The organism is Exiguobacterium sp. s141 (assembly GCF_018618085.1).
Taxonomy (GTDB): Bacteria; Bacillota; Bacilli; order Exiguobacteriales; family Exiguobacteriaceae; genus Exiguobacterium; species Exiguobacterium mexicanum_A.
On the sequence record NZ_JACSLJ010000008.1, the window covers coordinates 1 to 54691 of the forward strand.

The 54691-nt window shown below is 44.1% G+C and carries 57 protein-coding genes and 2 pseudogenes; 32 read left to right on the plus strand and 27 right to left on the minus strand.

What is annotated here, in order from left to right; all coding sequences use genetic code 11:
- Positions 1–294 (minus strand): site-specific integrase (locus KNP74_RS13385; protein WP_214764562.1); only part of this gene is annotated, 294 nt, incomplete at its 3' end.
- A gap of 120 nt (positions 295–414) precedes the next feature.
- Positions 415–744, minus strand: a complete 330-nt coding sequence (locus tag KNP74_RS13390) for a JAB domain-containing protein (protein WP_214764564.1) — start codon at positions 742–744, stop codon at positions 415–417.
- A 372-nt stretch (positions 745–1116) separates the two neighbouring features.
- On the opposite strand from KNP74_RS13390, the gene KNP74_RS13395 reads away from it, so the two are divergent.
- The gene (locus tag KNP74_RS13395; protein WP_251130200.1) at positions 1117–1458 is read left to right on the plus strand and encodes a YolD-like family protein; all 342 of its coding nucleotides are present in this window, start codon (positions 1117–1119) and stop codon (positions 1456–1458) included.
- 135 nt (positions 1459–1593) lie between these two features.
- Here KNP74_RS13395 and KNP74_RS13400 read toward each other — a convergent pair whose 3' ends face one another.
- On the minus strand, positions 1594–3192 hold the full coding sequence (locus KNP74_RS13400) for an AlwI family type II restriction endonuclease (protein WP_214764565.1): 1599 nt from the start codon (positions 3190–3192) through the stop codon (positions 1594–1596).
- Positions 3185–3748, minus strand: coding sequence for a hypothetical protein (locus tag KNP74_RS13405; protein WP_214764566.1), 564 nt, complete (start codon positions 3746–3748; stop codon positions 3185–3187). Before KNP74_RS13405 ends, KNP74_RS13400 begins: the two co-directional genes overlap by 8 nt.
- A 229-nt stretch (positions 3749–3977) precedes the next feature.
- Here KNP74_RS13405 and KNP74_RS13410 point away from each other — a divergent pair, with 229 nt between their 5' ends.
- The 3 genes from KNP74_RS13410 to KNP74_RS13420 all read left to right on the plus strand — a co-directional run bounded on the left by KNP74_RS13410 (position 3978) and on the right by KNP74_RS13420 (position 6817).
- A complete protein-coding gene (locus tag KNP74_RS13410) occupies positions 3978–5132 on the plus strand; it encodes a DNA cytosine methyltransferase (protein WP_214764567.1) in 1155 nt (384 codons plus the stop codon).
- 36 nt (positions 5133–5168) lie between these two features.
- Entirely contained in the window at positions 5169–6092 is a 924-nt protein-coding gene (locus tag KNP74_RS13415) for a hypothetical protein (protein WP_214764568.1), read from the plus strand.
- A 173-nt stretch (positions 6093–6265) separates the two neighbouring features.
- Positions 6266–6817, plus strand: coding sequence for a recombinase family protein (locus KNP74_RS13420; RefSeq protein WP_214764570.1), 552 nt, complete (start codon positions 6266–6268; stop codon positions 6815–6817).
- Positions 6818–6820: 3 nt separating this feature from the next.
- Here the strand turns inward: KNP74_RS13420 and KNP74_RS13425 are convergent, their stop codons facing one another.
- From KNP74_RS13425 to KNP74_RS13445, 5 genes are all read right to left on the minus strand, one after another.
- Positions 6821–8668 carry an ATP-dependent helicase gene (locus KNP74_RS13425; protein WP_214764571.1) on the minus strand — a complete coding sequence of 616 codons (1848 nt, stop codon included), beginning with the start codon at positions 8666–8668 and terminating at the stop codon, positions 6821–6823.
- A 28-nt stretch (positions 8669–8696) separates the two neighbouring features.
- Positions 8697–10559 carry an ATP-dependent nuclease gene (locus KNP74_RS13430; protein ID WP_214764572.1) on the minus strand — a complete coding sequence of 621 codons (1863 nt, stop codon included), beginning with the start codon at positions 10557–10559 and terminating at the stop codon, positions 8697–8699.
- Positions 10534–11892: a primase C-terminal domain-containing protein gene (locus tag KNP74_RS13435; RefSeq protein ID WP_214764573.1), complete on the minus strand. Its 1359-nt coding sequence runs from the start codon at positions 11890–11892 to the stop codon at positions 10534–10536. Before KNP74_RS13435 ends, KNP74_RS13430 begins: the two co-directional genes overlap by 26 nt.
- A gap of 852 nt (positions 11893–12744) precedes the next feature.
- Positions 12745–13110 (minus strand): DUF5388 domain-containing protein, encoded by a 366-nt coding sequence (locus tag KNP74_RS13440; RefSeq protein ID WP_214764574.1) that lies wholly within the window; start codon positions 13108–13110, stop codon positions 12745–12747.
- Between the two features lie 5 nt (positions 13111–13115).
- Complete coding sequence (locus KNP74_RS13445) at positions 13116–13964, minus strand: ParA family protein (RefSeq protein WP_214764575.1); 849 nt, start codon at positions 13962–13964, stop codon at positions 13116–13118.
- Between the two features lie 152 nt (positions 13965–14116).
- On the opposite strand from KNP74_RS13445, the gene KNP74_RS13450 reads away from it, so the two are divergent.
- Positions 14117–14695 (plus strand): hypothetical protein, encoded by a 579-nt coding sequence (locus tag KNP74_RS13450; RefSeq protein WP_214764576.1) that lies wholly within the window; start codon positions 14117–14119, stop codon positions 14693–14695.
- 164 nt (positions 14696–14859) lie between these two features.
- On the opposite strand, the gene KNP74_RS13455 is transcribed toward KNP74_RS13450, so the two are convergent.
- Positions 14860–15114 carry a helix-turn-helix domain-containing protein gene (locus tag KNP74_RS13455; RefSeq protein WP_214764577.1) on the minus strand — a complete coding sequence of 85 codons (255 nt, stop codon included), beginning with the start codon at positions 15112–15114 and terminating at the stop codon, positions 14860–14862.
- Between the two features lie 304 nt (positions 15115–15418).
- Here KNP74_RS13455 and KNP74_RS13460 point away from each other — a divergent pair, with 304 nt between their 5' ends.
- The 19 genes from KNP74_RS13460 (at position 15419) to KNP74_RS13550 (ending at position 32073) form a co-directional block, all read left to right on the plus strand.
- Entirely contained in the window at positions 15419–15907 is a 489-nt protein-coding gene (locus tag KNP74_RS13460) for a helix-turn-helix domain-containing protein (RefSeq protein ID WP_214764579.1), read from the plus strand.
- 298 nt (positions 15908–16205) lie between these two features.
- Positions 16206–16388, plus strand: a complete 183-nt coding sequence (locus tag KNP74_RS13465) for a hypothetical protein (RefSeq protein ID WP_021065836.1) — start codon at positions 16206–16208, stop codon at positions 16386–16388.
- Between the two features lie 13 nt (positions 16389–16401).
- A complete protein-coding gene (locus KNP74_RS13470) occupies positions 16402–16626 on the plus strand; it encodes a hypothetical protein (protein ID WP_012390467.1) in 225 nt (74 codons plus the stop codon).
- 66 nt (positions 16627–16692) lie between these two features.
- A complete protein-coding gene (locus tag KNP74_RS13475) occupies positions 16693–17793 on the plus strand; it encodes a hypothetical protein (protein WP_214764580.1) in 1101 nt (366 codons plus the stop codon).
- A 242-nt stretch (positions 17794–18035) separates the two neighbouring features.
- Complete coding sequence (locus tag KNP74_RS13480) at positions 18036–20171, plus strand: VirD4-like conjugal transfer protein, CD1115 family (protein ID WP_214764581.1); 2136 nt, start codon at positions 18036–18038, stop codon at positions 20169–20171.
- A 16-nt stretch (positions 20172–20187) separates the two neighbouring features.
- Entirely contained in the window at positions 20188–20430 is a 243-nt protein-coding gene (locus KNP74_RS13485) for a hypothetical protein (protein WP_012390470.1), read from the plus strand.
- Between the two features lie 16 nt (positions 20431–20446).
- A complete protein-coding gene (locus KNP74_RS13490; protein ID WP_214764582.1) occupies positions 20447–20854 on the plus strand; it encodes a hypothetical protein in 408 nt (135 codons plus the stop codon).
- Positions 20855–20874: 20 nt separating this feature from the next.
- Positions 20875–22839, plus strand: coding sequence for a pLS20_p028 family conjugation system transmembrane protein (locus tag KNP74_RS13495; protein WP_371816343.1), 1965 nt, complete (start codon positions 20875–20877; stop codon positions 22837–22839).
- A gap of 6 nt (positions 22840–22845) precedes the next feature.
- Positions 22846–23145 (plus strand): DUF5592 family protein, encoded by a 300-nt coding sequence (locus tag KNP74_RS13500; protein WP_214764584.1) that lies wholly within the window; start codon positions 22846–22848, stop codon positions 23143–23145.
- 1 nt (position 23146) lies between these two features.
- Positions 23147–23767 carry a hypothetical protein gene (locus KNP74_RS13505; protein WP_214764585.1) on the plus strand — a complete coding sequence of 207 codons (621 nt, stop codon included), beginning with the start codon at positions 23147–23149 and terminating at the stop codon, positions 23765–23767.
- A 17-nt stretch (positions 23768–23784) separates the two neighbouring features.
- Entirely contained in the window at positions 23785–25737 is a 1953-nt protein-coding gene (locus tag KNP74_RS13510; RefSeq protein WP_214764586.1) for a VirB4 family type IV secretion system protein, read from the plus strand.
- On the plus strand, positions 25737–26843 hold the full coding sequence (locus KNP74_RS13515) for a lysozyme family protein (protein WP_214764588.1): 1107 nt from the start codon (positions 25737–25739) through the stop codon (positions 26841–26843). Before KNP74_RS13510 ends, KNP74_RS13515 begins: the two co-directional genes overlap by 1 nt.
- Positions 26844–26873: 30 nt before the next feature.
- Positions 26874–27452, plus strand: a complete 579-nt coding sequence (locus KNP74_RS13520) for a hypothetical protein (RefSeq protein ID WP_214764589.1) — start codon at positions 26874–26876, stop codon at positions 27450–27452.
- Positions 27453–28292, plus strand: coding sequence for a hypothetical protein (locus KNP74_RS13525; protein ID WP_214764590.1), 840 nt, complete (start codon positions 27453–27455; stop codon positions 28290–28292).
- Positions 28293–28484: 192 nt separating this feature from the next.
- A complete protein-coding gene (locus KNP74_RS13530; protein WP_029596487.1) occupies positions 28485–28736 on the plus strand; it encodes a hypothetical protein in 252 nt (83 codons plus the stop codon).
- On the plus strand, positions 28729–29883 hold the full coding sequence (mobP2, locus tag KNP74_RS13535) for a MobP2 family relaxase (RefSeq protein ID WP_214764591.1): 1155 nt from the start codon (positions 28729–28731) through the stop codon (positions 29881–29883). Before KNP74_RS13530 ends, mobP2 begins: the two co-directional genes overlap by 8 nt.
- 9 nt (positions 29884–29892) lie before the next feature.
- A complete protein-coding gene (locus KNP74_RS13540) occupies positions 29893–30342 on the plus strand; it encodes a hypothetical protein (RefSeq protein ID WP_214764592.1) in 450 nt (149 codons plus the stop codon).
- Between the two features lie 5 nt (positions 30343–30347).
- A complete protein-coding gene (locus KNP74_RS13545; protein ID WP_214764593.1) occupies positions 30348–30635 on the plus strand; it encodes a hypothetical protein in 288 nt (95 codons plus the stop codon).
- A gap of 4 nt (positions 30636–30639) precedes the next feature.
- Entirely contained in the window at positions 30640–32073 is a 1434-nt protein-coding gene (locus KNP74_RS13550) for an ImmA/IrrE family metallo-endopeptidase (RefSeq protein ID WP_214764594.1), read from the plus strand.
- Positions 32074–32146: 73 nt separating this feature from the next.
- On the opposite strand, the gene mphN is transcribed toward KNP74_RS13550, so the two are convergent.
- The 3 genes from mphN to KNP74_RS13565 all read right to left on the minus strand — a co-directional run bounded on the left by mphN (position 32147) and on the right by KNP74_RS13565 (position 34637).
- Positions 32147–33037 carry a macrolide 2'-phosphotransferase MphN gene (gene mphN / locus KNP74_RS13555; protein ID WP_058765874.1) on the minus strand — a complete coding sequence of 297 codons (891 nt, stop codon included), beginning with the start codon at positions 33035–33037 and terminating at the stop codon, positions 32147–32149.
- A 536-nt stretch (positions 33038–33573) separates the two neighbouring features.
- Complete coding sequence (locus KNP74_RS13560; protein ID WP_214764595.1) at positions 33574–33798, minus strand: DUF3006 domain-containing protein; 225 nt, start codon at positions 33796–33798, stop codon at positions 33574–33576.
- The gene (locus tag KNP74_RS13565) at positions 33795–34637 is read right to left on the minus strand and encodes a ComEC/Rec2 family competence protein (protein ID WP_214764596.1); all 843 of its coding nucleotides are present in this window, start codon (positions 34635–34637) and stop codon (positions 33795–33797) included. Before KNP74_RS13565 ends, KNP74_RS13560 begins: the two co-directional genes overlap by 4 nt.
- Positions 34638–34780: 143 nt before the next feature.
- Between KNP74_RS13565 and KNP74_RS13570 the strand changes: the two genes are divergently transcribed.
- The 3 genes from KNP74_RS13570 to KNP74_RS13580 all read left to right on the plus strand — a co-directional run bounded on the left by KNP74_RS13570 (position 34781) and on the right by KNP74_RS13580 (position 36573).
- Entirely contained in the window at positions 34781–35062 is a 282-nt protein-coding gene (locus KNP74_RS13570) for a hypothetical protein (protein WP_214764597.1), read from the plus strand.
- Between the two features lie 123 nt (positions 35063–35185).
- Positions 35186–35566, plus strand: coding sequence for a hypothetical protein (locus tag KNP74_RS13575; RefSeq protein WP_214764598.1), 381 nt, complete (start codon positions 35186–35188; stop codon positions 35564–35566).
- Positions 35567–35622: 56 nt separating this feature from the next.
- On the plus strand, positions 35623–36573 hold the full coding sequence (locus KNP74_RS13580) for a DNA/RNA non-specific endonuclease (protein WP_251130201.1): 951 nt from the start codon (positions 35623–35625) through the stop codon (positions 36571–36573).
- 932 nt (positions 36574–37505) lie between these two features.
- On the opposite strand, the gene KNP74_RS13585 is transcribed toward KNP74_RS13580, so the two are convergent.
- The 7 genes from KNP74_RS13585 to KNP74_RS13615 form a co-directional block, all read right to left on the minus strand.
- A complete protein-coding gene (locus KNP74_RS13585) occupies positions 37506–38066 on the minus strand; it encodes a hypothetical protein (RefSeq protein ID WP_214764599.1) in 561 nt (186 codons plus the stop codon).
- A complete protein-coding gene (locus KNP74_RS13590; protein ID WP_214764600.1) occupies positions 38059–38619 on the minus strand; it encodes a hypothetical protein in 561 nt (186 codons plus the stop codon). The genes KNP74_RS13585 and KNP74_RS13590 overlap by 8 nt, the downstream gene beginning before the upstream one ends.
- A gap of 325 nt (positions 38620–38944) precedes the next feature.
- Positions 38945–39310, minus strand: a complete 366-nt coding sequence (locus KNP74_RS13595; RefSeq protein WP_214764602.1) for a hypothetical protein — start codon at positions 39308–39310, stop codon at positions 38945–38947.
- Positions 39311–39319: 9 nt separating this feature from the next.
- Positions 39320–40516: an RHS repeat domain-containing protein gene (locus tag KNP74_RS13600; RefSeq protein ID WP_214764603.1), complete on the minus strand. Its 1197-nt coding sequence runs from the start codon at positions 40514–40516 to the stop codon at positions 39320–39322.
- Positions 40513–40872, minus strand: a complete 360-nt coding sequence (locus tag KNP74_RS13605; protein ID WP_214764604.1) for a hypothetical protein — start codon at positions 40870–40872, stop codon at positions 40513–40515. Before KNP74_RS13605 ends, KNP74_RS13600 begins: the two co-directional genes overlap by 4 nt.
- Positions 40873–40979: 107 nt before the next feature.
- Positions 40980–41636, minus strand: a complete 657-nt coding sequence (locus tag KNP74_RS13610) for a hypothetical protein (RefSeq protein WP_214764605.1) — start codon at positions 41634–41636, stop codon at positions 40980–40982.
- 3 nt (positions 41637–41639) lie between these two features.
- Complete coding sequence (locus tag KNP74_RS13615) at positions 41640–44060, minus strand: RHS repeat-associated core domain-containing protein (RefSeq protein ID WP_214764606.1); 2421 nt, start codon at positions 44058–44060, stop codon at positions 41640–41642.
- Positions 44061–44261: 201 nt separating this feature from the next.
- Here KNP74_RS13615 and KNP74_RS13620 point away from each other — a divergent pair.
- The 5 genes and pseudogenes from KNP74_RS13620 to KNP74_RS13640 all read left to right on the plus strand — a co-directional run.
- Positions 44262–44414 (plus strand): annotated as a pseudogene (locus tag KNP74_RS13620) (DNA/RNA non-specific endonuclease); the annotation flags it as partial.
- A gap of 376 nt (positions 44415–44790) precedes the next feature.
- The gene (locus tag KNP74_RS13625; protein WP_251130202.1) at positions 44791–45834 is read left to right on the plus strand and encodes a Fic family protein; all 1044 of its coding nucleotides are present in this window, start codon (positions 44791–44793) and stop codon (positions 45832–45834) included.
- 225 nt (positions 45835–46059) lie between these two features.
- Positions 46060–46761 (plus strand): hypothetical protein, encoded by a 702-nt coding sequence (locus KNP74_RS13630; RefSeq protein ID WP_214764607.1) that lies wholly within the window; start codon positions 46060–46062, stop codon positions 46759–46761.
- Positions 46761–47687, plus strand: coding sequence for an AAA family ATPase (locus KNP74_RS13635; protein ID WP_214707826.1), 927 nt, complete (start codon positions 46761–46763; stop codon positions 47685–47687). The genes KNP74_RS13630 and KNP74_RS13635 overlap by 1 nt, the downstream gene beginning before the upstream one ends.
- Before the next feature lie 5 nt (positions 47688–47692).
- Entirely contained in the window at positions 47693–48736 is a 1044-nt protein-coding gene (locus tag KNP74_RS13640; protein ID WP_214764609.1) for a DUF58 domain-containing protein, read from the plus strand.
- A gap of 320 nt (positions 48737–49056) precedes the next feature.
- Here the strand turns inward: KNP74_RS13640 and KNP74_RS13645 are convergent, their stop codons facing one another.
- The 7 genes and pseudogenes from KNP74_RS13645 to KNP74_RS13675 form a co-directional block, all read right to left on the minus strand.
- Entirely contained in the window at positions 49057–49425 is a 369-nt protein-coding gene (locus KNP74_RS13645; RefSeq protein ID WP_214764610.1) for a hypothetical protein, read from the minus strand.
- Between the two features lie 136 nt (positions 49426–49561).
- Positions 49562–49759 carry a hypothetical protein gene (locus tag KNP74_RS13650; protein ID WP_024127771.1) on the minus strand — a complete coding sequence of 66 codons (198 nt, stop codon included), beginning with the start codon at positions 49757–49759 and terminating at the stop codon, positions 49562–49564.
- A 386-nt stretch (positions 49760–50145) separates the two neighbouring features.
- Positions 50146–50292, minus strand: a pseudogene (locus KNP74_RS15050) (JAB domain-containing protein); the annotation flags it as partial.
- A 123-nt stretch (positions 50293–50415) separates the two neighbouring features.
- The gene (lnu(G), locus tag KNP74_RS13660) at positions 50416–51219 is read right to left on the minus strand and encodes a lincosamide nucleotidyltransferase Lnu(G) (RefSeq protein ID WP_002333496.1); all 804 of its coding nucleotides are present in this window, start codon (positions 51217–51219) and stop codon (positions 50416–50418) included.
- A 318-nt stretch (positions 51220–51537) separates the two neighbouring features.
- Positions 51538–51915 carry a DUF6262 family protein gene (locus tag KNP74_RS13665; RefSeq protein ID WP_002333497.1) on the minus strand — a complete coding sequence of 126 codons (378 nt, stop codon included), beginning with the start codon at positions 51913–51915 and terminating at the stop codon, positions 51538–51540.
- Complete coding sequence (locus tag KNP74_RS13670) at positions 51916–53814, minus strand: site-specific integrase (RefSeq protein WP_214764611.1); 1899 nt, start codon at positions 53812–53814, stop codon at positions 51916–51918. It abuts the gene before it with no gap.
- Positions 53811–54691 (minus strand): tyrosine-type recombinase/integrase (locus KNP74_RS13675; protein WP_214764612.1); only part of this gene is annotated, 881 nt, incomplete at its 5' end. The genes KNP74_RS13675 and KNP74_RS13670, both read right to left, overlap by 4 nt.

A 54691-nucleotide genomic window follows, 5' to 3' on the forward strand; every position in this document is an offset into this window, starting at 1 on the left:
GGCTTCTTTTGACTGGAGATCAATTACATTTGCTGCTGTTGGGTATCTCAACCAACCTACAAAATCTGCTAATTTCTCAAAGTTAATATCATTAAGGGTAATCCCCCTCTGTTCCATAAACTCATATAGCAACTTTAAATGATAGCAGTATGCTTTAATGGTATTTGGTGACTTACCAGTATTATCTAGATATTTTATAAACCTCATTACTGGTTCTATTACCTGATATTCTTCATCTAGCAATAAATACAATGGATATGGCTTATTCTCCACTTTTATCCTTTGAACCTTCACATCCTCCCACCTCTCTTTAACCACTTTAACTACTATAAATTATAGACCTTGTTAATTTTTATTTAAAGTAAAAACCTCCCTAATATCCCCCTCCTAAACTACTTTAACTACTATTATTCATTATACTATGGATAACGGGTCCCCGCTCGGATGTTGGTGACAGACAATGAGGCACGAGGCGTTGTTCAGGATGGCGCATTTGAAGACTTCCCGCGGGTGGACGACGCTCGAGTTGACGCTCCCGACGTGCGCCCGATGGACGCCGATGACCCGGTTCTTCGTGTTGAGCATGATGACGAGGAACACCTCCCGGTCGTCGTCCCCGATGAACGATGCCCCGATTTGCCGGGCATTGTCAGGTGATTGGATGATGGCGTGCTCGAGAGCGACCATTTCTTCGCGAACCTCTTGCTTGATACGGATGACCTCGATGATGGCGGATAGTTCCATGATGGTTTGTCCCCTTTCGGATAAGCTGACATCAGAACGAACACCGTTGTGCGTCCTGTTGACGGAAACGAAGCGAGCGTCGGGAGACGGTGCAAGGGCGACCGCAGGGAGAGCCTCAAAAAAATGCGTAGAGCAAACGGAGGTCCAGGCTTCCGTAGCCAACGTGCGAAAAGCCTCGCTTTGAGCCAAAAGCGAAGGAAGACGGGCCGAAGGGCGCGTCATTTTTTTTGACGACCCTTGCACCGGTGACCAGCGAGCTAGAGTACGGAAACAGGACGCACGAATCAACAATCACGAAAAAGGCTGTTCAAACAGGACAAACCGGGTATAAAATAAGAACAAATGTTCGTTTTGTAAGAAGGAGTGATTTTGATGACGATGTATCGCGACCGGGGTGAGCTGAAATGGATCCCGTTCCTCATGCCCGAACACAAGGCGTTGCTGACGAAGTACTATAAGGAAATCCAAAAGATTGAGATGCCCGATATCGATGAACAAGTCTTATCGGTCTATGAGAACGTGCTGAATGACGCAATTTTCAGTGGGGATATGGTGGAGGTGAAATATGTGGAGGAGCAGGAGATGAAACGGTTCAAGGGTTTCGTGCACCGGACGAACTACATGGAGCGGACCGTTGAACTGGCCAATCAGAGGGATGGCATCATCCATGTACCGTTCGAGGCGATTATTCACGTGGAACAATCGATGGACTAACGCCCTAACGGTTGTTCGAAGTCTGCGTCACGAAACGTAGTGTCGCTCCTCGACTTTCCAAAATAAAAGGGAAGAGCGACTATGCTCTTCCTTTCAAGACTCGATTCACTTATATAACTGGATTCATATCTTGATTTATACGAATTGCTTCAAATCATTGAATCCTTTGTTTTTAGCATTCTCAATAAACAGACGGACCCGTTCTTCTTGAGGGATTTGATTCTCCAAACAATAGTCTAGGAAACCAATTAACACTTCACGCGTAATCATTAATCCTTCAATCGTTTCACCTGTTAATTTTTCTGCAAGCGACGTGATTGACTCTAATTTTTTCTCACCCGTGAAACCTCCAGAAGTGACATATCCATAGAATTCAAGCTTACTTTCGTCATAAGTCATATAGTTTTGAATGTACTCCGATGCCATGTAGTTCGCGAGTTGTTGGGTTAATCCAAATCCATTTGGATAGTGTTTGGTGTCGATGATGCCATGAATGAAACCTGAACGAATTAGGATTTCGATTTCTGTCTGTTTACCCTGGATCTTAGGTTGGTAGATTGTCTCGAACCCAATTGCCTTCAAGATTTCAGTGGTCGTTCGTTCAAATTCATTATGTGTCATGTCCCCTAGATATCTCTCTACAAACTCTTCCGAAAGATGATTCATTGATTCTTTTCCAACCTGTACGGCATTCACGGCTTTCAACGCATCGCGTTTCCCAAAGACCGGCTCGAAATGAGACAGTAGCTCTTCATGTGTCAATTCCAAAGGGTTAGGGATTTTATTCAAGACAGTTTCAATTTTTTTTGTCATTTTAACTGAGTTGTTGGCGGGTTTGATGTCTCCAAACTCATTTGATTTATAGCTGTCGACGTCCAGACCGCTGTTCTGGGCCATCCGTTCAACCGAGATGAGGTACCGCGTATTGAACGGGTAACGCGAATCGTAATAAGCGATACTCTCCATCGCCGTGTCGACTAAAGTCGGTTCTGTTGTCAGAATCGACATTCCTCTCTGATATTCAACCAATCCCGTATATTCACATAGCAACATGAATGTATGCGCAACGTCAGAATGGGCCTGATAGTAATCGCGAGCGGCCCTGTCATTCCGGGCCCGATGATCGTAGTGAACCGCTACCTCTTGCTTCATTGATTCTTTTTGTTCTGGAGACGCATTTCGGAATGATAGGATTTTTGAGACAACCTCTTGTTCCTGTGAATCTTGTTGCGCAGTCAAAACAAAATACGTAATTTCTTCTTTAGATAGACGGTACTCAAGCTCTGAACGTTGTACGAGTTTGATCAAAAAGCGCGCTGGACGAATACGGAATCCTTCTTCGAATTTCGGTCGGAATCCTTTTTCCATGAAATAGGCATTCGGAATTTGAAGCGTGAGAATTTGCTTCTTCACATTCTCATATTCTTTAATCCCATCTACGAGTGCATTCCCGACCTTCGTCGGTTTCACAAATCCCTCTTTATCGATGTAACAGTACGAGAATGTCTTTAACATCGCGCACCACGTACGTCCACCTGATCCGTCATTGCTCACGTTGTTACGCTTCAACCCATGTGCTGCAAGGACCGATTCGTAATGCTTGTGCAGTTCTCGGTTCCCTTCCCATTTCTTCGTGAAATTTTCTGTCGCCTCTTTCAATGCAGTGACGGCCTCCGCGTGGAAACGCGGATCTCTCTCCGGTCGTGTGATAAACCATACTTTACGTTCAGCCATATTGTTTCATCCTTTCGATTCTCATTTTATTTTTTCGTTCTCGTATATCTGGTCGATCATTCAATTCAATCAATAACTGCTTTTTGACCATTCGGTTCCCTGGCAATGGATTTTTGTCATAATATTCGACGACTCGATAGATGACATTGAAATGGTTTTCGACTGCCTCATCAAATTCAATCTCACCATCGAGCTCAGATATCGATTCGATAGTCTCCCCATACTTCCTAATGATTTCTTCGATTTCGAGAATCGAGATATCTGACGAATCACTGTTTTTTGTAAAAGAAGACATCGCCCCATTCATCAGTTCTTCTTTCATCTCCAGTGCGGCCTTCCAGTATCGAATCAACGTGATCGCATTGAAGACGTTCCCGGCACGTTCGTCTCGATAAATTGAGTTGAGTTCTCGTCCTGTCTTCTCCGATAGGATCCTTCTGATATCCTTTTGTGCCAGATGTTCCTTGAACGCACTTATGATTTCTTCTGTAATAAAACTCGAACAGAGGTACATTTCACATAACTCTCTTAAGTTTCTAAGACGCTTATCTTTCAACTGCTCCTCCCCCTCTTTGGTATCCGTTGCTAAATCCAGATTACAACAGGCCATCAAAGTAAAATCATTCAACATTGAATGATTTTACTTTGATGGCTATCTGTATTTTAGTTTTTTACGATTTGAGCTTTAGGGCTGCTATTTATTAAAAAGAGATGTAGAATAGGCTTATGAGTAAGCAAGAACATACTTTCGTTTTTTGAAAGCATTGAAAGTGAGGAGTTTTATTATGATATTTAAAAAAGGTGAACTATTTAATGGTCCAGGTGGCCTTTCTCTTGGTGCGAAAAATGCACGCGTGATTCATCCAGAGACAAACGAGGAATATCGGATTGTACATGAGTGGTCGAACGACTACGATGAGCAAGCTTGTAAAACATTCCGTTTCAATATCTGTGATGATATTAATGATAATTCCGTCCATCACGGGCCCGTCGAACAACTTCCAATTGGTGACAAGTCGGTCCTGGGTGACATCGATTGCTTCGCTTTCGGGTTCCCATGCAACGATTATAGCCAGGTTGGCGAGAAACAAGGATTGAACGGAACATTCGGTCCTCTCTACTCTTATGGGGTCAAAGTACTGAATGAGTATCAACCGAAATTTTTCGTCGCTGAGAACGTAGGTGGTCTTCAAAGTGCCAACGAAGGTAAAGCGTTCATTCAAATTTTGACTGAGCTTGAAGAGTGCGGCTATGTATTGACACCTCACCTCTATAAATTTGAACTCTATGGGGTCCCTCAGGCTCGTCACCGGATCATCATCGTTGGGATTCGCAAAGATTTGGCAGAGCAAGGAATCGAATTTAAAGTTCCGGCGCCACTTAACACACTCGACAATGTCAAAACAGCAAGTGAGGCAATCTTGAATCCTCCGATTCCAGAAGATGCAATGAATAATGAATTAACTAGACATAATCCTAAAGTCGTAGAAATGCTCGGACATATTCCTCCTGGCGAAAACGCTTGGTACTTAGGAATTCCAGAACATCTACGGTTAAACGTTAAAGGTGCACGTCTGAGTTCGATTTATAAACGACTAGATCCGAACCGTCCAGCATATACCGTGACAGGTAGCGGTGGTGGTGGTACGCATATGTACCATTGGGAAGAAGCCCGTGCTTTAACGAATCGTGAACGGGCTCGCCTTCAAACCTTCCCGGATGATTTTGTGTTTGTTGGTAGTAAAGAACAGGTCCGAAAACAAATCGGCATGGCCGTTCCTCCGGCAGGAGCTCAGATAGTGTTCGAGGCGATTTTGAAGACTTTTGCTGGAGTTGAATACAAAACAGTAGAACCAACGAAAAAGTTACAATTAAACAATCTAAAAGGTCAGAAGCTTCCTTCATTATTAAAGGATAGCGTTTCACCTATTAATATTTAATCTTGAATTTCACAAATGAAATTAAGGAGCCTTAATTTGAAAAAAAATTACTTGATACCTCAAACTTCAGAAAATGTTATACTCCGGCCATGTGCACTTTGCAAAAAAGAGGCAGAGTTACAGCTTAGTCATAGAATTCCTAAGGCGGTTGGAAATATCATTAAAAAGAGATCATTTACAAAAAAACTTCGTAGCGTCAGTAATCCTGAACAAGCATTACAAGACTTAGACAAAGATTATTTTTTGTGCAAAGAATGCGAAGCTCGCTTTAGTACAAAAGAAGGCCTCTTTATGCAAAAAGTACTGCAACCTTTTAGGAATAAAAGAACTAAAGAGGTTGAATATGATTCCTGGCTAAACTATTTCATAACTTCAGTAAGTTGGAGAACAATGTATCATGATGCTCAAGATAAGGAATTAACACTTAGAAATGGTTTCTCAGAATCAGACTTTCAAGAAATACAATCTGCAGAAAAGGAAATGCGTGAATTCTTATTAAACCAATCTTCTGCAATGAAGAATATTGAAAATCATTTAATTTTTTTGGATGAGGCACTTCTCATTGGAGATTCCCATCAAATTCGATATTCACAGTATTGTAACGCCGCTACCGGGTATTTAAAATCCAATTCAAAGCGTGATGCTCTGTATGTTCTTCATATCTTAGCCGGAGTGTTGATCCTTACAATTATAAAAAAAGATCCTTCAGACAAGTACAGTAATACTTATGTAGAAAGTAATAGAGGGAGATTTTCAAAACCACAACGGGTGAATAATATTGATCTGGAAACAGAGATTTTAAGTTATTTACCTCAACAAATTGAAGCAGCTCGAAATAATCTATCAAGCAAGACAAAAACTCGCCTTGAAAATGCGATTAAAAAAAATCCAGAAGGTTTTTTTAAAAGCTCTTCTTCGATAGGATATCGAGATCAGTATAATTCTAGTAATGATAAGTAAGGCTGTCTTTTAAACGAACGTTAAAAAGACATTTTTGTCTATCAATTCACACGAAATGAAAAGGGCTTTAAATAGCCCTTTTCATTTTGTCTCTATTGTCTTTTAACTCATCTTTTTATCAATGTTTGTTTTCTGTTATGATTAATGAGTAAACAAACAAATGGAGGTGCTCCATGGCGAGAATTGGATATGCACGAGTATCAACCTTTGATCAGAACCTAGACTCGCAACTAGATGAACTTAAGAAAGCTGGTTGTACTAAAATCTTTCAAGAGAAGGCCTCCAGTGTTAAAAAGAGACCGGAATTTGAAAAGTGCTTAGATTATTTACGAGAAGGTGATACCCTGGTCGTCTGGAAGCTAGATCGGTTGGGGAGAACCACAAAGAAGCTTCTTGAATTAATTGATGATTTGAAGGATCGCGGAATCAATCTTCAAATTATTACACTAGGTGTCGATACCTCTACGGCTGCCGGACGATTATTCTTTACTATGATGGCTGGGTTAGCAGAGATGGAACGTGAGTTGATTCGCGAACGTACGAACGTTGGCCTTAAAGCAGCTCGGGCACGCGGGAAGATGGGGGGAAGAAAACCTATCGACGAGCAAATCATGAACAGAGCAATGATTATGTATGAAGCAAGAATGACAGTAAATGACATTACTAAAACATTGAACATATCTCGTTCAACGTTCTATAAATATTTAAAGCAGACATCTCTATAAAACTTAATTGATGTCTGCTTCCTCTTGGAGTGCTTCAGAAATTTCGATTAAATAACGAGATGGCTTTTGTTTTTTTTCGCTCCCCCATGGCATAAATCGAAAATCAGGAAAACTAAGATAACATACTCTTTTCGCTCGAGTCAAAGCAACAAACATATTATTTCTTTCTTCTTGTAATTGAATGTGATCAGTTGCTCTATAATCTGGAAATATCCCCTCGCACATACCCATTATGAATACAACATCATATTCTAGACCCTTTGCCATATGCACCGTCGAAAGCGTTACACCTTCGTGATTGTAATAAGAGGTTTTTCCCAAAGCCATTTGATTCTTAAAGTGAATCAGATTACGATTTCCGGTCACCACTAAAGTACAGTATCTTCTCCAATGACTTTTCCACATCTCGATATCTTTAAATAGTAATTCCAAGTTTTGTTTGATATATTCATCCTCTTCGATACTATTTATTGTATTCTCAATCTCTTTTAAAGCCTGTATAAAGGATTCATTGTCATGTAAAATAATACTCCAAGCTTTAACAATACTTTCAAACACTTGCACAGGTACTTCGACTCCACTTTTAGGTCTAGCAGTTAATAAGTACTTTTTATCATTCACGGACAATCTATCATCAAATAAAATAACGTCATCTAGAGTTCTTTTTGTTATTTGATTATGAGGGTTAGTCATGAATTTTAAACCATTCTCAAAAATCTGCATTTCTTGAGTGACGCTTTCCAACAACTTAGTGGTCGTTCTAAAATTATAAGGAATATTATGCTTTTTTAATGATTTTTCAAGTTCTTGAAATACATAACGATTGCGCGCGAGAACCGCAATATTTTCGTATGAAAGTGTATTTTCAACCCAAGGGTTACCATTTTTAACTTGCTCTAATATTTTTTCTACAATCCATTCTGCTTCTAAATGCTCATTAGTTTTTCTAACAATCAAAACTTCCCCTTCTAATGGGTACATCCCGATATTATCTGCATAATTTTTAATTCCCATAGATGCTTTTATTATTTGTTGAGTGGAACGGAAGTTCTCTTTCATGATTATATGTTTTGGATTAAAGTCATTTAGAAATCGTTCCGTCATGTAATGACTACTTGATCCGTTAAATCCGTATATAGATTGTTTTTCATCACCAATCATAATTATATTTTTAAGATTAATACATAATGAGTAGATAATATCGTATTGAGCTTCATTTAAGTCCTGTGCTTCATCAATAAATACTGTTTTGTAAATTCTATTATACATACGGGCTACTTGTGGTTTTTCGTTTAACAGACGATAAGCGTAAAATAAAATATCATCGTAATCAATCAAACGATGCTCCAACATAAGATTGTTATAAGCTTCGAAGATATAAATAAAATCTTCACTTTCCTCAGATGGATATTCGAATTTCTGCTTATATTTTGAAATTTTATTTAGAATCGATTGAGAGGACTTTTCTTTTATGTCTTGATGTCCTACTTTGTTTAGTATTTTTTTTAGTAACTCTATTTTGTCTTTTTCAGATTCTATGACGGTTAACGATGCTGGGAGACCTATCATGTTTCCACGATCTAAAACAAGCTCTAAACAAAAACTATGAAATGTTCCGATATTAACATATTCCATTTCTTCAGCGGATAAGTTACTTTTTAATCTTTCTAAAATCTCTTCAGCGGCCTTATTACTAAAAGTCAGCGCTAAAATTTTTCTAGTTCCAGATTTAATTAGTTTAATGGTTTTTTCAACAAGTACCCTTGTCTTTCCTGAACCCGGACCTGCGGTGACTAGCAACGGCGATCCTTCGTGACTGATGACCTGTTTTTGTGTATCTGTTAGTTGCAATGAAGTACCCTCCTTCATAAATATATTTTCAAAGCAAATCCGTTTTGATTTTTTCTAAAAATACGTCTATTGCCTCTGGTATAACCAGATTTGTCCCTTTATGATTACTTATTATGACTTTTGAGATAACTGACGAATACAAGGCTTTATGTTTCTTCGAAAAATCTTTTAACGCTACCAATCTTCCCTCGTCTCCGTCATAGTCTTTAGGGGTTCTATCATATATTTTTTGTTTACATGCCTCACAAGTTTTACTAGTTGGAAAAGGACGTCCAGACTGTTTATTATTCTTAGCTACGTAAGTATCGAATGCCCCCTCATCTTCTAAAGATAATTCTATAGCCTGAATTAAATCATCAGCATAGCCATTTTCAATCAAATAGCTTTCAAAATCATTTCCGTCAGATAAAAATAGTACTCGATTTAATTGATTAGAATACTCAGTAGGATCATCAAAGACTTCCCCCAAAACAATCTCTAACTCTTTTTTAGTTTTAGATTCACCATCGCTAAAAATATAAGTGGGGATACCAAACCATTTCGCCACCATCAAAAAAGGCAAATATTTCTTACCACTTCCTCCAACAGAAACTACATTAAATCCGCATTCGTAAGGTTGCAAATTGAATTTTTCTTCAAAAAAATCAGGTAGTACTTGTTCTTCTGTTTGACCTTCGCATAAAATAATTCCTTCAGAAAAAAGAAGCTCCCCTCGAGATTTTAAAATCTCATGCTTTACTTTAGTGTATTCCTCATGAGTTATTTCAAAATCCATACTTTTAAGAAAAGAAGAATCGACCTTCTTAGAAACATAAACCATATCCTTTAATTCTGATTGAGCTACAACTATTGGGGAATGAGTACTAACAAAAATTTGGCCATATAATGCTTGGATTTGTTTGTATATATTCCTTTGGGAGTTAGGATGAAGATGCGCTTCAGGCTCTTCCAATAAAATAATAGGATGATATGGCACTCCTGCATCTCTTTTCAATTTAAGTTGCCAATCGACATATGATAATACTGTTAAAAACGTAATCCAACTTCTAGTGCCCATTCCATGACTAGATATAGGAAACTCTTCCGAATTTTCGTCTTTGAACGTGATTTCAAGATTTTTACCAATTTCCTTAATTCGTTGTGCAATCGGATTAATTGAAATTTGAGAATTTGTTTTATTCATAGTAGTAGAAACCATACTTAATTTTTCAGTTAAGTGGCTTAAAACTTCGCTTTCATTAACAATCCCGCGATTAATCTCAGCTAAGGAAGTTTCAAAAGCTTCAATCTGTTCTTCATTTACTTTTATATCTTTGACTAACTTAGCAAAATAAGAAAATCTGTCTCTCATATCAAAAACAATATCTCTTCTAGCATCCATATAAAAAACAGGCAATGAATCTAATAATCTATTAGTAACCTTTACTGTTTTATATTCTTCGTAATCCAAAAAACTATCAAAAGACGGCCATACTCTTAAACATTTTCTGTCTACTCTGTAATCACCATTTAGTGGATCGTAAGTCACTATAGCTCGGAAAGGAACATATTCTTCTTCAGTAAATTCATCTAAAGTTACATGTTCACCAAAATGATCTTGCCAAAGATCAGAAAAGAATTGTTCACCACTTTCATCACTTGGACGAAGTAAAACATCTACAAATATTTTTTTCGTGGTTAGTAAACCTGAGGAATCACCAGGCTTTCGAAAAACATCTTCAGCATTAGGCTTATAATTGGGATCAAACATCAATCTAAGAGCATGAAAAAAACTAGTTTTACCAACATTATTAGCACCAATTAAAACTGAAGAAAGAGTAGACAAATTTAACTCACTCTTATGAAACGCTCTAAAGTTAGACAATCTAATAGAAGCGATAACAATAGACATAAAAAAACCTCCCAGAGCTCAGTATTTCACGTACCGGGGGCAAAAACCAACCAACCACCCTATCCATAAATGTATTTGAATTGGACCCATTCTTTTTTTTCATCTTAAACTCAATTAGTGACACTGTATTATCTGTGCTCGTATTTAAAGAAATATACGTTTTTGCTCCTCGTCCCTTACCTTCTATTTTCTTTTTGACTAATCCTTCGTTGATTAACTGATTAACTAGTCTTTTAAACGAAGAGTAGGACAAGTGTCTCGTTGTATCTACTTCTGAAACGACTAGTTTGATAAGCTCTCGTTGCGCACCACAAATACACCCTCCATTTTCACGTAAAACTGCAAGGATGTCTTCTTTCCATTCATCTAGATGGCTATATGTACGTTCTTCGCGCGGTTTCGCACCTTCCCAGACCTGATACTTAAACTGGATGCCTGACAACGTCTCAATCCAGTATGATGAAGGACCAAGCGGAGAACCTGGTTTGAAGGCACTCTTCACTTTACGTTTAACTTCAATTTGACGAAGTGAAGGACTATTCTTTTCATTCCATTGATAAAGTGACGACAAAGCTTGATCTTCTTCGTATCCTGCAGCCTTGTATGCGAGAGCAAGGGTGTAGCATGTATTATCACGTTGACCCTCTTCCACGCCTTCTAATAGCTTTAGGATTGCTGGATGAGACAATAAATCCTTCGAACCTAAAGCCACTTTACCTTTCTTCGAATGATTCTCTTGCAACTCCGTCAACCAGTCGCAAAGGTCGTCAAAAGAGACGCGTTCTTCAGAGCGGAAGATGGTGTTCTCTTCTGTTGGTAATCGGAACCAGCGTTCAGCACCTATCGCTTGAAGATCCGCGTTCATCTCCTCAGCTATCATTCGTTGGACGCGATTATAGTGATCAACGACTTTTGGAAAGGCGCGTCTTGGTTCTTTTAAGTACCAATACACATGGAATCCGCCTGAAGGCGTCTGGACGACGAGTGATGGTGTCGGCAAGCCTGCACTCGTCACACGGTCCATGACGTCCGGGAAAATCATTCCTGCATTCTGCGACGTCTTAACATCGATATCAATAACCATGGCGTTTAACCAACGCAAAGAACCCGCATGACGTTGGTCATTGCGGTAAAAAGTGTTCGGTGTGAAATATGTATATTTTTCTTTTGCCCCAAATAGTGAGCGGTATGTACGGATGGCACGTGGTTGTGTGAATTCCTCGCAGACAAAAATCCACCCTAGCTCTTTGCTGTATCCGGTTCTCTCAATCTGAGAGGCCCGTTTCGGGGCTTCCGTTAATTGGTCTCGATAAAGATTTCTCAACACTTCCATGCTACATCCCCCTCTCTTCTGTTCTATGGTTCATCGTAAAATGTTGCGTATCCATTTCTCTGAAATACGATGAACATTGTCGAGAAGAAAGAACAATGCTAAAATGATTGCATAAGAAAGACGCCTTTGTTCATCACGTTTTTCTTTTGAACAACGCATGAAAAAGGATCAGTTCATCGTATTATGTTTTTAGAAATCTTGGTTTCTACAAATCTACTCATGATGGCTGGTTTAGGGTGAAGCGTTGTTAAATACACAGTCTGACTACTGAGTCAGATGATTTAGATCTGATAACGGCCAGGTTATCAGATTTTTTTATGCCATTTTTTCCTACTAGAAAGAACTTCATAATCCTATGTTTTCATAAAAGAAATCGCTTAACAACAGCTTTTTTTCAAGATTATGCTCATAAAAACCAATGTATACATATAGATTTGTATACGCGTATACATGTAGATTTGTATACATGTAGATTTGTATACATGTAGATTTGTATACATGTAGATTTGTATACGTGTATACAAATTTTTGATTTAATGTTTCACTAAAAACGTTGGTTTAAAGCCATAATTCAAACGATTCCATTTTCGTCGTATACATGTATACATGTAGATTTGTATACATGTAGATTTGTATACATGTAGATTTGTATACATGTAGATTTGTATACATGTAGATTTGTATACGCGTATACATGTATACCGTTTTTTAACATTTATCTATATTAGGTCATTATGGCTGAACACCAAGCAAAGTAGTGCTATCTCCAAAGATATTTAGACGAATTGTGGTCACATAAAAAAAACGATCATGCTCCAGTAGAGCATGATCGTTCATTATGGACTTTCTTATTTATTTACTATGCTTCATCATCAAAACGTCTCGAATCAGCTCATATTCTTTTCTCTCATTGGAAGAGAATAGCTCCAGATACTCGTCAATCATCGTAGAAATAATCGCATCTGCCGAATCCGCTTTGCCCATCGTCACTAACGCTGACAATTTGTTTTTTGTGAGGTTCGATACACGAACAGTGCTTGAACCCATATTGACGGAGTTCTTAGCTGATCGTTTGTTTGAAGTTTCTTTCTGAGCAGTAGCTTTCGATTCCACTGTTTTGTCTTCAGACACTTCAGCTTTATATGTTTGTTGCGGCGCCGCTACACCCTTACGGTCCAGCAACCGCTTTTTCGTTGGTTTTTGAATCAAATCTGACATATTATTCACCCCTGTTCCACGTAATTCATTTCTGCTTCGAGACGGTGTAAGAACTCCTCTGCGACTTTCGCGTATGTCTCCATGACACGTTTATCATGCATATCTTCCTCGACAATCCCAGTGATGTCATATCGCTTCAAACGCTCCATGTTCTTGATCACACCTTCAAAAAGGTTATGCGGTCCGAATACATTCTTGGCATTTTCAAGAGTTGCCATATCTACGGCTGCACCATTTTTGAGAAGAACCGGTAGGATTCCAAGAATATCAAAATCAGCATCATAGTCATCCAGCAATGTCTGCAGGTACTGTGTGAACACCTCGGCTCCCTGCAAGCTTCGTTCCTGGGTCTGAAGTACAACGACAACGAAATCAGAGGCATAAAGGGCAGAGTCAGTATAGATCGAGATAGTGGGAGGGACATCCACAAAAATGAAATCGAACTCACTCTTCAGAGGTTCAAGCAAAGTAGAAAGATACGTCACGCGGTCCACTTCTTTCTCAAACTTCTTCTCAAGAAACTTCGGGTACTGTGCGAAATCACTGAAAGAGGGTAGTAGGAACAGATTGTCCGTGACTTCTGTTACGATGCTACTTAAATCGCCTTCTTGCATTGCTGCCATCAATGTTTTCTCGAAGGTTATGTAATCATCTTCTCGTGCAGCCTTCGTCTTCAAGAACAACGTAGTTGCATTTGCCTGCGGATCTTGGTCACAGAGCAACACACGATAGCCTTTTTTGGCCAATGCGTAAGCGAGCATCGTGCTATTTGTTGTCTTTCCCGTGCCGCCTTTGAAGTTTCCAAATGTCACAACAATCGCTTTTTGCTGTGAGAGATCAAGCTGATTGGTCATTTTAGTGCCTCCTTTTTTATTTGTAACTTCAACGTATCAAACTTTTCTCCATTTGTATACATGTATACAAACACAAAAAATTATTAAATTAAGGTAATTTCTAAAATTTGCTTTATCCTAAAATAAAATATGTAAAAAAAGGGGTACTACAAATGTCTATGTTTACAGTAAATCCAAAAGAAGACGCTATGAAAGATGCTTTTAGGCAAGGTACGGTGAGAAATACTCTTGGAAACTTTAACTCTAAAAAGTATTATTTGAAAAATAAAGCACTGTCTAATCTACGAAAATGGGCTCTAGTTCTTGCACTTCTATGCTATGCATTATTCTTTACAGTTTCTATCTCAATGTATGTTTCTGAAAACGTTGCATTTGACTGGGGTATCTTTGGTGTTTTATTAGGTACTTTTTCAATTCTTATTTCATCAGCTTTCTTTTTCATTTCATTCTCGATGCAATATTCAGAGCATCAAAAAGAAGAATACGATTTTTATTTTGACTACTATTTAAACAACCCACCAAATTCAATTAATAATTCTCCAGATTTAGCTGTTCCTACAGTTAAAGTTGAATTTTCAGAGTCTATGACTTCAAAAACTACCACAACTTCTTCTGCACTTTTAATTTCACTTGCAACTCTTGACACTTCAAATCAATTAGTTGCTACTAATGTTTCAGAATTGAAAAAAATCGCAAATGAGCCTACAGAAAATAACGAAGATAAAGCATAAATTTCAGTTACATTATTTACAAAGCAATTTGCCCTCGTTGTTGAGAGACAACGAGGGCAAATTGCTTTGATTAAATCTATCTTCAAACATGTTACATACGCTCGCGACTCATAATTAATACTAATAATGCACTGTTTGGTAGTATCTAATAAATAATTTTTTTATTATCTAAATTTATTACTATTAAAAAAATCGCTAATTGTTATACCCAGTCCCTCACAAAATTTTTGAATCGTACTCACTTTCGGATGTTTAGTCCTCCCATTCATTAACTCTGAGATTGTAGCCTGATTTAATCCACCTTTTTGAATGACTTGATGGATGGTCATTTTCCGTTCCGCCGCGAGCTCCTTCATTCGCTCGATGATTGCCTCGTTCAACTCCATTTGCTCACCCCACGATCCAAATACTCTCTTCATCACTTATTCTTTATTAACTCTTCTATTCCTCTACCCTACCACAATCTCTCGAAATCAAAATACTTGTCATTATTTTCTATCTACAATGCGTTATTTTTTTACAATTGTGCTACAAAATTAAAAATATTGAGTTTCTGTTGCTCTTTTTCCCTTGCATAGAGCGCATTCGACAAGAATCGTCAATTGTAAAATTTCTGACATATCAGAAAACTGATGATTTTTAGACTTAATCCTGCTATATTGGAACCAACAAAAGGAAACATCTGTTTGGTCGCCGCTCTGGTTTACAGAAAGGGGAAGGCTTATGTATCGATTCGGGGAGTGGTTGAAGGAGAACCGCCGGCTCTCGGGCTGGTCACAGGTCGAACTATCCGAGAAGACGTTCGGGGAGATCTCACAGCCCGCCATCAGTCAATATGAACAGAACCGTTCGGTGCCGTCGATCGCGGACATCGATCATCTGGCCCGCGCGTTCGGGCACACGCTCGCGACGGTCCCGTGGGACGCCATCGACTTCGGATACGGGGCAAAATGTTCCGTCACCAAGCTCGAGCGACGTCGGTTCGACCTGAAGGAACTGCCGCAGGCCGATTCGGTCCGCACGTTCGATGGGAAGACGTATGAACTGCACGGCTTCATCGGAATCGAGAAGGCGAGCGGCGAGGCGGTCCAGCTGACGCAACTCTACTATCGAATCCGAACGGTCGTCTGTGACGCCCACGTGCTCGCCAAGCGCAAGAACCCGGATGACGAGCTCATCCACGTCAAGAAGCGGAAGAGAGTCCGCCAGTAGCCGACATCGACGTAGCAGCACATCCTTAAGGATGGTCTCCTCCAATCACATACCGGCGTGTCCCTCACCAGTGACCGGGTGGGCGGGATCTACGCACAGATGGTTCGGCGAGAGTCGCCTAAAACTCGCCACAAGGTCACAGCATCGTTCCGGGTCATCGAAAAACCCTGTACAGCTCCTTAGATTCATGAGGAGTAGAGTTCGTGGGGGAACGGCTAGAAACCCACCGCACCGAATCCGACTGTCCTTAATGATGTGCTGCTGCACATCACGAGATCAAGGGAAGGAAGTGTGTACCGTGGCATCAAAAGAACAGAAACAGAACCGTAGCTTCGCCGAGAAACTCTTACGCATCCGTGGGAAGGACTACGAGGAGTGGCTCGACGAACAACATCAACAGGTCATCCAGGACAACCAGGAACTCATTTTGGAGGCGCTCGAGGCGAAGCTCAGCTTCAAGTCACCGGCGCACCAGGACTAAGGAGGGGAACAACATGGGACTCAATGAGACAGGGCTCAGCTTGCTTCAGTTCTTCCAGGGACTCGCCGTCATCGCCGCAGCCATCGCCTTCGCCATCGGGGGCTTCTATTTCATATTCGGTGGGGATCGTGGCCGCTCGAAGGCGGTCGGTTGGCTCGTCGGGGGCGCCGTCGGCCTGATCATCGTCATGGGCGCGTTCACGCTCGCCGAGATGGTCGACCAGAACATCAAATTCTAATGCAAACGCGCGCAGCGTTCCAATCGGAAGGCTTTTTTTGTTGCTTGAAACGAGAGGAGGAACGAGATGCTGTTTGTACGATTCACCGACTTGCCGGACACACGGATCCCGAACTATGAGCGGCTCACCTTCGCCGAGGCGGTCGTCGCGACCCATGACCTGCACCAGGCACTCAGCGAAGAAGGGACGAGCTGTTCCGGTGACTTCCGGCTCTTCGACCAGAAAGATGAACTGCTCTATCGGGGAACGTTCACGTTCGGAACCGAAGGCACCTATCCGAACCTGTATCATCAGGTGAAAGACCGGGTGCAACGAATTCGGACAAAGAAGGAGGAGAACGCGAAGAAGCTATGGCTCCTCGACGAGATCGAATCCGAGACACCGGATGACTATAAGCTCCAGTCCGCCAAATCGAACCCGATCGTGTCATCGACCTATCAGTCACGCCTGACTCGCCTGCAACGTCGCCTCATCTACGGGGCGGCTACTGTGGGGATTGTATTCACATCTTTGTTCACTGCTGCGCAATGGTTTATCGACAAGGAGGCGCACGCCGAACAGGTGACCGGTATCGAACAGACATGGCTGGATGCTTACGACCTGGCGCTCCAAGGTGAGGAATCTTCGCTCATCAATTTACTGGAACGGAAAGACCGGTCCGAGGAAGAAGATGCCCTATTGGTCGACCTCTATCTTGCAGAAGGAGAAGACCAGAAAGCGCTCGAGCTCACGGATGACCCCATCCTGATCGAGACGAAGCTGGCCGGGCTCGAGCTATCCGATACAGAGAAATTGGAACGGCTCCATGACTTTCAAGCGTCACATCCGACCGACGAGGGCGCGTTCGATATCGCCAAACTGGAACGGGACCATGAGACCGTGGCTAAGATGAAAAATGTGGAATGGATAGCTCCCCGTATTTCTGCGAAAGTGACTGCTTATATCTTTCTCGGGGACATCGAGTCCGCGAATGAGTGGGCATCCAAGACAAACGACCCTGCCGTACAAGCAAAGATCGATAAATACCAAGACATTACGGCCACGATTGACGGACTGAACGAGAAACTAAAGAAAACATCTAGCAAAGACACCGCAGCTCGTGAGAAGATTCAAGCCGCTATCGCTGCAGAAGAAGTTGACCTAGAAACAATTCTTTATTCAGATTAAGGTAGGTGAAATAATTGAGAACTCAGTCTCTGTCACCACGATTCCCGATACGTCTGGTTTTCCCCGCCCTGTTCTGCCTGATGGTGCTGCCGGTCGGGCTTTTTTATCTGCTGAACGGGGTCTACAACATCATTCGACAAATCATGACCCCAATTCTAAAAGAAGGGCTTTTGGCCGGAGTGACGATTCCGACTCTCTCACCCTCCCTGTTCTTGGAGGTGAGTCTTCCCTCTTCGACTGTCTTGCTCGTACTAATCGCGTTCAGTCTGTTCATCGGTCTTGTCGTGTTCGGCAAGGTATGGCTGAACTTCCGGGATCTGCGAAAGAATCAAAAAGGGAGCGCCCGCTTCACCTCATTTGACGAACTGAAGCAACAGTACCGCCGCGTTCCCGATCGGAAGAAACGGTATGACGGATCAGGTGGTGTCCCCGTCGGACGGGTCAAAAACGAGCTGTTCATCGATGACTCGCCCGTCAATAACCTGGTCGTCGGGACGACCCGATCCGGTAAGGGCGAGACGTTCGTATTCTCGACGATCGATCTATACAGCCGGGCGAGTGACCAGGCGAGCCTGATCATCAATGACCCGAAAGGCGAGCTTTTTGCCGCCTCGAAGGAGACGCTCGAGCAACGCGGTTATCAGGTCGAGGTGTTGAACCTGATGAACCCGCTCCAATCGATGTCATATAACCTGTTGCAACTGACAATCGACGCATTTCTCGAGGAGAACTACTCGCTCGCCCAACAGTATGCGCGCTCGGTCGCCTTCATGTTGTACCATGACCCGAAGGCACGGGACCCGTTCTGGGCCAACTCGTCGATCGACCTTTGTACGGCGCTCATCCTCGGGCTCTGTGAGGAGGCAAAGGACACGCCAGAGAAAATCAACATGTACAACGTCGCCCTCATGCTCTCGGACCTCGGATCCCGGACGGTGGTGACGCGACAAGGACAGGAAAGCTCGGCACTCGACGAGTTCTTTCAACGCTTTCCTGAGAATCATCCGGCCCGGCTCCAATTCGCGACGCTCCACTTCTCTGGTGGTCAGACACGAGCAAGTATCCTGGCCAATACGAATGCGAAGCTCGGGATTTTCACATTGAACGGGACAGGAAAGCTGACGTCGATGAACTCGCTCGACATGCGACGCATCGGCTTCAACCGCTGGATCAGCGGAAGGGCAGAGCCACTGACACGGCTCACGGTCAGATTCCCCGACGGGACGACATATGCGCTCACGACGGACGACGACGGTAGCTTCATCGTATACCATACGTCACCACTCCAAATTGGGGACGTCGTTCAAATCTCAACCGACTCAAGCACTTCGACGATCCAGCTGGAAGTGCATGACGAGGAGAGTGGACGATTCCACTACTCCATCGACGGGACGATACAGATCCGTGAGGTGATGCATCAGCTCCGTCCCGTGGCGGTGTTCCTCATCGTCCCGGACTATGACCCGACATTCAACGTCATCGCTTCCCTCTACATCAAGCAGGTATACACGGCGCTCGCTCGGGTCGCCTCGCAGACGAAACAAGGCAAATGCGAGCGTCAGGTCGTCTTCCTTCTCGATGAGTTCGGAAACATGCCGCCGATCGAGGGCATGGCCAACATCATCACGGTCTGTCTTGGTCGGAACATGCGCTTCAACCTCGTCATCCAGGCCTATTCCCAACTTGAGAACCTATACGGGGAGGACTGGAAGACAATCGACGGCAACTGTGGGAACACGCACTATCTATTAACCGCAGACGAATCGACCGCCGAACTGATCTCGAAGAAGCTCGGTGAGGCGACCATCGTCACGAAATCCCGGTCCGGACAGACGTTCTCGCTCAAGAAATCGAAGACGGAGAACGTGGACGGCCGTCGGCTCATGACGGCGACCGAAGTCATGGGGTTAAAAGAAGGTGAGATGCTCATCATCCGTGTCATCAAGCGTCAGGACACGAAGAAACGGCGTATCCAGTCGTATCCGATCTTTCTGAGTGGCAAAACCGCGATGAAGTACCGTTACGAATACCTGGCGGACGACTTCGACACGGACCGCTCCCTGCATGACATCGACATCCCCTGCCTTCACGCCGGTCTCGACTTCGAACAGATCCGTATCCATTTTGCGAAGAAAGAGGACGAAACGGAAATCAACGCTCCATCGAATCAGGAAGAAAAGTCACTGACGGTACGTGACGTGCTGCAGGACAGCATCATCCGCTCGATGTTCGAGGGTCATGACATCGGAGGACTTTCCCTCCCTGAGTTCGAGACGAACCTGAACTTAGGAGTTTACGACGTCACTGACAGCCAGAAGAGCTTTTTGAGCACGATGATCGCGAAGCGACTCGAGAAGCTGAAGCAAGGCACACCCTAGAGAGGAGGCCGAACCCATGGCCGAGAGTGCGAGAGAGAAGCGAATCCAGAACGAACTGCGTGTCGTCGCGAGGATCATCGAGACGCAGCGCGTCCGCCTCGAACGGGGCGACGTGCTCAATATCCAGACGACCGATGGCTTTCTGACCGTCTATCAGGACGACACCTCAGACACCCCGAAAACTGTTACACTAATAGATAAGTTCGACTTCCGCGTCAATTTAAAAGTCGCGGATCTACTGAAGGGGAAAATCGTCTGACGGAGGGGTAAACGTTATGAGGAAAATCTTGATTGGTGTCCTACTCGGGAGTTCGTTACTTTTAGCATCGTGTGGTGCCGAAAGTTCGAATTATCTTTCTACAACTTCTGTTGAAGAAATTGCAGATATTAAAACTGAGCAAGAAAGTGCATACGTTCTTGTAGACAGCGATAGTCAAGGTAATGAAGGGGTTTACGTTGATACTGTGCGAGAAGTCGCCACGGAAAAAAAGAAAGATGTTCTCTTATTCAATCCATTTCAGCCTAATGGAGAAGATATTGAAGAGCGTTCTACCCAAGAACATCCTGAACTTAAAGGTGGCAGATTGTACGAGATGACTGATGGTAAAATCAGTCGTGAATTAAATGTATCTGCCCTTACAGAAGACGAATTAAAAGATCAAGTCACTAACTTCATTAAATAGCCTTTGAATGGAGGGATTCTATGGGTGATAACGAAGTCGTAAATAAGCTACAAGAGTTCACTGATATCCTTAGTCTCAGTACACTGGTACTGGATGCCCTCCGCTCAATGGGTTGGATTTTAATACGTGGCTTAGCAGTATTGATTGATGGACTTGAAAAAGTGACTGACAGCATACTACTAACGAAAACATTTTTTAATAACTCTCAAGTGGTTGAATTCGTTTCTACGATTCAACCTTTTTTGTACGTTCTTTTAGCTGCTAGCTTCTTATTCACGGGTTATCTCATCATTTTTCAAAAGAAATTTGATCGAGAAAAATTTTTAATCAATCTGTTTATCACGTTGCTCATTCTCGGACTATTATCTCCAACGATGACGCAAGTAAGTGAATTCAGTGATACCGCGATTGATTTCACAGCTCAAAGCTCTGACGAAAACTCTTCCAATGAATCGATATCAAATCAGATTTTACGAGAAAACATTCATGATTTGATTGAATATGACCGAAACGATTTTTCTGGTTTGGAAGGTACGGCTTTAAACTCCTTACCTCAAAGTCATTTACGCAATATTGATATCAACGAGGTATTCGATAGTAATGAATTTCGCTTGGGAAGTACTGGCGAACAAATCTCTCAGTCCAAACTAACCTGGAATGGTGAAACGATGGGAAGCTCGAAACTCGACCAAAGTGGCGTCGAGTGGAACAACCAATATTACTACCGCTATCAGCCGAACTGGTTGACCATCTTCGTGACACTCGGGATTATGGGCTTCACGTTGTTCTCGATCGCCTACAAACTGGCGCGTCTCTCTTTCGAGCTCGCCTTCAACTATGTTTTAGCGATCCTCGTCGCGCCGGCCGACCTGCATAGTGGCCAAAAGACGAAGAAGGTCATCCAAAGCATATTGAACACGTTCCTCGTGATTATTCTGATCTTCGTCTCCATCAAGCTGTACACGATTGGGACCGCCTATCTCGCGGAGACGTTGGACGGATTCGCCTATCTGATTGCCCTCATCGCCTTCTCGGTCGCATTGATTGACGGGCCGAACATGGTCGAGCGCCTGTTCGGCATCGATGCCGGGCTCAAACGGGGCTGGGGTGTCGCCCTCGGCGCATATGCCGCAGGGAAAGGCGTGACCTCGGCCGGTGCCCACGCGATCTCGAAAGTCGCGCGTGCCACACAAGGCGCACCGAAGATGCCATCGCTCCATGAGGCCGCGACGGCTCGGATGGATTCGAATGCCCTGCCGCAAAGGGATATACCGCTTGATGCGGCGAGCCAAGCTTCACAGCGGATGGACGCCGAGAGACAAAACGCTCCAGACAGTATCGCTCAAGCGAATCAAACCGCCAATCGCACGCAGATCGACCAAGAGAAACCGACAAATCCGAAGGACGTTGCGCAACCAAACAACGGTCAAGAAGCAGAACCTGAAGCGCAAGGCTCTCCACATGGGAACGAAGCGTCAGGTCGCACGTCTCCCGAATCGATTCATGCGACGAACCCTGAATCAAATACCGAACGTGGACCCGACCATCAAACAAGGTCATCGGAGACGAAAAGAGCGGAGTCGATTCACGACCATTCAAGTTCTGGTCATTCTCGAATCCCAGCTTCGTCGACCATCGAACCGGTTACCGGATCCACCGATGCCACATCCGGACCAGGCCATCCTCACAGTGAATCGGTAGTCAGAAACGACGCGACGTCACCGACACCTCATGAGGTATCACATTCAAGCGACTCATCCCCGTCTTCGTCCTCTACGACGGGTTCGAATGATGCGGCAACAGAGAAACGCCAAGGACGCGCCCGACGGACCATCCATCAAGACACCGTGCTCGACGTCGAGACCGAGGTCATCGAACAGGTGCGTGAGAATCAGACACACCGTCATAGCCAGAATCATGAAGAAACGCGACGGATCTATCCGACCTCGCCAGCGAAACCTGACAATATGAAGAAAAAGGAGTGATGACCCATGCGCAAATACAGAATCCCGAACGAGGTCACGACCGAACTGAAGATCAACAAGATGCTCTATCTGCATGACTTCCTTTTCCTCGTCGGGCTCATCGTGCTCCGGCTTGTGACGCTCCCGTTCATCCCGTCCCTGCTCCACATCCCGTTCACGGTCTTCCTTGTCGTCTTTGGGCTGTTCATGGTGCTCCGTCCGGCGACGAACCCGCAGAAACGGATGGTCCATGCGATTTACTACGCGCTCATCAAACGGAAAGACACCTATCTCGCGCTCGACGCGCACACGAAAGGACGTGATTGAGATGGCTTTCATTGAAGATACGCTACAGGGGGCCAGACGCACGGGCACCTGGCTCGACGAACAGGACGTGGTCGAGAAACGGAAGGTCAAAGACAAGATCATCGTCAAACCGACGGTCGCCGAACTGATGCCGGTCGTCGACATCGCCGGGACCGAGTCGTTCGAGATGCGCGACGGGACCTATCTCGACATGGTCCAGCTCACCTCGAAAGACATCTATTCATTGAACGAGGAGGAAAAGGACCATGACGTATTCTCCCTCGCCTATCTATTCCAGGCGTACACGCACCCACTCAAGGTCGTTCCTCTGAACACACCGCTCAGTCTCGAGCGGCAGAAAACCAGCATCGAACGACAGATTCGACAAAATCAGACACCAGCCTACCTGCCCTTCTTACTAAAGAAGAAGCAGGAGCTCGAATACCTCGAGGAGCATCGCACCAATCGCGATTATCTCCTCTTTTTTTATGCCGACGACGAACGGACGCTACGCGAGCGGAAGACGCACCTCTATAAACTGCTTCGCCGCTCGAACCCGATGCGCGAGCTGACACTCGACCAGAAAATCCATGTGCTTTATCAACTTAACAACCCGAACACGAAACCGCAACTCGACACCTGAAGAAAGGAGTGACGCATATGTGGCAACGCCTACGTGACAAGTTATCCAAACAACAGGACCCGGAGACCGTCAAGATCGAGAAAGGCTATAACACCGACGTCATCGCCAAAATCCAGCCGCAGGGCGGCATTAAGTTCGATGCCAACTTCGTCCGGCTCGGTGACGGTTACCTGTCCTGTCTTCATGTCTATAAATATCAGTCGCTCGTCTATGACTACTGGCTCGAACCCATCTTAAACATGCCGGGTGTTTTGACGACGCTCGACATCGGGACGGCCGACAAGCGTGAGATCATCCAGACCATCAACAAGTCGATGGCCGAACAGAACACACGCTTCGAGAACGCGAAGGACAACATCGACCGCATTGACGCCCGGGAGACGTATAAGGAACTGAACGAGCTCTACGAACAGATCACCCAGGGCGAGACGATGAAATATCTGCATCTGCGCCTCTATGTGAAGGCGAAGACGCTCGACGCGCTCGAGGTGAAGGTGCAGGAAGTGATGGAAGAACTTGAGGCCCGGAACTTCCGCTCGACGATCTTCCTGAACGAACAGGAATGGGAGTGGCAGAGCCTGTTCACGAGCTATGACCAGCAACAAAAGCTGCCGAACCGGCGCCGTGGGAAAGAAATCCCTTCCCTCTCCATCGCCGGCGGCTATCCGTTCCATTTCACGTCGCTCCAGGACGCGACCGGCACGTATTACGGGACGACCGACACGAACGGCAGCGTCATCTTCGACCTGTTCCACAAGGACAAACAGCGCAAGTTCTATAACGCACTCATGATCGGCAAGATGGGGTCCGGCAAATCGACGCTCCTCAAGAAGACGGTGCTCGACCAGGCGATCAAGGGGAACAAGATCCGCATCCTCGACGTCACGGGCGAATTCTCGGACCTCGTGCGCCAGCTCGGTGGAAAAGAGATTGCGCTCGACGGGTCGGCCGGGCTCATCAACCCGCTCCATGTCTATAAGACGGTGACGAACAATGACGGCAGCGCCAACGAGGCACTCTCGTTCATGCAGCATCTCTCGAAGATGGCCGTGTTCTATCACTACATCAACCCGGCGGCGACGCAGGTAGAGACGAACGAGTTCGAGATCCTGCTCCGAGACCTGTACGTCCGGCACGGCCTCTGGGACGAACAGGGCGAACTGCCAATCACGACGCATCCGGCGAATCGGTACCCGACGTTCTCCGACTTTTTAAAACTCGTACGTCGTGATCTCTACACGGACGACACGCGCACCTCGATCAAGGAAGCAATCAGCCCGAATCGGGTCCGGCGTCTCGAGAACATCGAGCTCGCCGTCACGAACCTCGTTCATAACTACGGCAATATCTTCGACGGGCACTCCTCGATCGACCGGTTCGACGAGGAACTCATCGTGTCGTTTCCGCTCCGAAACCTGACGAGCCTGCGCGATGAGGTGTTCCAAGCGCAGGTTTTCTCCTTGATGAACATGCTTTGGGACGGGATGATCGCTAACGGGTCGGGTCAACTGAAGGCCTATAACCAGGGTGTGCTCCGGACCGAGGAGGCGTGCAAGTATCTCATCGTCATCGACGAGGCACACCACTTGATCAACACGCGCGACATCGCCCAACCGGCCATCCTGTATCTGCAACGTTGCATGCGCGAGGCGCGCAAGTATTTCGGTGGCATCTTCTTCGTGTCGCACCTGATCACCGACTTCGTGCCGGCCGGATCGAAGTCCGAGAACGCCGAGAACGTCAAGTCGCTCTTCCAGCTCACGCAATACAAAATCATCGGCGAACAGGACGCGGAAAGCATCCCGATCATCCAGACGGTGTTCGACGGCCAGCTCTCGAACTCCGAGATGCGGATCATCCCTTCCCTAGAGACGGGTCGCGTCGTCCTCAGTATCTCCGGCGTACAGAACCTTATCTTTGACGTCGACGTCGCGCCCGAAGAGCTCGCTCTGTTCGGTGGAGGTGCCTGATGTGGGCGGCCGCGAAACGGACGGCCCGCTTCGCAGTCACGGCGAAGTGGCAGCTCGCGACGCTCAAGTGGCGACTCATTCTACTCGGAATCGCAGCACTCGTCTTGTTCCTGGTCATCCTCATCGTCGGGATCCTCGATACGCTCACGGGTGTCCAGAATGAACAACCGACTGACGTCCCGTTCGACACGGCCGGCGGTCTCCAGGTTAGTGACCAGGTGCTCCAATATCGTGGTCTCGTCGAATCGGAACTGACGAAGCACGGACTGGCCGAGCAGACGAACCTCGTGCTGGCGCTCATGATGCAGGAGAGCGGTGGGCGCGGGAACGACCCGATGCAGGCGAGCGAATCGAAGTGTGGACGGATCGGGTGCATCGCCTCCCCCGAGGAGAGCATCGTCTACGGCGTCGAGCATTTCGCTTCCGTCTTCGAACGGGCGAACCGTGACGTGCAGCTTACGTTACAGAGCTACAACTTCGGCGGCGGCTTTATCGATTATGTCCAGGAGAACGGCGGACGTTATTCGAAAGAACTCGCCATCTCGTTCTCCCAGATGATGTACCAGCGTGTGAAACATACCGGCATCTACCGCTGTCATCGCCCGAGCGCGGTCCAGCACGGCGCCTGTTATGGGGATATCGAATACGTCGACGCGGTGTTGAAATATCTTGCGCCGGTCGCCGTCGCCGATGGGGTTATCACGAAAGAATTGTTGTCGGGGTTACGTTCCCCACTCGCCATCCCGCTCAACGTGACATCGCATTTCGGGTGGCGCGTCGTCTTCGGACAACGGGACAACCACACCGGCATCGACTTCAGTTGCACGCCATCCGACACGATCCACGCGGTCAAAAGTGGCACCGTCATCTATAGTGGGAACCGCGGACCGTACGGAAATCTCGTTCAGGTCCGGCATGACAACTACATCACAGCGTACGCGCACCTGAGTCGCCTCGGCGTCCAGAGCGGGCAACAGATCGAGGCCGGGCAAGCGCTCGGATACTGCGGAACGACCGGCCGCTCGAGCGGAAACCATCTGCATTTCGAGATCAAGACGAGCGAATGGTCCGGTCATATTGACCCCGCCCCGGTCTTCGGATTTTGAGTCATAGATGTATGGAAAGGAGGAAGAAGAATGAACCTCACCGCACGTCACCTCGCGTATCTGTTCGGGGTACTGCTTCTTATTTCACTCGCAGCGAACATCTTTTTTTATCAACGCGTGGCACCAGCGGCAAATACCTCGAACACGAGTGAGACACAAAACGAGAGCACCGTTCCCTCTAAGTCAGTGACTTCCGAAGATACACCGTCGGACACTGAACCAGTCGTCGCTTCGACGGAGACCGAACGAATGGAGGAACTGACGACACGCGCGACGCGTTTCATCGAGTACGCCTTCACCATCACGAAGAACAGTTACACGACCCAGAAGCGACAAGCGAAAGACGTCATGTCGGAAGAACTCGCGGCCAATCTCTTCGCCGCTGACGGCAGTGACGTCGGTACGTTCGAGACGACCGTCCGCGACATCGAGGTGTTCCCTTCTGTCTCCGGAGAAGATTGTCTCGTGCGGTTCAAACAAGACCTGTTGATCACCGAGACGCGTTACGAGGAGACGACGCAAGAACTGTTGGCCTTGACGTTCGAGTCCATCAACGGGCGTTTAGTTGTCACCGAGATGGAAGACCTGACACCCGAAGGAGGGATCTAGATGCGACGACAAACGCGACGCCGTCTCACCCAGAACGTCTCCCGTTTCTATCTCGGACTCTGGGTATTCTTTGTCATCGGTTTCCTCTTCTTCGGCACCTCGTCGTTCTTCTTTGCTGAAGAGGCACCGGTCAATGAAACGCCGATCAACGAGACAATCCGGCTCTCGAGCGGGGAGATTGTGACGCTCCACGCGTCTAGTTACGATACCGAGATGAAAACAATACGTATCCGACTCTCGCTCGATGACGCACCAGGTAACACGAACGACCATCTCTTCCGCTATGTATATAAGGCACGTCCGGATTCTGAAAAGGAAGTTGATTTGCTTTATGAACGGAACGACCAATACGTGCTCGAATTGGAAAACGTTCCGAACGATTTTGACCAGCTCGCCGTCCGCATCTACGGATTGGACGAGTCACAATCAAGCGACGCACTCACACCTGAGGAACGGGAAAACAGTCTTTTGACATCACTCTATGCCGACCATCGGACCATCGAACAGGCGAGCCACGGTTCATCTGACGAGACAACTTTCACGAGACTATTCATTGAGGACGAGCTCACAGAGACCGAGCAGCAGTTGGAGACAGCGCAACAAGCGGTCGAAGTGCAGCGGCAACAGATCAAGCGACTCGACCGAGACAAAGAGGAACTTGAAAGCGAACTCCCCTACCTCTCGCTCGACGAACAGGTCGAACAAGAGAACGAAATCTTCGACCTCGGCCGGAAGCGTGACGAGCTCGTACTCGAACTCGAGAGGCTCGAACAGTCAGTCAAAGCGCTCGAAGAAAAGCACGACAAGTTGCGCGTCCGGCTCCGGGAACTGTCGATTTAAGTGGCACATTTCGTGCCAAATCGCTGGTTTTACTGGCACATTTCGTGCCGTTTTCGGACTTTTAGTGATATCACGGAAACCCCAGGCTCTGCCTGGGCTATCACGACAAGTGATAGCAGTTTCCCCTTATGCTCTTTGAACGAACTTTTCGGACGTTGGCAACATGTACCCTCTAGAAAGGTGGTCAGGCAGATGGACCTGTTACTCCGCGACATCGATCCCGTCATCGTGAAGCAAATCGATGAATGGGCGAAGGAACACAACCGCTCCCGGCAACAATATTTAAAAGAACTGCTCGCCTCCTGGTGCGCGAACGGCATCCAATCGACGCAGGTCGAGCGCCTCGAACGACAGCTCGAGGCGAACACGCTCCACCTGAAACGGAGCGCGGACGAACTCGCCGAAGTGACGCGTTTGTTGAATGAGGTGATGCAGGATGCGTGAGACGCCGGGCGTCGTCATCAAGTCGAAGTTCAAGGTACCGGGCACGAAAAAGAAGTCGCATCGTTATACGACGTACCTCGACTACATCAATCGTCCGGACGCGAAAGACAGCCGCGAACAGTTCGAGACGTACCATGATTACATGGAAGACGCGATGAAATCGAGCGGTCTGTTCACACGTGAGGACGACCGGTTGGACGACCAAAAGCGTCGCGCCGTCCGCGACATCTTCAAGAACGCGCAAGAGAACGGGAGCATCCTTTGGCAGGACGTCATCTCGTTCGATAACGCCTGGCTACGCGAGACCGGCGTGCTCCACGAAGACCTCGTCGACGAGAAACGGTTGATCCAGGCGACACGAAACGCGGTCGATTCGATGCTACAAAAAGAGAAGATGGTCCATGCCTACTGGACCGGTGCCGTGCATTACAACACCGACAATATCCACGTGCATGTCGCCATCGTCGAGACGAGCCACATGCGCGAACGCGGCAAACGAAAACCGAAGTCGATCGAGCTGATGAAGTCGAAGGTCATCCATTCCCTCGCCGACCGGACGAAAGAACGGGAGAAACTGAATGCCTTCATCCGCGACGAACTGGTCGCCCATAAACGGAAACGGAAGATTCCAACGCTACCGAACCGTGTCCTGCATCCCGACCTTGTCCGCCAATTCAAAGACATCTATGAGCAGTTGCCGAAAGACAAAAGGCAATGGCGTTACAACATGAACGGGATAGAACCGCTCCGAAAATCACTCGACCGTCTGACCGACCGCTATATCGACATTCACTTCAAATCAGAGTTTCAAGCCTTCAACGAACGGCTCGAGCAGGAGGTGTCGTTCCATCGTCGCAGCTACGGCGACACGGAAAAGGCCGAGCGGTACCGGAGGACGAAACGACAGGACCTCTACACCCGGATGGGGAATGCCATCCTCTCCGAGATGCGCGACTTGTCAAAAGAACAAACGATAGTTGAGAAAAATGGAGCCTCAAAACATCCGGTCAGACGCGCATTCAACCAACAAAAAATCTTCAACGAATCACTCTACCGGATCGAACGGCATATGAACGACGAGTTTGAGCACCTGAAGAATCAACGTGCTTTCGAACAGCTGGAACGGGACATCGAATATGGAAAGTGAGGGAGGACGATGGAAGAGTTGAGACAGATCCGTCTCCGGTTGAAGCCGGAGACGGTCGCATATTTGGAAGAGTTCGCCGACGACAAACGCTTTGGCCACCTCGGTCAGGTCATCGACCATATCGCAGACGAGCATAAACAACTGGCCGACGAGAAATGGGACATGCAGTTCCTCACTAGCTCGATCAGCACGCAGGTCTCCCGTCATATCGAGGAATTGGTGCACGATCAGATATCGACGGAACTCGAGCGGATCCGGCTCGCCGCGAACCGTTCCGACCGCCACGGACAGATCCTGACAGAGCTCCTGCAGGCGCTCATGCAGACTGAGGGCATCGAGGATATCATGACGACGGACCAATTCAAGCCGACATTCCTCGAGACGGCGGAACGTGTCGTCCAAGAACGCATCGAACATCAAAAACAGAAGAAGGACACACTAACTTTTGAGAGAGGATGACTCCTATGCGACCACTTGAACGTCCCTTCACGATGGGACAATTGTTGGCGCTTCAACCAGACACCGTCACGGTCCTCATCTATGAAAAACGGTACGCAATTCCGGTGTCCGTTTCCGAACGCCAACTTTTAACCGCCATCGCGCAAGACGAGATTGTTTTGCTTCCCGTCAATTTTGAGCGGACACGGCTGTTACTCGACATCTCGGAAACGTCGCCACAATTTGAACGTGAACTGAACGAATTCACGGATACTACAGAATCTGTCACCGACTTGTTTAAGGAAGGAGTCTGACACGATGGCCAAGATGAAGACAAACGAAGAACGAAAGGCCGAACTCGAGGCCCTGACCGAACAGATGGGGAAACAGATTGACAGCTACTTCGAGAGCCCAGAGAAGATTCGAGAACATCTACAGTTCCTCGGCAAGTTCCATCAATACTCGATACGGAACGCTGTTTTGATCGAGTCCCAGTTCCCCGGCGCGATCGCGGTCGGCTCTTATCCGTTCTGGGAGAAACAAGGCGCACAGGTCCAAAAAGGTGAGCGTGGCATCAAGGTGTTCGTCCCGAACCCGGTGACGTACGCCCTGCACAAAGATGAATGGGTGCCGCTCAGTAAGGCACCGCAGCCAATCAAAGACGGCGTAAAACAAAGACGCATCCCTTCACGTAAGATGATGTACTTCAAAATCGGTCACGTGTTCGAGTACACGCAGACCGACGCACGCGAGAAGGGGATTGAGGTTTCGGACATCTTCAAACGGTATCACCGGGACGGCGGGATCGAGAACGAACAAGACATCCGTGACGCCTTGACGACGCTCGCGGATGACCGGAATGTGACGCTATTGGAGGAACCGCTCGACGAAATCGGAACGGCAAAGGGTTGTTACTATCCGGAGCTACATGCAATCGCCTTGAACCCGCGGAACACATCGATCGAGGACATCACCGTCCTGATTCACGAGCTCGCCCACGCGGAGCTGCACAATCAGGAGCGGAACTTCGAACGAGACCACCCGCTCACGGCACCCGAGAAGGAATTCCAGGCCGAGATGGTCGCCTATGTCGTCTCGCATCAACTCGGGTTTCCGACAGACGACTTCTCGCTCTCGTATCTGGCAGGTTGGACGAAAGACAAGGAGCTCCTCGACAAGGAACAACTGTTGCAGGAAGTCCATCAAACGTCCGCAGGCTGCCTCGACTACATCGAGTCACACTTAGAAAAAGTACACACCTTGGAGCAAGAGAAAGAACAGACGCCACTCGAATATCTTGAGCAACTGAACCGGCGCATGGGATGGAAAGACGCCGACCTCAGTCTCTATGAACAAGTACATGCCGTAAAAAGTGTTTTCCCAGAGGAGGTGGAGCCTTATCTGAACGCAAAAGCGGCCCTCGAGACGAACCTGAAGATGGATCGCGTCGATGAGCCGCTCATGTATATTCATGGCATGGGTCTCGGGTTTCAACCGTTCGGTATCTCCAATAATCATGACTTCAGTGAAGATCAGGTTGTCGCTTATACAATCGCCTTACCGAATCAGCCATTGATCAGCGGTCACTTTGATCCCGAAAGAACCGTGCATCCATTGCACGATTTAGAAAAGAACAATAAGGTTGAAAAGCCACTTCTGAAATCGCTTGAAAACTATTGGCATGGCGTGTTGATAGAGGAAGAACAAAAGTTCCTTTCAAGAATTTCATTGTTGAACATCGAAAGACTCTGATGACATTCTTGGGGTATGATGATTTAAAAAATCATACCCCTTTCACCTTCAGAGCGCTACTATGGCTTTTACCTCATACATTTTGTGCAAGCATGTAAGCAGCTGTTTCACGCATATCTTGTAGGTCAGATATCTCTGCGAATTCTGCTACAGTTATTGCGCTGGTTGTTAACAACTCAATTATATGCTCGTCCATTCTTGACCATGTTCTTCCGCCTGCATTGTCGTAAGCATCGAGTACCTTTGTCAAACCATCTTTACCAAACAGTAATAGATGTGATAGAAAATCCACAGATGTGTCCGCAATACTAATCTCTGTCCAATCTATCAAACCAGAGATCTCAAAATTCTTATTTATTAGTATGTGGCCAGGGTGTAAATCCCCGTGGCTTACACCTACATGCGATGGCCATAGCGAATCATTCGCCAACCATTCTTGCCAACGCTCCCATAGCTCTGAATTCACATGATACTTCTGTCTCACCTTCTCCATCCGTATCTTCATCGAACTGTTTAAATCTTTAGCATGAAGAGTTTTGATACCGATTTCTTTGAAGTGTCCATGTGGTAATGTGTGTAGTTCTGCCAACACTTTACCTAATGACTGATAGTAAGATTGTGGTGTGTTCTCTTTGTCAAAACTCCAGACGTAATCTTGTTGCTCTACATCAATTGTTGCAACTGGAACACCATCTAATTGCTTATACGCAATTAGTTCATCATCAAAAATTGACCAATTTGGAACTTGAAAACTCACATGTTCTTCCATAATTTCTAGTGCTCTCTTTTCTTTCAAGGCGCTCCTCATCGAATCTAATCTTCGAGGAATTCTTAGTATCCACTTTCTACCAAGCGTATCTTTTGCATAAGCAACCTGAAAATCAACACCTGATTCATTTACCACAATGCTATCCTCTAACACATCTAATCCTTTATTTTTTGCAAGCCGTTTAAGTTCGTTCATGAGTTGTACCTCCAATTTTTATGTTGTGCGATAAACAAGTGAAATGTATGCATTTTTAATACTTTTTTTATTTCACTCTTTTCTAATTAGATTTAACTAAATGAAGTCATAAAAAAATCACAGACAAAATGGTGTCTGTGATCAAGAGTAAATGAGTTACAACTAAGAAGCGTCCATTATCAAAAATAGAAGGACACGACGAAAAAAGTTGTAAATCTGCTATGTGTGTAAGTGTGTTGTTTCTTCGTCAAAGATTGATAAAAATGTGCAGACTACTCCCATTTACTCTGTTTTATGAAAACAGAGCCTTTGAACATATTTAATTAGCCATTGTTCAAAGTGTGGTGGCGTAATCTCCCGGCGTGCATCATTCTTAACAATCCTCCTAGTGAATATTATGCTGTTGACTTTATATCAGTTTTTATTCAATGTCAATCGAGCTTTATATTTAGAAAAAAATTATTTGCCGATTTGACTTTATTAAATACTGATTTGTAATTTTTAAAAATATAATCGTGAATAATTGATACTCGTTTTTAATCTTCCCAAAGTTCATTCATCAATTCATCGATTTCTTTTGATAATCGTTGCTTTTCCCCAACGTCTACTTCGACTCGCCCATCCTCATAAAACCAAAGCACATCCCCCGACTGAGTCGATTCAGGGAGTCGTGACTTTGGAATGTCCTCCATCATTTCCCCGAATTCGACGACAGCCAAGTCCCCTTCAAATCGATCGATGATCCCTCTGCGTCGCTTCATTTTGATTTCTTCACGGCATAGCTCGAGCCGTTCCCCGTGATGATGATCGTGCCGTTCTTATCTGTGCGAAGCGTGTTCACTTTTTGACGTTTCAAGTTCGTCACTACTTCTGACGTCGGGTGCCCATAACTGTTCTTCCCGACGCTGATGATGGCATGCTTCGGTTTGACCGTGTTCAGGAACGTGCTACTTGTCGATGTCTTGGCGCCATGATGGCCCACCTTCAAGACATCAGCCCGGAGCGTCTGCTTCTTCGCCATCATATCTTTCTCGGACACATGCTCCGCGTCCCCTGTGAACAAGAACGTGTTTTTCTTGTACGTGACATGAAGGACCGCACTCCAGTTGTTCAAGTCACTGTTTGAGTAAGATTTGACCGGACCGACGAACTTCGCACTGACACCTTTGATTGGTAGTTTCACCCCTGCCTGTGCCGTTTTGATGGTCTTGCCTTCTCGTTTCACGGCTTGAAGGAAGTCTTTGTAGGCCTGGGTCGTGTGTTTTACTTTTGGTGCGTAGACGTTCTCGACACGGTAGGCATCCAAGATTTCGTCCAATCCTCCGATATGATCTGCATCCGGATGCGTCGAGATCAATACCTCGATGTCATCCACTTTTTGCTTTTTGAGGTAGGCGACGATGGCATCGCCCTTTCCTTTGTTCCCCCCGTCGATGATGACGTCTTCACCGCTCGGCATCTTGATATAGATGGCGTCTCCTTGCCCGACATCGATGTAATGGACTTTGATGCTCGCAGCGGCTGACGCTTCCCCGTATGGCGATACCAATAACGCCCCACTGAATAGAACGGCGCTCCCGATTTTGATCAATTTATTCATCTTCTATCACTCCACTTTAAAATTATTGTAAAATTATCCAACACACCTTTATTATAATCCGCTATTTGTTAAATTGCTTCTAATTCTTGAGGTTGACCTCATACATAAATAGTCAGGGTGTGATGATAGGAGGAGTGAGAGAAATGGATTTACGAAACCCCATCGCAATAAACAAGACATATAAACCGGTCCTGATTTTTAAAGATGGAATGGAATTAAAAGAGTGTGTCTCCATTCAGGAAGCCGCACACTATCTGAAGGGATACACGTTATGCACGGCCATGCCGTATCGTCATATTATGAACGGCATCATCTTTGATGAGACCTGGATTCATGAGGGGAGCAGCTATCGATTCACCACTGATCCCGATGTGAAAAAGGCAAAGTTGGCAGAGATGAAAGTTCGGAACAAAGTCCGTTTTTAAGGAAGGACAGAATATGAAATCGGACAAGTCTCATGTGCGGCACCTTACATACGCTGTACACGATTTCGTCACTGTTTGTTACAACCCTACGCGGTACACTTGAACTAAAAAGGGGTTCTCCTCATGCGACTTCAAGAATGGACTCAGCAATATCACAATACAGAGATACTTCGGTTTGATCACCTTTGCGAATACCTGGATGCGACACCATTTGAAATCAAACACCACCTTGATGGAAGCAGTCCCGAAATCACTGGTGTACTGAAGTCAGAAGAGGGTGTTGGCGACGACGCGTTCATCACGAAGCTGGAACATCATTTGTTCAGTCGATTCAACAAACGAAGAAAAAAAGTAAAAGTCACGATTGAAGTCGAGTTGCCATTGCCGGAAGAAGCCTACAACTTTTGTCAGCGTGAACGGTTTAGTATGATTGAACGCGTGACCCAACACATGGACGAACAAAACGTGAAGGATTGGCGCATCGTAAACATGCGGAGGATATAATTGAACATAGATCGTATTGACTCATCTACATATATACATGCTATAAGGAGACCAAAATGAAATTTACCTACTCAGCCTTCCCTTTGGCCATCCTCCTGATGGCCGGTTGTACCAGTGAAGTCACCCCTTCTACAAGTGAGAAAGTGGAGGAGCCTGCTGATCAGACAGAAGAAGTCGTCAAGACGACTGAAACGAGCACAGACGATTCAAATACGGAGACGACTTCCGAAGAGCCTGCAGAAGCCGAGGAAACGGTCACAAGTTCGGATAACAATCTGTTTTCCGGTTATAAACTGATTGAAGTTAATGGTGGGGATTTGTCCGGGTACCGCGAGGTGAACGTCGTCGTCGATATCGGATATGGAGATCGCGAGTATTGGGCATTCACGAACGAACATGGACAGCTTGTGAGGGTGGTGGCTGAAGAAATCATCCTGCAAGATGACGACACAGAAGATGTGACCTCGGATGGCCGCTACTACCATGATGAAGCGAAGGTGCCGGGCGTCGAACACAGCGAGCTTGACGAGGGTCATGTCATCGCCGACTCGCTCGGGGGCGTCTCGAACGCCTACAACATCACACCACAGGACAGCACGCTCAACCGCTACGGGGACCAGGCCTATATGGAGGACGTCATCCGGAAGGCCGGTGGCGCGACCGACTTCGAGGCAATCATCACGTATCCGGATACGAGCACACACATCCCTTCACACTATGAGTACACCTACACTGTCAGAGGAAATGTCATCACCGATTCATTTGACAATGTGAACCCGGACGAAGTAAACGAAGCGCTTGGCCTCACAGAAAGTGAGCCAGAACCCCCATCCACGACAGAGCCTACCGAACCTACTGGCGATGTCTCGAGCGTAGATACGAATGGCAACGGTCAGGTGACGATTCAAGAGGCGAAAGACGCTGGTTTCACGATGCCGATCATGAGCGACCATTGGCTTTATCCTTATATGCGCGATAATGACAACGACGGAATGGTAGGGGAATGATTTCAAACTTAAAATTAAAACAATGATGATTGTATAAAAAGACATCCTCTGTCTTTAAGAGAATGTCTTTTTATGTTCATTGATAAGTAACAACTGTTGTAGGAGGTCCTTCAAACGTCAACGGCTTTTATAGACCATATTGAATCGCATTTCGAGAAGGTACATACCTTAGAGCAAGAGAGGGAACAGACTCACTTGAATATCTTGAGGAGCTAGATCGATGCACGGGATGGAAAGACACCCTCACACTCTATAAGCGAGTGCCCGTCGTTCAAAGTGTATTTTCTGAGGAGGTGGAGCCCTATCTGAACGCAAAAGCAGTCCTCGAGACGAACCTGATGGTGGATCACGTCGATTAACCGCTCATGTATATTCACGATAAAGGATTCGGGTTCAAGTCAATCGCTGTCGCCAACAATCATGATCTTACTGAAGAGGAACTTGTCTCTTATATAATCGCCTTACCGAATCAGCCCATGGTCAGCGCTCACTTCGAACCTGAAAGAACCGTGTATCCTCTAGATGATTTAAAGAAGAATCATCAACTCCTTAAAAATCTTGAATAGCGTTGGTATAAGTATACTTGGCTGCAACGTTCCCAGCAGTATCTGTGATGGCCCCGACGCGTGCACCCTGCTAACGAGATAAGGTATTCGTGTTCCAAGTGCAGACGTACGCTGTGCATAAAGGCAAATAGGTAACGCTCAGCAAGACACAGAAACCGATAAAAGATGGTGTGAAACAAGTACGCATTCCGTTACGTTAGATGATGTACTTCAAGATTAGTCGCGCGTTCGAGCATACGATGTCTTATGACTTTACATGGGATTCGAGCAAATGTAACTCTTATAGTTGGTTATTTAACGAAGTAGTCTTGGAAGTGGAATTTATCCGATGTTCATATCACATTTTTCAAAATTTCTCTCATTACTCTACTGTTCTTTCTTCATTGTTTTTTCGAATAGATAATTTTTATAAGACCATTTTAGCAGACGAATATGAATTGTTACTTGCTCATTAGGACTATTTTTTTCTTCTCCTCTCAAATATATATCTACTATTCGCTCAATTACTGTAGGATTTATCTGAACAGATTTTTCAAATGTAATCAGCGCTTTTTGTAGCACTATTGCTACTAGCATAATATTAGTGTGTGGATTAATCATTTTTTTTAACAACAATTTTTCATTTTCACTTTTGACGTTTTTTTTTACGGTGGACAATTTTAACTGCCCTAATCCGATGCTCAGATCTTTCTTCACAATAAAGATAGGTAGAACATAATAAACTAACCTTTCTAAATTGCGAGTGAGTAAATCTCCTCGACTTAAACGTTCTAGTGTTACAATACCAAATAATAGTTCAATGTCTACTTGACAAGTTGTTGCAGCTTCTTCAAAGGCCAACAATGTCTTTTTACTATACGTCCTACAAATCTCCAAATATTTTGATTTAAAAAAGATAAGCTCCTCATTTTTATTTTTCTTATTCATAATATGATTCCGTGTCGTGCTGTTGCTTTCTGATAGTATTGTCTAGTAAATCCTCCAATCGTTTAGATCCTCCTTCAAAAAAAATGTAAAGGAGCGCCGAAAATATTAAACTTCCTCGCCATTCTATAAATGAATCTATTGTCATCCTCAAAATAATCTCACCACATCTTGTTGCAAGATAAGCTAATACGCCTGACGAAAGAACAAATAATGAATACGAGGTATATAGAAACAACTTACCTTTTTTGTTTATGTGAATAGTATATTCTCCATATCCACCCATCTCATTTAAATCAAATTGGTAAGGGTTAAGCAAGGCTGGCCATACTATTAAAAAACTGCCTAATGAGATGGTTAAAACAGTGAGTGTATCATCCTTAAACACATATAAGGTGAGAATACTGTAAGCAAAGATTAAGATAGTACGAATAATACGCATTCTTAGAGTAATGCCACGTCCAAAAACTCGACGAGATAGTTCATAATATTTTCTAGGGAACAAATAACGTTGAAGTCTAAATATTAGAACAAATCCTATCGCAATAAAAAACATTAGTATTAAGTCTATTAGTGAATACATTTATTTTCCATTCCTTTCAATGTTAATTCTCGTATTTAAAGTTAGATTTCAATCTGCTAGATCAATTCAACAAAACAAGTATTCGTAATTATGATTGAAAATATATACGGTGTGCTTTCTTAATCTTTAAAAAAATTGATAGAAGAATTTTTTTATAATTACGTCGACGTAACATTAATTAATATTAATATCCTGACTAAAAAAACCTTAGCCAGATGAATTATCGGGCTAAGGTTTTCAGCAATGTTTAAGGATCTATGATTCTAATTTGTTTAAAAGACAATCAACTAATTGTATATCAATGGTATTCCTTTCCAATTACTATCTTTGTGAAATGAATTTCAGCGCTTGCTGGAGGGAACAACAGGTTACATACAAATACCTCTGTTTCTTCGAGTACATAACTTGTAATACTAACATCATGCATAAAATAAGGGAGCTGTAATCTAGTTAATTCTTTTACAGGCGCTATCCGATCGTCTAATGGAGCAGATATGTCTACTTTTATACACCCTAAAAATTTAATCAGATGGTGATAATCCTCATTTTCTTCCTCGATTTTAACTGAAACTTCATCTCCATAATACCGACAATCAAACCCAAGAACTCGAGCATCCCAATAATATATTTTTTCAAATTCATCTAGAATCTCTTGTACATTCATTTTTGTTCCTCACCTTCTATAAGGTATATGTGCCTCACGACTGTTTCTATTTACAACTTTCATGTTTTTATTTAGAGGCTTACCTGTCTGATTAAACAAGTGAACATGGTGATATTTAGTTTTACTGTCTGGTGGATCGATTCTCATTCGCAATTGACCACTTGCATCTCTAACATGAACAAATCCGTTGTGGTTTGTATACTTCCATCTTTTAGGTATCTTTTCTAATATTTGACTTCGAGACATATTCGGTATATTTCTTGTGTTTAAAGACCCGAATAGATTTGTTGTTCCAACATTCCTACCCTTCATGCTCTTAGCAGGACTGAATATTTTCTTTAAGAACACGAGCGTTTTATTTTTTCCATTTCGAGGAGGAATGTTACTTCCGCCCCCGCCGCCATACGAAGTTTTTATATCGACTTGGACCAAACCGCTCGAATCAACCCGTGTCACAGGGTTATTTGTGACATAGCTATAGCCGTTTGCCATTTCAATCGACTCATCACTATCTACTAAAGGATCAATCGATAAGAATACTGTATGCTCTGGTTGGTAGTAGCGTGCCATCAAGTAATAAAGCGCTAAATCTTCATCATAATAGTATGATGCATAACGAATCGGTTGATTAGTCAACTTCGAATCGATGATATTCGTCGCAAGTGGTTTGCCCCATGTGTCATAGGTGTACTCGGCAGCAACTTTCCCATCCATATCCGTGATCGCTACAATATCCCCACGATAGTTCCGTTGATAATTGTACCATGTCCCGTTTGTTTTTAGTCCGACAAGGATATGGTCTGCGTTATAGACGTACTCTCGGATTGGCTTTCCGGCCGTATCTGTCTCGGCCATCAGTCGATTCGAATCTCCGTCGTAATGGAAGCGAATCGTGCCGCTTGGCCCTGTCTTTTGGATGCGACGTCCTTGTTCGTCGTAAACAAACTGCCATTTTTTTGTCCCGTTGACTTCTTCAATCGCCGTCAGTTTCCCTAGACCATCCCATGAATGTTTCAGACGTCCGTCATCGACCCGGTTCCCGTCTGCATCATACGTAATGGCTTGATTCTTGAACTTGGTCATTCGGTTGGAGTTATCGAACTCAGCTACAACTTGGTTGTTGATGTGTGTGCGGTTTCCGCGTTTGTCGTATGTGTAAGTGACCGTCTGACCGTCTAGTATCTTCTCTTCGACCAGTTGATTCATCGCATCGTATGAATAACTCGCAGTTTGTCATCGGCAGAGGCGGACCATGCTGATACGGCACCGGTCTCATCGAACTCGACAAGCGACTCCACGCCTTGTCCCGGCATGGTGATCTGCGTCGTCTTACCATCCTCGTTATGGCGGAAGGCCCAATGTTGACTATCGACAGTTACCCTATGGTTTCGTTTAGCGACATCATATACAAAGTCACGCTTCGTTCCTGCTAACGTGATCGAGAGTGGAAGCTCAGTTCCGACACCGTTCACATCCTCGTATCCCCATGTTTGGAGCACTCCATGGTAATCTGTCAGGTTCAATAGGCGCCCAATCCCTGTACCGGTGGCTATCATAATCACTCTTTAATATAATGTTGGAAAATTCATCTCAAGCTAATCAAACCTAAAAAGACGAACCAATTCGCAAAAAGCGATATGGTTCGTCAAAAGCTTGAATAGTTGCAAAACTATTCATTTTTACTATAAAAACAGCACACTTCTTCTTCAATGCTATAGAATTTCCAAAGGCATATACTATAATGATTTAAAGCTAAAGTAGGAATTAGATTCGGAAAGTCAATAATAGGAAGTTTATTAAATCCGTTTTCCATCAATATGCTAATTAGATTTTCTGTAGAATCTTCACTTTTTACTTCTTTATAAATAATACAATATGTTTTGGGATATTTTCTCATAATCTCAGTTACAGTAGGTAAAGAATTTAAATCAAATTCTGATAACCCAATGTAACATAACTCGTCATCAATTTGTAATGGCACTTCAATTCTCAAAGTAAAATTACTCAAATCGAATTCTTTTTCAAGCTCTTTCCAAACTTTGAAATAATTAAACATTTTTTCGCTTTTTTTTGACTCATTTGACTCAAGACCTAACAACAAAAATTTATAGTTTGCTTCACCATGATTTTTCATAAAGTGACGTAACAATAAATCATCACATTTTTTTTTAAATAAATTTATGTCTGAAAGTGTGAATAACCTTTCTCCAACAATACCGAAAGATTCTATTGGAGGGATACTATTCCTCCAGTGTGGAGCTAAATTATCTGATAACCATGTATATGATTTATATGCATCACTAGTTTCTTCAAGATAATATCTCATTACTTATCTCCTACGTTTCTTTAAATAATCATAATGGTTTCCCCATTGATCGTTATAATGCGGTCCTCTGTTTTGGCTAGGGTCGTCTTTATATTTATGCCCCCCTGAATGTTGTCTAATTATTCTCCCTCTACCAAAATCATAATGTCTGCCCGGAATTTTTTTACCACTTCTATCAAAAGCTGGTACATATTGTTTTTTTCTGCCGTTGCTTTGGGTTGAAGATCTAGGATGCTGAGACATCGGTATACCCATTTTTCTCTTAGCAGCTCTGAATGCACCTCTACGACCTGCTCCTTTTGGAGAAAGGTTCGCAGGACGTGTAGCTTTTTTACTGAAGGAGTATAAAGCTTTTCCTATTTTAAAAGCTCTCCCAAAACCAGTGGCACTATAAGCAGTGTACCCCCACTTTTTCCAGCCGGTATATCCGCGAGACTTGGCTGTTTGATAACCAGTATAGGCACCATATCCCGCCTTAACCGCTACCCAAGCCCACGTTCCATCTGGATCAACTTTCAAAACAGGATTATTGTCCGCATACGAGTACCCATTTGCCATCGACACCGTTTCGTCTGCATCCAGCTCTGGGTCGATGGATAAGAATACGGCCTGTTCCGGATGGTAGTAGCGTGCCATCAAGTAGTAGAGCGCTAAGTCCTCATCATAATAGTATGACGCATACCGAATCGGTTGGTCAGTCAGCTTCGGATCGATGACATTCGTCGCGAGCGGCTTGCCCCACGTGTCATAGGTGTACTCGGCGGCAACCTTCCCATCCATATCCGTGATCGCTACAATATCCCCACGATAGTTCCGTTGATAATTGTACCATGTCCCGTTTGTTTTTAAACCGACAAGTATATGGTCTGCGTTATAGACATACTCCCGGATTGGTGTTCCAGCCGTATCTGTCTCCGCCATCAGTCGGTTCGAGTCTCCATCGTAATGGAAGCGAATCGTACCGTTCGGTCCCGTCTTCTGGATACGACGCCCTTGTTCGTCATAAACAAATTCCCAGTTCTTTGTCCCGTTAACTTCTTCAATCGAAGTCAGTTTCCCAAGACCGTCCCATGAATATTTCAGGCGTCCATCATTGATTCGGTTCCCGTCTGCATCATACGTAATGGCTTGCCCCTTGAACTTAGTCATTCGGTTGGTGTTATCGAACTCAGCTACAATTTGATTGTTGATGTGTGTACGATTTCCGCGGCTGTCATATGTGTAATTGATTGTTTGTCCGTCAAGTGTCTTCTCTTCAATCAATTGATCCATCGCATCGTATGAATAACTCGCTGTTTGTCCATCTTTCTTTAAACTTGACAGATTTCCATATTGATCGTAACTATAACGCTCAAATGCAATCTGTTTGTCACCAGCAGAGGCAGACCATGCTGATACGGCACCAGTCTCATCGAATTCGACAAGCGACTCCCCGCCTTGTCCCGGCATGGTGATCTGCGTCGTCTTACCATCCTCATTATGGCGGAAAGCCCAATGTTGACTATCGACAGTTACCCCATGGTTTCGTTTGGCGACATCATATACAAAGTCGCGCTTCATGCCCGCTAACGTGATGGAGAGCGGAAGTTCAGTTCCGACACCGTTCACATCCTCGTATCCCCATGTTTGGAGCACTCCATGGTAATCTGTGAGGTTCAATAGACGCCCAATCCCTGCCCCGGTGGCATCATACTCGTATTTTTTCTGTTTAGATGTGTCGTTCCCCATCTGAATAGAAGTGATTTCGCCAGAAGACGTATCATACCCGTACTTAAAGCGTGTTGTAGTGGCTTCTTTGAGTTCTGTGATCTTTCCTTCATCATCGTAGACATTAACCAAACGCTTTCCAGAAGGTAGAGTCGTTTCAGTTAAGTTTCCTGTGTGCGCTTCATATGAATACTGATACTGTTGTCCATTTGGACGTGTCACTGACGAAATACGACCATTTGAGTATGCATATTTTGTTATCTTTCCTGGGTCTTTTACAATTAATTCCTTGTCTACTTCTTCTACTACTTTCCCAAACGCCTTTTGAGTGACTTCTCCTTTTTTATTGTAATCATACGCAATAATAGTGCCGTTTTCCGCTTTAGTCTCGATTAATCTCCCTAACAAATCGTACTTGTTCTGACGTGTACGATTTCCCTGTTCGACAGTCAATACGTTACCAAATGCATCAACAGAATTAGTCACTGGTAACTTACTTAGACCAGCATCTTTTAAAACATGGTTACCCTGCTTATCATACGTTACTTCGGAAACAACTCTTCCGACAGACGCACGTACTGCATCCACGATGATATTCGAGGTTGATCCATTTTGTAAGGTGACATCCACTTTTACAAGTTTTTTATTAGATTCTGACGTCAATTGAATTGTCTGACGTTGCCACGTAGAAGCATTCTCACCATCGGTATAGTTCAATGCGTTAAATGAAGCCGTTTTTTGGACGGTTGTGCCATCCTCGTACGTGCCAACCACATTTAGCGAATCCGCTTTAGATGCTCGAACGCTGAGAAACAGGCAGACGCGAAAAAACAGATTGCCGCTGCAGCCGCAAGTGTAGAGACCGAGCAGAACACTGTTGTCGCGACAGAAAGTGAGCCCATAGTGGCCGCAGAACCGAGCGGAGACGTCTCTAGCGTAGATGCGAACGGCAACGGACAAGTGACGATTCAAGAAGCCAAAGATGCCGGATTCAGCATGCCGATCAGAAGTAGCCATTGGCTATACCCTTATATGCAGGACAATGACGGAGATGGCATGGTCGGAGAGTAATGATGCTCATGCGACGAATCAAATAGAGTCACATTAATCAAACGCATCCTCGTGAAATCGATGGATGCGTTTTTTGTCCTGCTACGTCCTGCAATCTTTATACGTGGTGGCACCTGACTTTGAAACGCCTTTCACTATTAAGACTCACGACTCTCTTTATCAACATCTCGTGTGGATTTTAAAGAGAATCAGTCTTCAAAAGCTAAGGGATTGAAATATAGGTCATCAATCATTAAACATAGTCATCTGTTATAAAAGTGAACATGTTTAATTCAATTGAATACAGTTTAAATAGGTTATACTAGGATTAAACATAGTCATATCCGAACTAAATGAACATGTTTAATCAATTATAATGATTAACGAGGGGTTTCCTATGCGCAATTATAATTATCAGTACATGGCCAATCTGGCCTTACCGATGGAAACGGTACGATTGATTGGTCGCATCAACGAATACAAAGGCAAACAGGACCTATATAAACAACAGGCGCCTCAAATCCTGAACACCTTGCGTGACGTGGCGGTCATCCAATCGACCAAAGCCTCCAATGCGATCGAAGGGATCGTCGTGACCGAGAGTCGCCTACACACCATCATGTCGAAGACCTCGGACCCGGCCGACCGCTCGGAAGCGGAAATTGCCGGGTACCGGGATGTCTTGAACTTGATCCATGCGTCGGCTCAGGATATCCCGCTCAACCCGAACATCTTGCTCCAGCTTCATAAGGAGCTTTACAAGTTTGTGCCGGTCGAGGGCGGTCGATGGAAGAATGTCGACAACGAAATTAGCGAGACCTTCCCCGACGGCACACGTCGTACACGCTTCGTACCTGTTCCAGCGTTTGAGACACCCGTTGCTATCCAAGCCTTGTGCGATAGTCTGAAAGAGCGTCGTCAAAACGAGGACGTCGACCCGCTCATCCTGACAGGCATGTTCGTGCTCGACTTTTTATCCATCCATCCGTTCAATGATGGGAACGGCCGCATGGCCCGTCTCGTGACCTTGTTGATGCTCTATCAATATGGCTTCGAGGTCGGCCGCTATATTAGTCTTGAAAAGATTGTCGAAGAACGAAAAGAGGACTACTATGAGTCCCTTCGGCTATCATCCATTCACTGGCATGAGAACCGCCAAGACTCGTTCCCATGGATCAACTATCTGTTGAGCGTAATTCTTGCAGCCTATAAAGAGCTTGAGGAGCGCGTTGGCCTCGTCACATCAGGCAGTCAGAACAAGACCGTACGAATCAGACGCTTCGTCGAAGGCAGAATTGTCCCGTTTACCAAATCAGATATTCGACAAGCCTGCCCCGACATCAGTGAGGCGACCATCAACCGTGTCCTTCGTGAATTACGTGACGAAGGAATAATCGCCCCGTCTGGTCTTGGCCGAAGTGCAAAATGGATCAAACAATGACTATATGAATACGGGACCTTAATTTTCATATGAAAACACCATTCGGCCGAATGATGTTCCTCTTAGAAGGGATATTAATCAAAATTAAGAGAATTATTCATGGTAGAAATTTAATTTGGAATCAAAAAGCGAAATCTATTTTTACAATTGACTTTTTTTGTATTTAAAGGGACATTAAGGGGTAAGATGTATATCTTTAACTTCACTTGTATAAGAGGAGGGTTTATGCAGAAAAGAAAAATGTATTATTTCATCATTTCGACCTTAGTCATCCTCGCTTTATTTAAAATCGGTGGTATTTTTCTATATGGAATGATTGTAGATCGCCCCACCCAACAAGACATGTCGGGAAATCCAAGGTACATCGACGGTGAATTGGCAACCTTTAAAGATAAAACAGAGAATCTAGAGGATACTAATGATATACCGAAGTGGTATGATCTTTTGTCGAAAGAACGGTTTGAGAAAAAGACGTCTGATGAAGACCAAGGGGATACTTCAGACGTTCTGAAATGGGCTGTTATAGCTTTCTTGCTCATTTTATTTCTCAAGAACTACAAGCGCGTACACGATTGGTGGGATAAACGGCGACGCAAAGCGACATCGTCCTCAGCTGACGAGAGGCCATTATCAGCGCGAGCCAATATGAACAAAGTGACCAATACCACACCAACCTTTCTCTATGCCTCTGATACTGAGCTTGGGAAACTACTCGTGGAGTTGAATGACACCTTGAGCGACACTCAAAAACGAAAACCTCACGAGACCGTCTCAGAGTGGTTTGCACGCATTCGATTCGAACAATCTGTGAAACCTTATGCCGATGTGCGATATGGAGAACTGAACGTGATCGACGAGCGCTCACTTCACGATTTCAAAGTATCTGTCAGACAGTATATACAACACTACAAAGGAGAGAAATCTTGATGAACATTCGTACGATGATTGAGGAAATCAACCAAGTCTATTTGGGCAACCCGACAGTAGTAGAGTTGTGTGTGACGTCGCTTTTGGCAAACGGACATGTGCTCTTAGAAGATGTACCGGGCACCGGGAAAACGATGTTGGCCAAGACATTAGCGACGAGTTTCCACGGCGACTTTTCAAGAATTCAGTTCACAGCCGACTTATTACCGTCAGATATTGTCGGTTCAGATTTTTTCAATCTAAAGACGCAAGAGTTTGAAAACAAGCAAGGCCCGATCTTCGCCAACATCGTGCTCATCGATGAAATCAACCGGGCCGTCCCACGTACCCAGTCCGCATTGCTCGAAGCGATGGAAGAACGACAGGTGACGGTCGGGGGCAAGACATATCAACTTCCTACCCCATTCTTCGTCATCGCGACGCAAAACCCGATTGAATCATCTGGTACCTTCTCTTTGCCTGATGCGCAGCTTGACCGGTTCATGATGTGTCTACATACAGGGTATCCGACCGAAGAATTCGAACTTCAATTGCTGGAGGAATCCGTCACCGAGACCCGTAAGGCGGTATTGGCGAATGTCGATTTCGAGCAACTCCTGCAATATCGAGCCGATGCCATGAAAATCCACATCTCGAAAGACGTGTTACGCTATATCGTCTCGATCGCGACCGCGTCACGTAGTCACCGGAACGTTCAGACGGGGATCAGTCCACGTGCGACGATCGCGCTCTCGAAAGCCGCTCAAAGTTATGCCTATATCCAAAATCGTGACTATGTCACACCAGAGGACATCAAGTTCTTGGCCCCATACGTTTTCGCTCATCGGTTGACACTGACGCTCGAGGGCGAGATCAAGTCCTCGAAGGCCATGGTCATGGAAGAAATCTTGTCGACCGTCCCGGTCCCGGTCGAGATGGGCATGTGACTCCGATGAACATCACGACAAATGTATTTTTCTTGCTTGAAAAACGAATCCAAATCGTCTTATTTTCAGTGATGATTATCTTGTTGTTCGTGCCGTACCTCTCGATTCTTTCATTCGTTCTCGCTGTTTTTTTGGCGGCAAGTCTTTATATCGAGCGTTACACGAAACGACTGACTGCACAAATGGACGTCACGTGGAGACAGTTCGACTCGATTCTGTTCAAGAACGAAAGTTGTAAGTTCACCCTTGAACTGACGAACGTGCACCTCTTAAACGACATGAGCACGAAAACATATATACGTACGCCAAAGGATGGACCTTACGTCGTGAACTTAGAGGGGCACACGGAATCCATCATCGAATTGGACGAGCTGCCATCTGATTTCGTCTTCGAACTTACAGGTAATCGAAGGGGGCCCATCGAAATAGCTGAAATCTCCATCACGATTAGCTTGCCTCTATCGTTAGGGACGCTGACACTCTATTTGCCTCCCCCTTTACGTTGGACGGTCTATCCATCGATTTCAAGTACTCCTGCGCAGCGTATCCGATCACACCTGAAGCTTGGTGAGCGCGTCTCTAAATATTCTCCAATTAAGGATCGGTTACTACAAATCTCCTCGAAACCCTATGAGGATGAACCGTCTAGACAAATCGACTGGTATGCGACGGCGAAGAAATTGACTTTGCAAACGAAACTGTACCAGCCGGTCAATCAAGACATGTTCACGGTGTACCTCGATTTGTCAGCTTCGAACGGGATCGGCCTTCATCATCAGTTCGAAGAATTGATAGAGGATACGGCATTGGTCAGTCGGGAATTGATTGAAAGCGGCGGGAAGGTCGAGCTATTTGTGAACCGATTAGATCAAAAGGGACATGTCAATCACTTGAGCATCCAAGAAGGGGCGAAGCAGCTTAAAAACATCCTCGCCCTACTCTCTAGTCTATCGGAGCAAGATCACTATATGGGTTCAACCCGTTTCTCGCCTTACGTGACGAAAATAAAAAACAAGCAAGCTCAGCTCATAAAAATCGCATCAAGCTAACTGACTTTTTAAAAGCCAAGTTAGCTGATGTGTTTTTTTATTTATAGACAGTACACTAGATGAGGATGATCCATGTACATGAAAAAACACCATTCGGCCGAATGGTGTTCCTTGCGTGTCGTTAGACGCGCCCACGCTCTTGCTTTTGACGTTTTCCTTACGCTCCGTGCCTCCCGTAAGAAAGGACCAGGAACATAGAGATGCGGCTTATGAGCCAGCAGCTCTTGTTATCGGGCCGTCAGGGAGGCAGCGGTGCGATGAGCGACTTCGCCTCCTGGCGCTAGACGCTCACGCATGAGCCCGGATCACCATTCCTTCTCCTATGCCCCTTCCTCAGAGACTTCCCAATCCTCAAAGCGATACTTGATGAGCCAATGGACATGCATCACTTCATATTCGAATACACCTTTGGATAGCTCTGAGACCACAAAACTGACGTCTCCATTCCCCACCACCCATGTCCCATATAGATATACGATCTTGATCGGACATTCTTCTGCATCCAGATAGATCACCAAACGGAAGTAAGGCGAGTTCCGTCCTTCATCGAACCGGACGACCTTCTCGACGCCATGTTCCCTGTCGACGACGCGCATCCAATCGGGGTGTTCCATCAGTTCCGAGAACACGGTCCGGACGAACGGATCCAATCCATCGAACGCATAGTCATTAAGAATCCGCTCGTCCATCACGCCTCACCCCTTTCAGTCTTTATAGACCGATTCCCAATACTTATGCGATTCACGCTTCGTTCAAAGACTCACTAGATAAAAATGTATACATGTATACAAATCTACAAGTATACATGTATACATTTCGAAACAATCAGTTATGTACTTGAAGCGTGTTCGTATTAAAGAAGACCGTCATCTGTTTCAATCGTTCCCCTTCTTTTACCTCACAAAGGATATCCATGCTCACTAACTCGAAGGCCTCAGGATCGATGTCCATCCGTTCAGGAAGTCTTCTAAGCAATACCTCTTTCATCTCTTCAATCGTTTGCTGGTCCAATGTGTGACTCATTTGAATCATCCTCTCCTGTTGATAGCTCAACAATACCTTGAATCTGACCGCTCGACATCTCGGTTTATTTCATGTAAGCCCTGGGCTTGTTTGAAACAAGCCCAGGGCTTGTTTAGAAAATATGGTCATTTTCAATAAACAAGCGCTCTTTTCACTTTTGTCATTTCATCAAAAAAATGACGAGACAGAATAAAACATCATGCTATATCCACACACGAACCATTCCGTTTTCGTCTTGCGAAAACGCCCCTTTTTCCGGATCCCGCTCTATGGATCCAGGCGAGAGCAACGCGAGTCGCCCGTCTCGTCAAAGAAAAACGCACGTTTTTCGTCCTTGCCCTTATCGGACGGACCGGGACCGGTCCCCCGGCCCCACTCCATCCCATTCAACCCATGTAACCTCGCTGTTTCATGCTGACATACGACTCGTCCGCCCCGAGGATGAGATGGTCGAGCACCGGGATGCCGATGAGGTCTCCTGCTTCATGTAACCGTTCAGAGACGAGGATGTCCTCCCGGCTCGGGGTCGGATCTTATCAAGAGTAAACTATTAAAAATCCATTAAAATCAATACTTTCACTTTGAGAACATGTATTTAAAGTAAATAACAATTAAAGCCTGTATCTTAGTTATCACTTGAGATACAGGCTTTTTATTTATTCGTTCATATAATTAAACAGTTTGCCTAAAAAATCATCGCTAATGGTTAATTGATACTGTTTTTCAACGAGATTTCGAAGTTCCATAACGAGAAGCAAAGAGTTCTTATAGGCTTCATATAGTTCTAATTCATTTAATCGGGCAGTAGTCTTTTTAAACTTTTCATAGTTTTCAGGACTAATTTCTTTTTCAAGATTCTTTGTCATATTAAACCAATTATCGGCATTTTCTTCCGCAATTCGAATGAGTTGTAGTATATTTTTTTGTAATTGAGATAAAAGTTCCAGTGAACGTGCATTTTCCCCTCTTTTAAGAACATTAATCCCCATTAACCATAGGTTGGAAAAATTATTCAATAAAAAATTTACGTTTTCTTCTGTAAGTCTATTTGGTCCCGGACCTTCCAACTCTGATAAATACAATTCTAGTTGTCCTGTTTCATCATAAATAAACATTGCTTTTGTGTCAGGAATGTAGCCTGATTCTTTGAATGAAGGAATAATATTCATTTCGTTTTCGGAAAGGAAATGAAATTCACCACGTATTAGATTTTCAAAAATTACTACTTCCGTACCGTACTCATTTTGATAGAGTAAAGTGTAGGAAGCGACTTCATTTAGCCATTTTGCTGAATCAAAGGTGGAAATTGTATCATCTTTTAGAAAAACGTAATATTCTATATCAGAGTATTGATCTCCCTCTCCTTTTGTAAAAGAGCCATACATCATACAAGCAGATATTCGTTCATCTGACTGGACAAGTTCCTTAACCCTTGCCATTAGTTCCTTTTGTTTTAACAATTCGATTCCTTCTTTCTTTATTTTGATTCAGGGAGAAATAAAAAATCCTCCCAAATAATGTTGGAAGGATTAGTCATGTCACTTTTTAAGACACTCAAATAAAACTATTTAGCCTTTTTAGCTATTCAGTCTTACATTTATTTAGTATATGGAAAAATGGGCAGACTAATCCTAAGTTTTTAAACTGAAATATACTATTTCATTTGTTAAAAATTAGATTAGTTCTTCATTGTCCACCCATCTCTCCTTTCGATTAATAGTATATTAATTTTAACACTTCAAAGTTCAAAGCACAAGTTGGTGAAACTCATAGATTAACTATTCTCTAATGTACAAATCTCCGTATAATTTTTGGATCTGGTTCCTTAATCTTATATTTTCCTCTTCTAATTCCTTTACTCTTGTTTTTAAGGTTTTAATAAGGACTTCTTCAGAACGGGAGCTTTTCTTGGGTTTTGATATTACATTTTCTGTTTTTTGCTGTTTTCGGAGAGATTCAATCCTTTGCCTAATATCATGTTCCTTATAAAGCCATGATTTAGAAACATTAGCTTCCTTTGCAACTGTGTTAAAATTAATAGTCTTACCTTCAAGCGATAGTTTAGAGATAACCTTGTCTACATTTTCTCTAGTCCGCCTGGACTTTTGCTTTGCCAAACGCACAATTTCCTCTGTATTTCGTACCTGTTTAACCATCTAACTAATCCCCTTCAGGCTGCCAATTATTTGCTCTAGTCGCTCTTTAACACGGTTATTAGTCTCTATTTGCCTTTGCCATTGCTTTTCCTTAGCGACTGCCAATAACTCCTCAGTACGATTTAACTGTTCCTCATGCTGCGATAAAAACTGCTTACTTGTACAAAAATGAGTACAATCTAAACAAGCATTGGCGTGTGGACAAGAACCTGCTATTACTGGTAATCGGCAATAACCATTTGGAAGAACTTGTGCATTAATATTTTTCTTGAACCATTGAAGATCAACATCATCGACTTCATTGTCATTATCTAACTCAATTATATCTCCATTATTAGTTACCAGTTTTTCTTTGAATTTTGTAAATTCAGCTTTAAGGGTTTCATCAAAAATATGAGCATATCTGCTTGTCATTTCAGGACTTTCATGACCCAAAAACTTTTGTACAATATGCTGCGGTACTCCGTTATTAATCATTCTTGTTCCTACTGTATGGCGAAAGGCATGGGCATGGAATCTATAAATCTCGCCTGATTTATCGACTATTTTTTGCTCATAAGCTAATTTGTTTAACTCGTCTCTAAATGTTTCTTGTTTTAATGGCGATCCATCTTTTCTTGGAAAGAGGTATTCACTATCTGGAAACTCCCATGAAACTTTATCTTCCCGAACTTTAATCAATAAAGCTACCTCTTTTGATATTGGAACTATATGCTCCTTTTTCATTTTCCATTGATAATACTTTAAAAAGTAATCTCCATCTTTGTCCTCTAATAGACAACCTTTTTTCAAGGTGCACAATTCGCTTATCCTCATCCTACATTCTTGGACTATCATAGTCATCGTAGCTATATATTCGGGTAATTTATCAAGATGACTGTTCAATTGCTCCAGAACGTATTCATCTATAAAACGAGGTTTTGCTCTCGGTATTTTGGGATAGTCTTCTGGATAGATTAACACCTTGGAAGGAATATCATTCCATTCTAGCCTTAGAAGGGTACTAAATAGTCCTTCCAATATAGAGATCCTCCCAGTTATTGTGCTAGGCTTTATCCCCATCATATTTAATTCGCTTAAATATGCTTCAATTTCCATTCTCGTTAATTGGTTTATTCTCTGAACGTGTTTAAAATTCATGTCCAAGAAATTAAAGAACTCTTTAAGTTTTTGGGCGATATCACATACATAGGAAAAGCTATCCGTATTTAATCTCAATTTACAATATCTTTTTACGAGTTGTTTAAAATACGTATTGCGAACCCCTTTAAAGTTAATTACATATTCATATTGTGTCGGATTAACCTTATCATCTGGCAAAGGTAACTTACGTCTATCCCAAATGTCTTTATCCCACTCCTCCCCATCAAAATAAAAGTCCTCATAAAACTCCATAAATTGTTTTAAATTAGTAACATAGTAAGAATTAGCTTCTACAGCTATTTTTTCTTGATTAGCAGTAATCTTATAATTAGTAGTGGTAATTCTAACACCCTGTTCTGTCAAATATGTCCTATATTCCGTCATTGCTTTTTTAATAGGAACTTCAGTAATTGAAGTAATGTTAGGATACTTTAAATCTAAAAAATCTAACATTCTATTAATTACAGTTCCTTTTCTAATCCATACAGTTTTTGCATTCCATATTCCATTATTTAAATGGTAAAAATAAAAATATTTCAATTCTGTTCTTAACCACAGATTTTTAACACGTTCAAAACGAACCCACCGATTTCTTAAAGTAGGGTTCTTACTTAATTCTATGGCAGAAGGATGCGGACATTTCCTTATATCCCAACTATTATTAGCCCAAAATCCCTGCAATTCTTCATTCATTGCAGCTATTTTCTTACTGATCTCACTCTGACTGATAATTTTCCTTTTACTAGAATCATTCATTTCTTATGTTCCTTTCTCTCAAGATATTTATTAAACTCATTTTTCATATCTTGATCTGAAAGATGAACATAGGTATTTAACGTTGTTTGAACATGTGCATGGCCCAACCTCTTTTGAACGTGTGCAACATCCCATCCATCCCTAATTAGCTGCGTTGCATGAGTGTGGCGTAGCATATGCGGCGTAAACTCTATTCTAGTTCTTTTAACTATTCTTCTAACTAGATCAAGAACACTTTGGTACTTTAGTGGTTTTCCAAAATAGCCTTCTTTTAAAGAAATAAAAACATAATCATGCTCCAAGTCCTCACCATACTCATATACCAAATAATCTGTATAAAGTGCCATAAGTTCTTTACTCACATGTATTGTTCTTTCCTTCCTTAATTTAATATAGGCCTCATTAACATTAACGTCTCTGGGTGTTAAATGGATTTGATTGTCCCAAGTGGCAATATCCTCAAGCCTTAGCGATAACACTTCACCGATTCTTAAACCACCCTCATACATAAGCATTAAAATTAATTTATCCCTCTTCGTATGACAAGCATCAATAATTTGCTTAACTTCCTCTGATGTTAGTGTTCTTATCTGCTTCTTTTTAACCCTTAACTTTAAGATATTCTTTTGATATTTACCCTTATTAATATGATGTAAAAACCCCTTAAAATTTCTCCCCTTTGCTTGTTTAAATACATCAATTGACTTAAATTCTCCTAATCTACTTAAATATTCCAGATAACTCATAACAGCATTTAAAATTGTATTCACTGTCGTTTCTTCTCTTATGGCTTCTTTTGACTGGAGATCAATTACATTTGCTGCTGTTGGGTATCTCAACCAACCTACAAAATCTGCTAATTTCTCAAAGTTAATAT

Bases quoted from the DNA above. Each gene is read 5' to 3' on its own strand.
- KNP74_RS13390 (WP_214764564.1), bottom strand. From the start codon at position 744: ATGGAACTATCCGCCATCATCGAGGTCATCCGTATCAAGCAAGAGGTT.
- KNP74_RS13630 (WP_214764607.1), top strand. From the start codon at position 46,060: ATGCAGAAAAGAAAAATGTATTATTTCATCATTTCGACCTTAGTCATC.
- KNP74_RS13575 (WP_214764598.1), top strand. From the start codon at position 35,186: ATGCGACTTCAAGAATGGACTCAGCAATATCACAATACAGAGATACTT.
- KNP74_RS13570 (WP_214764597.1), top strand. From the start codon at position 34,781: ATGGATTTACGAAACCCCATCGCAATAAACAAGACATATAAACCGGTC.
- KNP74_RS13540 (WP_214764592.1), top strand. From the start codon at position 29,893: ATGGAAGAGTTGAGACAGATCCGTCTCCGGTTGAAGCCGGAGACGGTC.
- KNP74_RS13665 (WP_002333497.1), bottom strand. From the start codon at position 51,915: ATGGTTAAACAGGTACGAAATACAGAGGAAATTGTGCGTTTGGCAAAG.
- KNP74_RS13530 (WP_029596487.1), top strand. From the start codon at position 28,485: ATGGACCTGTTACTCCGCGACATCGATCCCGTCATCGTGAAGCAAATC.
- KNP74_RS13640 (WP_214764609.1), top strand. From the start codon at position 47,693: ATGAACATCACGACAAATGTATTTTTCTTGCTTGAAAAACGAATCCAA.
- KNP74_RS13590 (WP_214764600.1), bottom strand. From the start codon at position 38,619: ATGTTTTTTATTGCGATAGGATTTGTTCTAATATTTAGACTTCAACGT.
- KNP74_RS13585 (WP_214764599.1), bottom strand. From the start codon at position 38,066: ATGAATAAGAAAAATAAAAATGAGGAGCTTATCTTTTTTAAATCAAAA.
- KNP74_RS13505 (WP_214764585.1), top strand. From the start codon at position 23,147: ATGGCTTTCATTGAAGATACGCTACAGGGGGCCAGACGCACGGGCACC.
- KNP74_RS13545 (WP_214764593.1), top strand. From the start codon at position 30,348: ATGCGACCACTTGAACGTCCCTTCACGATGGGACAATTGTTGGCGCTT.
- KNP74_RS13645 (WP_214764610.1), bottom strand. From the start codon at position 49,425: ATGGACGAGCGGATTCTTAATGACTATGCGTTCGATGGATTGGATCCG.
- KNP74_RS13485 (WP_012390470.1), top strand. From the start codon at position 20,188: ATGGCCGAGAGTGCGAGAGAGAAGCGAATCCAGAACGAACTGCGTGTC.
- KNP74_RS13670 (WP_214764611.1), bottom strand. From the start codon at position 53,814: ATGAATGATTCTAGTAAAAGGAAAATTATCAGTCAGAGTGAGATCAGT.
- KNP74_RS13650 (WP_024127771.1), bottom strand. From the start codon at position 49,759: ATGAGTCACACATTGGACCAGCAAACGATTGAAGAGATGAAAGAGGTA.
- KNP74_RS13395 (WP_251130200.1), top strand. From the start codon at position 1,117: ATGACGATGTATCGCGACCGGGGTGAGCTGAAATGGATCCCGTTCCTC.
- KNP74_RS13610 (WP_214764605.1), bottom strand. From the start codon at position 41,636: ATGAGATATTATCTTGAAGAAACTAGTGATGCATATAAATCATATACA.
- KNP74_RS13455 (WP_214764577.1), bottom strand. From the start codon at position 15,114: ATGAAGAGAGTATTTGGATCGTGGGGTGAGCAAATGGAGTTGAACGAG.
- KNP74_RS13450 (WP_214764576.1), top strand. From the start codon at position 14,117: ATGTCTATGTTTACAGTAAATCCAAAAGAAGACGCTATGAAAGATGCT.
- KNP74_RS13470 (WP_012390467.1), top strand. From the start codon at position 16,402: ATGGGACTCAATGAGACAGGGCTCAGCTTGCTTCAGTTCTTCCAGGGA.
- KNP74_RS13580 (WP_251130201.1), top strand. From the start codon at position 35,623: ATGAAATTTACCTACTCAGCCTTCCCTTTGGCCATCCTCCTGATGGCC.
- KNP74_RS13430 (WP_214764572.1), bottom strand. From the start codon at position 10,559: ATGTCTATTGTTATCGCTTCTATTAGATTGTCTAACTTTAGAGCGTTT.
- KNP74_RS13625 (WP_251130202.1), top strand. From the start codon at position 44,791: ATGCGCAATTATAATTATCAGTACATGGCCAATCTGGCCTTACCGATG.
- KNP74_RS13490 (WP_214764582.1), top strand. From the start codon at position 20,447: ATGAGGAAAATCTTGATTGGTGTCCTACTCGGGAGTTCGTTACTTTTA.
- KNP74_RS13520 (WP_214764589.1), top strand. From the start codon at position 26,874: ATGAACCTCACCGCACGTCACCTCGCGTATCTGTTCGGGGTACTGCTT.
- KNP74_RS13460 (WP_214764579.1), top strand. From the start codon at position 15,419: ATGTATCGATTCGGGGAGTGGTTGAAGGAGAACCGCCGGCTCTCGGGC.
- KNP74_RS13515 (WP_214764588.1), top strand. From the start codon at position 25,737: ATGTGGGCGGCCGCGAAACGGACGGCCCGCTTCGCAGTCACGGCGAAG.
- mobP2 (WP_214764591.1), top strand. From the start codon at position 28,729: ATGCGTGAGACGCCGGGCGTCGTCATCAAGTCGAAGTTCAAGGTACCG.
- KNP74_RS13435 (WP_214764573.1), bottom strand. From the start codon at position 11,892: ATGGAAGTGTTGAGAAATCTTTATCGAGACCAATTAACGGAAGCCCCG.
- KNP74_RS13565 (WP_214764596.1), bottom strand. From the start codon at position 34,637: ATGAATAAATTGATCAAAATCGGGAGCGCCGTTCTATTCAGTGGGGCG.
- KNP74_RS13560 (WP_214764595.1), bottom strand. From the start codon at position 33,798: ATGAAGCGACGCAGAGGGATCATCGATCGATTTGAAGGGGACTTGGCT.
- mphN (WP_058765874.1), bottom strand. From the start codon at position 33,037: ATGAACGAACTTAAACGGCTTGCAAAAAATAAAGGATTAGATGTGTTA.
- KNP74_RS13635 (WP_214707826.1), top strand. From the start codon at position 46,761: ATGAACATTCGTACGATGATTGAGGAAATCAACCAAGTCTATTTGGGC.
- KNP74_RS13440 (WP_214764574.1), bottom strand. From the start codon at position 13,110: ATGTCAGATTTGATTCAAAAACCAACGAAAAAGCGGTTGCTGGACCGT.
- KNP74_RS13510 (WP_214764586.1), top strand. From the start codon at position 23,785: ATGTGGCAACGCCTACGTGACAAGTTATCCAAACAACAGGACCCGGAG.
- KNP74_RS13410 (WP_214764567.1), top strand. From the start codon at position 3,978: ATGATATTTAAAAAAGGTGAACTATTTAATGGTCCAGGTGGCCTTTCT.
- KNP74_RS13445 (WP_214764575.1), bottom strand. From the start codon at position 13,964: ATGACCAATCAGCTTGATCTCTCACAGCAAAAAGCGATTGTTGTGACA.
- KNP74_RS13475 (WP_214764580.1), top strand. From the start codon at position 16,693: ATGCTGTTTGTACGATTCACCGACTTGCCGGACACACGGATCCCGAAC.
- KNP74_RS13595 (WP_214764602.1), bottom strand. From the start codon at position 39,310: ATGAATGTACAAGAGATTCTAGATGAATTTGAAAAAATATATTATTGG.
- KNP74_RS13400 (WP_214764565.1), bottom strand. From the start codon at position 3,192: ATGGCTGAACGTAAAGTATGGTTTATCACACGACCGGAGAGAGATCCG.
- KNP74_RS13500 (WP_214764584.1), top strand. From the start codon at position 22,846: ATGCGCAAATACAGAATCCCGAACGAGGTCACGACCGAACTGAAGATC.
- KNP74_RS13525 (WP_214764590.1), top strand. From the start codon at position 27,453: ATGCGACGACAAACGCGACGCCGTCTCACCCAGAACGTCTCCCGTTTC.
- KNP74_RS13495 (WP_371816343.1), top strand. From the start codon at position 20,875: ATGGGTGATAACGAAGTCGTAAATAAGCTACAAGAGTTCACTGATATC.
- KNP74_RS13600 (WP_214764603.1), bottom strand. From the start codon at position 40,516: ATGAATCAACTGGTCGAAGAGAAGATACTAGACGGTCAGACGGTCACT.
- KNP74_RS13550 (WP_214764594.1), top strand. From the start codon at position 30,640: ATGGCCAAGATGAAGACAAACGAAGAACGAAAGGCCGAACTCGAGGCC.
- KNP74_RS13420 (WP_214764570.1), top strand. From the start codon at position 6,266: ATGGCGAGAATTGGATATGCACGAGTATCAACCTTTGATCAGAACCTA.